Annotated in this window: 50 protein-coding genes (1 of these 50 running past the window's edge); 35 read left to right on the forward strand and 15 right to left on the reverse strand. The window is 71.6% G+C overall.

Going from position 1 to position 57671, the window contains the following annotated elements; translation table 11 throughout:
* The 19 genes from KV557_RS27390 to KV557_RS27480 all read left to right on the forward strand — a co-directional run.
* The coding region (locus KV557_RS27390) for a SpoIIE family protein phosphatase (RefSeq protein ID WP_308130098.1) at positions 1-2729 on the forward strand (2729 nt) is incomplete at its 5' end.
* A 264-nt stretch (positions 2730-2993) separates the two neighbouring features.
* The gene (locus KV557_RS27395) at positions 2994-5609 is read left to right on the forward strand and encodes a SpoIIE family protein phosphatase (protein ID WP_256178021.1); all 2616 of its coding nucleotides are present in this window, start codon (positions 2994-2996) and stop codon (positions 5607-5609) included.
* A gap of 103 nt (positions 5610-5712) precedes the next feature.
* Positions 5713-7512, forward strand: coding sequence for an ABC transporter family substrate-binding protein (locus KV557_RS27400; protein ID WP_218204180.1), 1800 nt, complete (start codon positions 5713-5715; stop codon positions 7510-7512).
* A 292-nt stretch (positions 7513-7804) separates the two neighbouring features.
* On the forward strand, positions 7805-9709 hold the full coding sequence (typA, locus tag KV557_RS27405) for a translational GTPase TypA (protein ID WP_218204181.1): 1905 nt from the start codon (positions 7805-7807) through the stop codon (positions 9707-9709).
* 431 nt (positions 9710-10140) lie between these two features.
* A complete protein-coding gene (locus KV557_RS27410; RefSeq protein WP_218204182.1) occupies positions 10141-11769 on the forward strand; it encodes a peptide ABC transporter substrate-binding protein in 1629 nt (542 codons plus the stop codon).
* A gap of 89 nt (positions 11770-11858) precedes the next feature.
* Positions 11859-12803, forward strand: coding sequence for an ABC transporter permease (locus KV557_RS27415; protein ID WP_218204183.1), 945 nt, complete (start codon positions 11859-11861; stop codon positions 12801-12803).
* Positions 12796-13740: an ABC transporter permease gene (locus KV557_RS27420; RefSeq protein ID WP_218204184.1), complete on the forward strand. Its 945-nt coding sequence runs from the start codon at positions 12796-12798 to the stop codon at positions 13738-13740. Before KV557_RS27415 ends, KV557_RS27420 begins: the two co-directional genes overlap by 8 nt.
* Positions 13741-13759: 19 nt before the next feature.
* On the forward strand, positions 13760-14809 hold the full coding sequence (locus KV557_RS27425) for an ABC transporter ATP-binding protein (RefSeq protein ID WP_218204185.1): 1050 nt from the start codon (positions 13760-13762) through the stop codon (positions 14807-14809).
* On the forward strand, positions 14802-15818 hold the full coding sequence (locus KV557_RS27430; protein WP_218204186.1) for an ABC transporter ATP-binding protein: 1017 nt from the start codon (positions 14802-14804) through the stop codon (positions 15816-15818). Before KV557_RS27425 ends, KV557_RS27430 begins: the two co-directional genes overlap by 8 nt.
* 179 nt (positions 15819-15997) lie before the next feature.
* The gene (locus KV557_RS27435; RefSeq protein WP_218204187.1) at positions 15998-17617 is read left to right on the forward strand and encodes a peptide ABC transporter substrate-binding protein; all 1620 of its coding nucleotides are present in this window, start codon (positions 15998-16000) and stop codon (positions 17615-17617) included.
* Positions 17618-17719: 102 nt separating this feature from the next.
* Positions 17720-18646, forward strand: coding sequence for an ABC transporter permease (locus tag KV557_RS27440; protein WP_218204188.1), 927 nt, complete (start codon positions 17720-17722; stop codon positions 18644-18646).
* Positions 18647-18722: 76 nt separating this feature from the next.
* A complete protein-coding gene (locus KV557_RS27445) occupies positions 18723-19637 on the forward strand; it encodes an ABC transporter permease (protein ID WP_256178028.1) in 915 nt (304 codons plus the stop codon).
* 16 nt (positions 19638-19653) lie between these two features.
* Entirely contained in the window at positions 19654-20706 is a 1053-nt protein-coding gene (locus tag KV557_RS27450) for an ABC transporter ATP-binding protein (RefSeq protein ID WP_218204190.1), read from the forward strand.
* Entirely contained in the window at positions 20696-21859 is a 1164-nt protein-coding gene (locus KV557_RS27455) for an ABC transporter ATP-binding protein (protein WP_256178022.1), read from the forward strand. Before KV557_RS27450 ends, KV557_RS27455 begins: the two co-directional genes overlap by 11 nt.
* A gap of 407 nt (positions 21860-22266) precedes the next feature.
* A complete protein-coding gene (locus KV557_RS27460; protein WP_218204191.1) occupies positions 22267-23916 on the forward strand; it encodes a peptide ABC transporter substrate-binding protein in 1650 nt (549 codons plus the stop codon).
* A gap of 92 nt (positions 23917-24008) precedes the next feature.
* Positions 24009-24953 carry an ABC transporter permease gene (locus KV557_RS27465; RefSeq protein WP_218204192.1) on the forward strand — a complete coding sequence of 315 codons (945 nt, stop codon included), beginning with the start codon at positions 24009-24011 and terminating at the stop codon, positions 24951-24953.
* Positions 24946-25893: an ABC transporter permease gene (locus KV557_RS27470; protein WP_218204193.1), complete on the forward strand. Its 948-nt coding sequence runs from the start codon at positions 24946-24948 to the stop codon at positions 25891-25893. The genes KV557_RS27465 and KV557_RS27470 overlap by 8 nt, the downstream gene beginning before the upstream one ends.
* Before the next feature lie 15 nt (positions 25894-25908).
* On the forward strand, positions 25909-27006 hold the full coding sequence (locus KV557_RS27475) for an ABC transporter ATP-binding protein (protein ID WP_218204194.1): 1098 nt from the start codon (positions 25909-25911) through the stop codon (positions 27004-27006).
* Positions 26999-28018 (forward strand): ABC transporter ATP-binding protein, encoded by a 1020-nt coding sequence (locus tag KV557_RS27480; RefSeq protein WP_218204195.1) that lies wholly within the window; start codon positions 26999-27001, stop codon positions 28016-28018. The genes KV557_RS27475 and KV557_RS27480 overlap by 8 nt, the downstream gene beginning before the upstream one ends.
* Positions 28019-28070: 52 nt before the next feature.
* Here KV557_RS27480 and KV557_RS27485 read toward each other — a convergent pair whose 3' ends face one another.
* The 5 genes from KV557_RS27485 to KV557_RS27505 form a co-directional block, all read right to left on the reverse strand.
* Complete coding sequence (locus tag KV557_RS27485; protein WP_218204196.1) at positions 28071-29789, reverse strand: ABC transporter family substrate-binding protein; 1719 nt, start codon at positions 29787-29789, stop codon at positions 28071-28073.
* Positions 29790-29925: 136 nt separating this feature from the next.
* Positions 29926-32337, reverse strand: a complete 2412-nt coding sequence (locus KV557_RS27490) for a peptidoglycan binding domain-containing protein (protein ID WP_218204197.1) — start codon at positions 32335-32337, stop codon at positions 29926-29928.
* Positions 32338-32576: 239 nt separating this feature from the next.
* Entirely contained in the window at positions 32577-33053 is a 477-nt protein-coding gene (locus KV557_RS27495; protein ID WP_256178023.1) for a DUF6113 family protein, read from the reverse strand.
* Positions 33050-34015, reverse strand: a complete 966-nt coding sequence (gene mshB / locus KV557_RS27500) for an N-acetyl-1-D-myo-inositol-2-amino-2-deoxy-alpha-D-glucopyranoside deacetylase (RefSeq protein ID WP_218204198.1) — start codon at positions 34013-34015, stop codon at positions 33050-33052. The genes KV557_RS27495 and mshB overlap by 4 nt, the downstream gene beginning before the upstream one ends.
* A gap of 47 nt (positions 34016-34062) precedes the next feature.
* The gene (locus tag KV557_RS27505) at positions 34063-34257 is read right to left on the reverse strand and encodes a DUF2304 domain-containing protein (protein ID WP_218204199.1); all 195 of its coding nucleotides are present in this window, start codon (positions 34255-34257) and stop codon (positions 34063-34065) included.
* A gap of 314 nt (positions 34258-34571) precedes the next feature.
* Between KV557_RS27505 and KV557_RS27510 the strand changes: the two genes are divergently transcribed.
* The 4 genes from KV557_RS27510 to KV557_RS27525 all read left to right on the forward strand — a co-directional run bounded on the left by KV557_RS27510 (position 34572) and on the right by KV557_RS27525 (position 40001).
* Positions 34572-36725, forward strand: a complete 2154-nt coding sequence (locus KV557_RS27510) for a S9 family peptidase (protein ID WP_218204200.1) — start codon at positions 34572-34574, stop codon at positions 36723-36725.
* A 341-nt stretch (positions 36726-37066) separates the two neighbouring features.
* A complete protein-coding gene (locus tag KV557_RS27515) occupies positions 37067-38029 on the forward strand; it encodes an ABC transporter ATP-binding protein (protein WP_218204201.1) in 963 nt (320 codons plus the stop codon).
* Complete coding sequence (locus KV557_RS27520; RefSeq protein ID WP_218204202.1) at positions 38026-38748, forward strand: ABC transporter permease; 723 nt, start codon at positions 38026-38028, stop codon at positions 38746-38748. Before KV557_RS27515 ends, KV557_RS27520 begins: the two co-directional genes overlap by 4 nt.
* 8 nt (positions 38749-38756) lie before the next feature.
* Positions 38757-40001 carry a sensor histidine kinase gene (locus KV557_RS27525; protein WP_256178024.1) on the forward strand — a complete coding sequence of 415 codons (1245 nt, stop codon included), beginning with the start codon at positions 38757-38759 and terminating at the stop codon, positions 39999-40001.
* On the opposite strand, the gene KV557_RS43045 is transcribed toward KV557_RS27525, so the two are convergent.
* Complete coding sequence (locus KV557_RS43045; protein ID WP_256178025.1) at positions 39998-40123, reverse strand: hypothetical protein; 126 nt, start codon at positions 40121-40123, stop codon at positions 39998-40000. The two genes, KV557_RS27525 and KV557_RS43045, sit on opposite strands and share 4 nt — an antisense overlap.
* On the opposite strand from KV557_RS43045, the gene KV557_RS27530 reads away from it, so the two are divergent.
* Positions 40122-40751: a response regulator transcription factor gene (locus tag KV557_RS27530; RefSeq protein ID WP_218204203.1), complete on the forward strand. Its 630-nt coding sequence runs from the start codon at positions 40122-40124 to the stop codon at positions 40749-40751. The genes KV557_RS43045 and KV557_RS27530 overlap by 2 nt on opposite strands.
* Before the next feature lie 30 nt (positions 40752-40781).
* Here the strand turns inward: KV557_RS27530 and KV557_RS27535 are convergent, their stop codons facing one another.
* Both KV557_RS27535 and KV557_RS27540 read right to left on the reverse strand, forming a co-directional pair.
* On the reverse strand, positions 40782-41654 hold the full coding sequence (locus KV557_RS27535; RefSeq protein ID WP_218204204.1) for a transglutaminase family protein: 873 nt from the start codon (positions 41652-41654) through the stop codon (positions 40782-40784).
* A gap of 103 nt (positions 41655-41757) precedes the next feature.
* On the reverse strand, positions 41758-42771 hold the full coding sequence (locus KV557_RS27540) for a GNAT family N-acetyltransferase (RefSeq protein WP_218204205.1): 1014 nt from the start codon (positions 42769-42771) through the stop codon (positions 41758-41760).
* A 131-nt stretch (positions 42772-42902) separates the two neighbouring features.
* Here KV557_RS27540 and fdxA point away from each other — a divergent pair, with 131 nt between their 5' ends.
* Positions 42903-43229 (forward strand): ferredoxin, encoded by a 327-nt coding sequence (gene fdxA / locus KV557_RS27545; protein WP_030061559.1) that lies wholly within the window; start codon positions 42903-42905, stop codon positions 43227-43229.
* 20 nt (positions 43230-43249) lie between these two features.
* A complete protein-coding gene (gene dapC, locus KV557_RS27550) occupies positions 43250-44413 on the forward strand; it encodes a succinyldiaminopimelate transaminase (protein WP_218204206.1) in 1164 nt (387 codons plus the stop codon).
* A gap of 112 nt (positions 44414-44525) precedes the next feature.
* On the opposite strand, the gene KV557_RS44175 is transcribed toward dapC, so the two are convergent.
* Positions 44526-45296 (reverse strand): hypothetical protein, encoded by a 771-nt coding sequence (locus KV557_RS44175; protein WP_305149021.1) that lies wholly within the window; start codon positions 45294-45296, stop codon positions 44526-44528.
* Between the two features lie 289 nt (positions 45297-45585).
* Complete coding sequence (locus tag KV557_RS27560; RefSeq protein ID WP_218204207.1) at positions 45586-46629, reverse strand: hypothetical protein; 1044 nt, start codon at positions 46627-46629, stop codon at positions 45586-45588.
* Between the two features lie 146 nt (positions 46630-46775).
* Here KV557_RS27560 and dapE point away from each other — a divergent pair, with 146 nt between their 5' ends.
* Together dapE and KV557_RS27570 are read left to right on the forward strand one after the other, a co-directional pair.
* Positions 46776-47849, forward strand: a complete 1074-nt coding sequence (gene dapE / locus KV557_RS27565; protein WP_218204208.1) for a succinyl-diaminopimelate desuccinylase — start codon at positions 46776-46778, stop codon at positions 47847-47849.
* A 134-nt stretch (positions 47850-47983) separates the two neighbouring features.
* Positions 47984-48793, forward strand: a complete 810-nt coding sequence (locus tag KV557_RS27570; protein WP_218204209.1) for an LOG family protein — start codon at positions 47984-47986, stop codon at positions 48791-48793.
* Between the two features lie 7 nt (positions 48794-48800).
* Here KV557_RS27570 and folP read toward each other — a convergent pair whose 3' ends face one another.
* On the reverse strand, positions 48801-49613 hold the full coding sequence (gene folP, locus KV557_RS27575; protein WP_218204241.1) for a dihydropteroate synthase: 813 nt from the start codon (positions 49611-49613) through the stop codon (positions 48801-48803).
* A gap of 180 nt (positions 49614-49793) precedes the next feature.
* On the opposite strand from folP, the gene KV557_RS27580 reads away from it, so the two are divergent.
* Together KV557_RS27580 and KV557_RS27585 are read left to right on the forward strand one after the other, a co-directional pair.
* The gene (locus KV557_RS27580) at positions 49794-50216 is read left to right on the forward strand and encodes a DivIVA domain-containing protein (RefSeq protein WP_218204210.1); all 423 of its coding nucleotides are present in this window, start codon (positions 49794-49796) and stop codon (positions 50214-50216) included.
* Positions 50213-50854 carry a DNA-3-methyladenine glycosylase I gene (locus KV557_RS27585; protein WP_308130100.1) on the forward strand — a complete coding sequence of 214 codons (642 nt, stop codon included), beginning with the start codon at positions 50213-50215 and terminating at the stop codon, positions 50852-50854. Before KV557_RS27580 ends, KV557_RS27585 begins: the two co-directional genes overlap by 4 nt.
* Here KV557_RS27585 and KV557_RS27590 read toward each other — a convergent pair.
* Positions 50839-51639 (reverse strand): enoyl-CoA hydratase-related protein, encoded by an 801-nt coding sequence (locus tag KV557_RS27590; protein WP_218204211.1) that lies wholly within the window; start codon positions 51637-51639, stop codon positions 50839-50841. The genes KV557_RS27585 and KV557_RS27590 overlap by 16 nt on opposite strands.
* Before the next feature lie 299 nt (positions 51640-51938).
* Between KV557_RS27590 and KV557_RS27595 the strand changes: the two genes are divergently transcribed.
* Positions 51939-52106, forward strand: a complete 168-nt coding sequence (locus KV557_RS27595) for a DUF3117 domain-containing protein (protein WP_014137929.1) — start codon at positions 51939-51941, stop codon at positions 52104-52106.
* A 111-nt stretch (positions 52107-52217) separates the two neighbouring features.
* On the opposite strand, the gene KV557_RS27600 is transcribed toward KV557_RS27595, so the two are convergent.
* On the reverse strand, positions 52218-52850 hold the full coding sequence (locus KV557_RS27600) for an O-methyltransferase (RefSeq protein WP_218204243.1): 633 nt from the start codon (positions 52848-52850) through the stop codon (positions 52218-52220).
* Between the two features lie 176 nt (positions 52851-53026).
* On the opposite strand from KV557_RS27600, the gene sigE reads away from it, so the two are divergent.
* The 4 genes from sigE (at position 53027) to KV557_RS27620 (ending at position 56328) form a co-directional block, all read left to right on the forward strand.
* Entirely contained in the window at positions 53027-53872 is an 846-nt protein-coding gene (sigE, locus tag KV557_RS27605) for an RNA polymerase sigma factor SigE (protein WP_218204244.1), read from the forward strand.
* On the forward strand, positions 53869-54876 hold the full coding sequence (locus tag KV557_RS27610; RefSeq protein ID WP_218204212.1) for a zf-HC2 domain-containing protein: 1008 nt from the start codon (positions 53869-53871) through the stop codon (positions 54874-54876). The genes sigE and KV557_RS27610 overlap by 4 nt, the downstream gene beginning before the upstream one ends.
* 129 nt (positions 54877-55005) lie before the next feature.
* Positions 55006-55443 (forward strand): sec-independent translocase, encoded by a 438-nt coding sequence (locus KV557_RS27615; protein ID WP_218204213.1) that lies wholly within the window; start codon positions 55006-55008, stop codon positions 55441-55443.
* Between the two features lie 207 nt (positions 55444-55650).
* On the forward strand, positions 55651-56328 hold the full coding sequence (locus KV557_RS27620) for a hypothetical protein (protein WP_218204214.1): 678 nt from the start codon (positions 55651-55653) through the stop codon (positions 56326-56328).
* Between the two features lie 64 nt (positions 56329-56392).
* Here KV557_RS27620 and KV557_RS27625 read toward each other — a convergent pair whose 3' ends face one another.
* The gene (locus KV557_RS27625) at positions 56393-57553 is read right to left on the reverse strand and encodes an Mrp/NBP35 family ATP-binding protein (protein WP_218204215.1); all 1161 of its coding nucleotides are present in this window, start codon (positions 57551-57553) and stop codon (positions 56393-56395) included.
* A gap of 56 nt (positions 57554-57609) precedes the next feature.
* A protein-coding gene (locus KV557_RS27630; protein WP_256178036.1) for a DUF1003 domain-containing protein crosses the window boundary here: on the reverse strand, positions 57610-57671 show its end. It continues 481 nt past the right edge of the window; 62 of the gene's 543 nt are visible here — the last part of the coding sequence; the start codon falls outside the window, past its right edge — the gene reads right to left on this strand; its stop codon occupies positions 57610-57612.

The following is a 57671-nucleotide window of genomic DNA, read 5'->3' on the forward strand; positions in this document are numbered from 1 at the left end:
CCCCGCAGCCGCCGGCCGGCCGCCGCCGGGGCGGGCTCACCGGCACCGCCGGCCCCACCGGCACCCTCGGCCGCACCACCCCCGGTCACACCCCCACCGCGTCCACCGCCCCCGCCGGCACTCCCGACCCCGGTGCCTCGCGGCCCGCCCAGCCGGCGCCGACCCTGGCCGTGCCCGACCCGGGCGCCCAGCCCGGCCTGCGCAGCCGCCCCGCCCGGCCGTTCCCCGGCGGGCTCTCCGAACCGGCGCGCGGCGTCGGCGCCCCGGCCGAGGGCAGCCTGCTCGACATGCTCAAGGTCGCCATCGCGATCCTGGACACCGCCGGCCGGGTGGTGCTCTGGAGCCCCGCCGCCGAGGAACTGCTCGGCTGGCCCAACGAGCTGCTGGTCGGCCGCCGGATCGAGGAGCTGATCCCGGATCAGGAGCAGGTCGCCCGGATCCGCGCCGCGATCCAGGACACCCTCCGGCACGGCCGCTGGGCCGGGTGCGCCGAACTGCGCGACCGGAACGGCACCCCGGTCGCCGTCGACGCCCGGATCTCCCTGCTGGTGGACGGTGACGGTACCCCGTTCCTCCAGGTCAGCATGGCCGAGGCGGCGGCCGTCCGGGCCGTCGAGCGGGACCTCGCCGTCCGCGACGCGCTGTTCGAGCAGTCCCCGCTGGGCATCGCCGTCCTCGACACCGACCTGCGCTACACCGCCGTCAACCAGACCCTCGCCGGGATGAACGGCGTCACCCCGGAGGACCACGTCGGCCGCACCACCGGCGAGACCCTGCCCGAGCGGGCCGCCGACGAGATCACCGCCATCCAGCGCCAGGTGCTGGCCACCGGCGAGCCCGTCATCGACGTCACCCTCGCCTCCCCGGTCACCGCCCGCTCCGGCTACCGCTCGATCTCCTACAGCCGGATGACCGACCGCTCCGGCCGGGTGCTCGGCATCTCCGGCACCGTGATGGACGTGACCGAGCGCTACCGGGCCGTCGCCAAGGTCGAGCACGCCCGGCGCCGGCTCTCCCTGCTCAACGAGTTCGGCTCCCGGGTCGGCGACCTGCTCGACGCCGCCCGGATCGCCCAGGAGCTCGCCAGCGCCGTCGTCCCCCGGCTCACCGACCACTCCGCGGTGATCCTGCTCCAGGCCGTCGCCCATGGCGACGACCTGCCCCGGCACGGCCACGACCGGCGCACCTCGCTGCTCCAGCTCGGCACCGCCTCCGTCCAGGACGGCCCCGAGGTCGACGTGATGCTCCGCCGCGGCGCCCGGATCACCTTCGCCGAGGACTCCGCCTGCGGCCGGGTGCTGCGCACCGGCGTCCCCGAACTGCTCTCCGGCGCCGACCAGCTCAGCGACGTCACCTACCCCGGCGACCCGAAGATGCAGGCCGCCCACGACCTCGGCGTGCACTCCATGCTGGTCGTCCCGCTGCGCGCCCGCGGCATCGTGATCGGCCTGCTGCTGGTCAGCCGGGCCGGTTACCGCGAGGGCTTCGACCGTGACGACCTGGCCTTCACCGTCGAACTCGCCGACCGGGCCGGCAGCTCGCTGGACAACGCCCGCCTCTACGCCCGCGAGCGCACCGCCGCGCTCACCCTCCAGCGCACCCTGCTCCCGCAGCAGGTCCCGCAGCCCACCGGCGTCGAGGTCGCCTACCGGTACGTGCCCGGCAGCAGCGGCACCGAGGTCGGCGGCGACTGGTTCGACGTCATCCCGCTGCCCGGCGACCGCACCGCGCTGGTCGTCGGCGACGTGATGGGCCACGGCCTGCGGGCCGCCGCCACCATGGGCCGGCTGCGCACCGCCGTCCGGGTGCTGGCCGCCCTCGACCTGCCGCCGGAGGTGCTGCTGCGGCACGTCCACGAACTCGCCGACGACCTCGCCCAGGGGCCGGACGAGGCGCTGCTCGCCACCTGCGTCTACGCCGTGTTCGACCCGGGGACGGCCAAGTTGACGGTCGCCAAGGCCGGGCATATCCCGCCGGTGCTGGTGCTGCCGGGCCAGGAGACCGAGGAGCCGACCCGCACCGGCAGCCCGCTGCCCGGCGGCGCCGGCCGGATCCTCGACCTGCCCTCCGGCGCCCCGCTCGGCGTCGGCGGCGTCCCGTTCGAGGCGGTCGAACTGAAGATCCCCGAGGGCAGCCTGCTCGCGCTCTGCACCGACGGCCTGGTCGAGTCCCGGGACAAGGACCTGGACGTCGGCCTCGGCCGGCTGATCACCGTCCTCCAGGAGCCGCACGCGTCCATCCAGGCCGCCTGCGAGGCCGTGCTCGACACCATGGAGCAGGGCCGCGAGCCGGACGACGTCGCGCTGCTGCTGGCCCGGCTCGGGCACGGCCAGGCCGGCACCCCGACGGCCGGCTGGACGCTGCCCGCCGAGCCCACGGCCGTCTCCCGGGCCCGGCGGCTGGTCCGCTCCGCGCTCGCCGAGTGGAGCGTCGAGGAGCTGACCGACATCGCGGAGCTGCTGGTCAGCGAGCTGGTCACGAACGCCGTCCGGTACGCCAGCGCCCCGATCGGGGTCCGGCTGACGCTCGGTGAGACGCTGCTGGTCGAGATCTCCGACCCGCTGCCCGACCCGCCCCGCGAGCGGCACGCGGCCGCGGCCGACGAGGGCGGGCGGGGCCTGGAACTGGTCCGCCGGCTCGCGCTGCGCTGGGGCGCCCGGGCCGAGGGCATCGGAAAGGTCGTCTGGTTCGAGCAGGCGCTGTCGGGTAATGAGCCCGACGGGCCGTGAGCCGGGGGCGTGAACCGGACATGACCGGCCGGTACGACGAGCAGGACGCGAGTAGAACGGGGCTGCATATGCCACCTGGTGGCCGGGGGGAGCGCGCACTCCGGAAGGGGGCGCGGGCGTGGCATTGTGGTTGCGCGGGCGGTAGGACAAAAACCTTCGCCCGATCTGATGTTGTGATGTTGAGGGCGTGTGAACGTACCCCTCGATGATGAATACTCGGTCTTCTCGACATCCGGACGGTCGCGGGTTGGAGGGGTCGGTCCGTTGAACAGCACCCCGGCGCGGAACGCGCCGATCAGCAGCGGTCATGCCGCTGTGCCCGGGCAGGCCGGCTCACCGCACCTGCCCACCCCGGAGGCCCGCCCGGCCGCCGGAGCCGCAGGCCGGGGCCGCGCCGCCCGACCCGGCGCCGACACCCACCCGTGGGGCGCCGGCGACCCGGGCTCGATCTACGACTACATCCGGGTCGCCACCTTCGCGATCGGCCCCGACGGGCGGATCAGCCAGTGGAGCGAGCGCGCCGCCGAGTTCTTCGGCATCCCCGCCGCCGAGGCGGTCGGCGCCGACCCGATCACCACCTTCGTCCCCCGCGAACTCTGGCAGCGCGGCCGCGCCCGGCTGGACCGCACCCTGGGCGGCGAGGAGTGGGTCGGCACCACCCCCTACCGGGACGCCTCCGGCGGCGAGGGCCTCGCTGAGCTGTACCTGATGCCCGACAGCTCGCTGCCCACCGCCGGCGCCACCTGCCTCGCCGTCGACCTCGGCCGGCTGCGCCGCATCGAGACCGACCTCGCCGCCTCCGAGGCCGTCTTCGGCCAGACCCCGACCGGCTTCATCCTGTTCGACGACCGGGTCCGCCTCCAGCGCGTCAACGACGCCTTCGCCTCCGGCATGGGCCTGGCGCCCGCCGACCTCGAAGGCCTCACGCCGCACGACCTCTTCCCGCCGTCCGAGGCCGACCGGCTCACCGCCGCGCTGCGCAAGGTCCTCGCCACCGGGGAGCCGGTCTTCGACCTGCGCTTCCACGGCGTCGTCCCCACCCGCGAGGGCAACCGGCTCTGGGCGGTCTCGCTCTACCGCCTCAACGGCACCGCCGGGCAGCCGATCGGCGTCGCCGGGCAGGTCTCCGACGTCACCAGCCGGCACGTCGCCGAGCGCGAGGCCGACGGCGTCCGCCGCAACCTCGCCCTGCTCAACGAGGCCAGCGCGCACATCGGCTCCACCCTCGACCTGGAGACCACCGCCAAGGAACTGCTTGACGTCGTCGTCCCGCCGTTCTGCGACCTCGCCACCGTCGACCTCTACACCGCGCTGCTCTCCGGCGAGACCGTCCCCAGCGCCGGCCGGCTCGGCGACACCGTACTCACCGACGGCAGCGGCGAACTGCGCCGGGTCGCCGTCTCCAGCGTCGTCGGCGGCGCCTCCTCGGTGCTCGGCTCGGTCACCGGCCTGCCCATCGCCGAAGCCGGCGGCACCCTCTGTTACCCGCGCCGCTCCCCGCACGCCCGGGCCCTGCGCACCGGGCGCAGCGTCGTCCCCGAGCCCGGGCCCGACCCGCTGCTGCGCTCCACCCTGATCGTCCCGCTGGTCGCGCGCGACCAGGTGCTCGGGCTCGTCCAGCTCTCCCGTGCGATCGGCAGCGAGCCCTTCGACGCGCGCGACGTCGCGATCGCCGAGGAGCTCGTCGCCCGCGCCGCCGTCTGCATCGACAACGCCCGGCTCTACCGCCGCGAGCACGAACGTGCCCTGATCCTCCAGCGCAGCCTGCTGCCCCCGGGCAACCCGGCCGCCAGCGGCCTGGAGATCGCCTGCCGCTACCTGCCCAGCAACAACAACACCGAGGTCGGCGGCGACTGGTTCGACGTCATCCCGCTGCCCGGCAACCGCACCGCGCTGGTCATCGGCGACGTCATGGGCCGCGGCCTGCGCGCCGCCGTCGCCATGGGCCAGCTGCGCACCGCCGTCCGCACCCTCGCCATGCTCGACCTCGACCCCGCCGAGGTGCTCGGCGCCCTCGACGAGATCGCCCGCGGCCTCGGCGACGACTCCGTGCCCGCCGGACCGCCCACCCCGTACGGCCGGCTCACCTCCACCGCCGACGAGGAGGCCCGCGAGGTCTACCTCGCCACCTGCGTCTACGCCGTCTTCGACGCCGTCACGCAGCGTTGCGTGTTCGCCAACGCGGGCCACCTGCCGCCCGTCCTGCTCGGCCCCGGCGAGCCCGCCCGGATGCTCGACGTGCCGCCCGGCCTGCCGCTCGGCGTCGGCGGCGAGCCCTTCGAGGAGGTCGAGCTGACCCTCCCCGACGGCGCCGTCCTCGGCCTCTACACCGACGGCCTGGTGGAGAGCCGCAAGCACCAGCTGGACGAGGGCCTGCGCGCCTTCCGCACTGCCCTCTCCGCCGAGGGCAAGGGCCTGGAGGACCTCTGCGACCACGTCCTCGGCGAGCTCAACCCGCACCACGGCGAGGACGACATCGCCCTGCTGATGGCCAAGGTGCACGCCTTCCCCGAGGACGCCGTCGGCAACTGGTTCCTGCCGCCCGAGCCCACCTCCGTCGCCAAGGCCCGAGAACTCGCCTGCAGTTGGCTGCTCGCCCGCGGCCTGGAGGAACTGGTGGACACCACCGAGCTGCTGGTCAGCGAGCTGGTCACCAACGCGCTCAAGCACGGGCGGGGCGAGATCCGGCTGCGGCTGCTGCGCGAGCGCAGCATCGTCTGCGAGGTCTGGGACGACGGCTACGCCCAGCCCCGGCAGCGGCGCGCCCAGGAGACCGACGAGGGCGGGCGCGGCCTGCAGCTCGTCAGCCTGCTGGCCGAGCGCTGGGGCAGCCGGCGGACGCCCAAGGGCAAGATCGTCTGGTTCGAGCTGGCGCTGTAGGGGGCTCTGGGACTCGTCGGGTATCGGCTGTCCGGGTGCAGTCGCCGGGCGGCCCGCCGTGTCGGCGCCGGTGCGCCCGCCCGGTCGGCGTTCGATGGCCGCCATGCGCGTCCGCCAGCTCACCGCCGCAGCCGCCGCGCTGCTGCTCGCCGCCACCCTGGGTGGCTGCTCCGACGGGCCGGCCCCGGCCCAGCCCCCCGCCCCCGAGCCCGTCCCGGCCCCGGCCGACCCCACCCCCGCCACGGGGGACGTCCGGCCCGCCGACCGCACCGCCGTCCAGGACGGCGGCACCCTCCGTTGGGCGGTGGACCGCGTCCCCGCCACGCTCAACGTCTACCAGCCCGCCGCGACCGCCGACTCGGCGCTGCTCGCGCACGCCCTCTACCCCTCGCTGTTCCGGCCCGACGAGCACGGCCGGCTCGTCCCCGACCCGGACTACCTGGCCGGCGCCGAATCCACCCCGCCCGGGCAGCAGCCCCAGGTCGTCACCTACCGGCTCAACCCGCACGCCGTCTGGAGCGACCGGACCCCGCTCTCGGCCGCCGACCTCATCGCCCAGCGGGCCGCCCTCTCCGGCCTCGACCCGGCCTACGGGAGCGACCACCCGGCCGGGTACGACGCCATCGACGCGATCGACCAGGGCGCCGACGCGGGCGAGGTCCGGGTCACCTTCCGGCGGCCGTACGCCGAGTGGCCGTCGCTGTTCGGGCCGCTCTACCCGGCCGCCGAGACCTCGTCCCCGGCTGCCTTCAATCGGGCGCTCGCCGGCGGGGCGCACCTGAGCGCCGGGCCGTTCACGGTGTCCCGGTACGACGCCGAGGGCGGACGGGTGACCGTCGAGCGCAACCCGCTCTGGTGGGGCGACCTGCCGAAGGCCGACCGGATCGACTTCCTCGCCGTGCCGCCCGAGCAGCGGCTCGACGCGCTCGACCAGGACCGGCTCGACATCGCCCCGCTCACGGCGGTGGTGGACCGGGCGGTGCCGGCCCCTGCTACGGCCAGTCCCTCAGCGGCTGCGGTACCACCCGCCGCGGCGCCCGAGGAGGCGGCGCTCGCCCTGCGGCGGGCCGAGTCACTGCCCGGCGTCACCGTGCACCGGGCCGCCGCGCCCTCGCTCACCCAGCTCACGTTGAACGCCGTCCGCGCCCCGCTCACCGACCCCGCCCTGCGACTCGCCCTCGGCCGCGCCGTCGACCGGCGGCGGATCGCCGACGCGGCCCTCACCCCGCTGGGCATCGCCGCCGCTCCGCTCGGCAGCCACCTCCTCGCGGGTGACCAGGAGGGCTACCGCGACAACAGCGCGGCCGGCGGCCCCGTCGATGCGGCGCGGCTGCTGGACGAGGCCGGGTGGAAGCGGCCCGAGGGCGGTGGCACCCGGGTCAAGGACGGGAAGCAGCTTGCCCTCACCCTGCTGATCCCGGCCGGCTCCGCGACCGCCAAGCGCACGGCGGACGCGCTCACGGCCAACCTCGCGGACAGCGGCATCGCGGTGAGGACGGTGACCGCACCCGCCGATACCTTCGTCAAGGACCACCTCGCCACCGGGGACTACGACCTCGCTCTCTTCTCCTGGCCCGCCGGCACCAGCCCGGCGAGCCAGCAGCGCCCGGTCTACGCCAAGCCCCGGCCCGACCTCGACGGCACCCTCGACCCGGGGACCAACTACGCCCGTAGTGGCACGGAGGAGATCGACCGTCTCTTCGACCGCGCCACCGCCGAACTCGACCCGGCCGCCCGCCTCGACCTGCTCCAGGAGGCCGACGTCCGGATCTGGCAGCTGGGCCACTCGGTGCCGCTGTACCAGCGGCCCGAGCTGGTCGGCGTAGGGACAGATGTAGTGGGCGCGGGCGTGTGGGGCTTCGGCTGGCCGCGCTTCCAGGACGTGGGGTGGGCCCAGGACTGAGGGGCCGTCGGCGCCCGTGGGATCGGCGCCGATCACGAACGGGAGAGTGCCGGAGCCCGGCCACCGCGTGAGGACGGCGTGACCCAGCTGTGATCTTGGTCCCGCCCGACCTGCTCGTTTCTGCTCACCTGGGCGGTTCCACGTACGATAGGAGGAAGCCGCGGCATGTCCATTGCCCGGCGGGTGGACCGGTAGTAGCAGGCGGAACGGGTGGCGGCGGCCGAAAGGTGCCGCAAGTACGCGTCTCGCGGCCGGGCGCCGTAACCCACGATTCCGGGAGAATCCGCTAGGCATGCCCACGCGCAACGACATCCGTAACGTCGCCATCGTCGCCCACGTCGACCACGGCAAGACCACCCTGGTCGACGCCATGCTGAAGCAGGCCGGCGCCTTCGCCGCCCACCAGCAGCTCGACGACCGCATGATGGACTCGAACGACCTGGAGCGCGAGAAGGGCATCACCATTCTCGCGAAGAACACGGCGGTCAAGTACCACCCCAAGGACGGCGGCGCGCCGATCACCATCAACATCATCGACACCCCGGGCCACGCCGACTTCGGTGGCGAGGTCGAGCGCGGTCTGTCGATGGTGGACGCGGTCGTGCTCCTCGTGGACGCATCCGAGGGCCCGCTGCCGCAGACCCGCTTCGTGCTCCGCAAGGCGCTCACCGCCCGCCTGCCCGTCATCCTCTGCATCAACAAGACGGACCGCCCGGACTCCCGGATCGACGAGGTCATCAACGAGACCTACGACCTGTTCCTGGACCTGGACGCGGACGAGGACCAGATCGAGTTCCCGATCGTCTACGCCTGCGCCCGTGACGGCGTCGCCTCGCTGACCAAGCCGGAGAACGGCACCGTCCCGGCCGACAGCACCAGCCTGGAGCCGTTCTTCTCCACCCTGCTGGAGCACGTCCCGGCCCCGACGTACGAGGAGGACGCGCCGCTCCAGGCCCACGTCACCAACCTCGACGCCGACAACTTCCTCGGCCGTATCGCGCTGCTCCGCGTCGAGCAGGGCGAGCTGCGCAAGGGCCAGACCGTGGCCTGGATCAAGCGCGACGGCACCATCTCGAACGTCCGCATCTCCGAGCTGCTGATGACCGAGGCGCTCACCCGCAAGCCGGCCGAGGTGGCGGGCCCCGGTGACATCTGCGCCGTCGCCGGCATCTCGGAGATCATGATCGGCGAGACCCTGGCCGACCCCGAGAACCCGATCGCGCTGCCGCTGATCACGGTGGACGAGCCGGCCATCTCGATGACCATCGGCACCAACACCTCGCCGCTGGTCGGCCGTGGCGGCAGCGGCAAGGGCGCGGACGCCAAGTCCGGCGCCAAGGTGGACCGCAAGGTCACCGCCCGCCAGGTGAAGGACCGCCTGGACCGCGAGCTGATCGGTAACGTCTCGCTGCGCGTGCTGGACACCGAGCGCCCGGACGCCTGGGAGGTGCAGGGCCGCGGTGAGCTGGCGCTGGCCATCCTGATCGAGACCATGCGCCGCGAGGGCTTCGAGCTGACCGTCGGCAAGCCGCAGGTGGTCACCAAGGAGGTCAACGGCAAGACCCACGAGCCGGTCGAGCGCCTCACCGTGGACGTGCCGGAGGAGCACATGGGCGCGGTCACGCAGCTCATGGGTGTCCGCAAGGGCCGGATGGACAACATGTCCAACCACGGCTCGGGCTGGGTTCGGATGGAGTTCGTCGTGCCGTCCCGCGGCCTGATCGGCTTCCGGACCGAGTTCCTCACCAGCACCCGCGGCACCGGCATCGCGCACTCGATCCACGAGGGCCACGAGCCGTGGTTCGGCACGCTGACCACCCGCAACAACGGTTCGCTGGTCGCCGACCGGGCCGGTGTGGTCACCGCCTTCGCGATGACCAACCTGCAGGAGCGCGGCGTGCTCTTCTGCGAGCCGGGCACCGAGGTGTACGAGGGCATGATCGTCGGCGAGAACTCGCGCGCCGACGACATGGACGTGAACATCACCAAGGAGAAGAAGCTCACCAACATGCGTTCCTCGAACGCAGACGTGGCCGAGTCGATCGTCCCGCCGCGCAAGCTCTCGCTGGAGCAGTCGCTGGAGTTCTGCCGCGAGGACGAGTGCATCGAGGTGACTCCGGAGACGGTTCGCATCCGTAAGGTCGTCCTCGACCAGAAGGACCGCGGCCGCACCGCCTCGCGCGCCAAGAAGGCGTGATCCGGTCGGCTTGATCGGCCTTTGGCCGGAAATCTTCGCCCCCCTTTCCAATGGAGAGGGGGGCGAACTTTTTCAACTACCCCAAGTTGTCGACGCGCGTATAAACGGAATAGCGCTTATCACGGTCGGGTGTCCGCTGAGCGGACGTGACAGTCCGTCATTCATGACGACTGTCCGTTTGGTACCTGTCTGGCTATGTCTCATATGTCCGGTTTTCGAAACTTACCGACCGTTCATGTGACCTAATTGAGATCGGCATTGGTCACTTTCGTGTCCGTGCGTGACGGATAGTGGAGCCAGTCAGGCTCGGGTCAAGGGTTAACGCGCAGGGGTGCGCGCCGAAACCACGAGCGCGGACGGCACAGCGGATCCGGTATCAACCGCCCGCGGTGTTCTCCTCGTTGGAAAGTCGATTTCAGGAGGCATCCCCCATGCGCGGTGCAACCCAGACCAAGTGGCTTGTCGCGGCAACCGCGATCGCCCTTGCGGCGACCGCTTGCAGCACCAGCTCGAAGAGCAGCGACGACAAGGCCGCGTCCGGTGGCGGCAGCATCGCTGTTCAGCTCGGTGAGCCGCAGAAGGGTCTGATCCCGCAGGACACCGCCGAGTCCGAGGGCAACCAGGTTCTCTACGCGGTGTTCGCCGGCCTGGTCGACTACGACCGCAAGACCAACGCCCCGCGCCTGCAGGTCGCCGAGTCGATCGACACCCAGGACTCCAAGCTCTGGACGATCAAGCTCAAGGACGGCTACACCTTCCACAACGGTGAGAAGGTCACCGCGCAGTCCTTCGTCGACGCCTGGAACTGGGGCGCCAACCAGGACAACGCCGCCGAGGGCATGCCGTTCTTCAACAAGATCGAGGGCTCCGACGAGCTGGCCCCGGGCAAGGACAAGAAGCCCACCGCCAAGGAGCTCAAGGGTCTGAAGGTCGTCGACGACAAGACCTTCACCGTCTCCCTCACGGCGCCGTTCTCGCAGTTCAAGACCATGCTGGGCTACAGCGCGTTCTACCCGCTGCCCAAGGCCTTCTTCAACGACCCCAAGGCCTTCGGCGAGAACCCGATCGGCGACGGCCCGTTCCAGATGGACGGCGCCTGGGAGCACAACAAGCAGATCAAGATCAAGCGGTACGACAACTACGGCGGCACCAAGGCCAAGCTGCAGAACGTCACCTTCAAGATCTACGACAACCTGGACACCGCGTACAACGACCTGCGCGCGGACAACATCCAGGCCACCAACAAGCTTCCGATCTCGGCCATGTCCAGCGTGGCCGGCGAGTTCGGCGACCGCTACATCAACAAGCCGGAGTCGGGCGTCGGTTACATCGGCTTCCCGATCGCCTACAACCCGGCCTACCAGAAGCCGGAGATCCGCAAGGCGATCTCGATGGCGATCGACCGCGACGCGATCACCAAGACCATCTTCGCCGGCACCCGCGTCCCGGCCTCGGACTTCATCAGCCCGCTGATCAACGGCTACCGCAAGGACGCCTGCGGTGACGCGTGCAAGTACGACCCGGCCAAGGCCAAGGACCTGTTCACCCAGGCCGGCGGTCTGCCGAACAACACCCTGGAGCTCGGCTACAACGCCGACGGCGGCCACAAGGAGTGGATCGAGGCCGTCGGCAACCAGCTGAAGAAGAACCTGGGCATCGAGGTCACCTTCAAGCCGTTCGAGAAGTTCGGCAAGATCCTGGACGCGCTGCAGGCCAAGCAGTACCAGGGCGGCTTCCGCATGGCGTGGCAGATGGACTACCCGTCGATCGAGAACTACCTGCGTCCGATCTTCTCGAAGGTCGCGATCGACAGCGGCTCGAACTACGGCGGTTACGTCAACGACCAGTTCGAGAGCCTGCTGACCCAGGCGGACTCGGCCAAGACCGAGGACGAGGGCATCAAGCTCTACCAGCAGGCCGACGACGTCCTGATCAAGGACATGCCGTACATCCCGGTGTACACGTACCAGGCCTCCGCCGCGTACACGAAGAAGATCAAGAACTTCGACACCGACGCGCAGTCGCGTTACAACCTGGCCGAAGTTGAGATGGCCGGCTGATCCGGTAGTCAGACGAACGGGGGCGGGCGGGCCGGACCACAGTCCGAGTCCTCCCGCCTCCCTTCCTTGTCCGAAAGTATGGAGGTCTGATGGGCCGCTATGTGATCCGCCGGTTGATACAGGCGATCCCTGTTCTCATCGGTGCGACGTTCCTGATCTACGCCATTGTCTTCTTCCTGCCCGGTGACCCGGTTCAGGCGCTGGCGGGCGAGAAGCGTGCCGACCCGATCGTGGCGGAGATGATCCGTCAGAAGTACCACCTGAACGACCCGTTCATCGTTCAGTACTGGGACTACATCTCGGGTGTCTTCCGCGGCGACCTGGGTTCGAGCCTGCAGGGTCGCTCGGTGAGCGAGATGCTCGGCGAGGCGTTCCCCTACACCGTCAACCTCGCCTTGGTGGCCTTCGTCATCGAGGCGGTCGTCGGTGTGGCGGCGGGTGTCATGGCGGCCCTGCGCAAGGGCAAGTTCCTCGACCAGCTGATCCTCATCAGCACCCTGCTGGTCATCTCGATCCCGGTCTTCGTCACCGGCTTCATCCTCCAGCTGGTGCTCGGCGTCCAGCTGAAGAACGACTACGGCATCGACTTCTTCTCGGTCTCGTTCAACGAGGACGACGGCATTCGCGCCTACCTGCTGCCGGCCTTCGTGCTGGCCTCGCTGTCGCTGGCGTACGTCGCCCGCCTGACCCGCACCAGCCTGATGGAGACCATGCGGGCGGACTACGTCCGTACCGCGGTCGCCAAGGGCCTGAAGCGCCGTCGGGTGATCGTCCGTCACGCTCTGCGCAACGCGCTGATCCCGATCGTCACCTTCCTCGGCGCCGACCTCGGTGGCCTGATGGGCGGTGCGGTGATCACCGAGAAGATCTTCAACATGCACGGTATCGGTGGTCTCATCGCCCAGGCCGTGTACCAGAAGCAGGGCACGATCATCGTCGGCGTCGTCACGCTGCTGGTGCTGATCTACCTCGTGACCACCCTGCTCGTGGACATGCTGTACGCCGTGCTCGACCCGAGGATTCGCTATGAGTGACACCATCACCAAGGACGCCTCGGCGCCGGCCGGGGACAACAGCCCGAAGGCCACGCCGGCGAAGAAGGAGAAGCCGGAGCGCGTCGCCAGCCTCTGGTCGGACGCGGTCCGCGACCTGCGCCGCAACCCGCTGTTCATCATCGGCGGCGTGCTGGTGCTCGCCCTGATCGTGATCTCGATCGTGCCGGGGTGGTTCACCGACGGCAGCCCGTTCGCCAACGGCGCGTGCGACCTGTCGCACTCGCTGGAGCGGCCGAGCGCCGAGCACTGGTTCGGCTACGACGTCCAGGGCTGCGACATCTACACCCGTACGGTGTGGGGTGCGCGCAACTCGATCATCGTCGGCATCCTGACCACCACCACGGTCACCGTGGTCGGCGCCCTCCTCGGCCTCTGGGCCGGCTGGAAGGGCGGGGTCATCGATTCGATCCTGTCGCGCATCACCGAGATCTTCTTCTCGATCCCGACCCTGCTCGGCGGCATGCTGATCATGTCGATGCTGCCGTTCGCCGGTAACGCCTACAGCGTCTCGCTGGTGATGGCCGTGCTCGGCTGGCCGCAGATCTTCCGCATCATGCGTGCGTCGGTGCTCTCCAACAAGAACAACGACTACGTGATGGCCGCCCGTGCCCTCGGTGCCGGCGCCGGCCGGATCACCTTCCGGCACATCCTGCCGAACGCCATCGCGCCGGTCATCGTCGTCGCCGCGATCAGCCTGGGTGTCTTCATCGGCGCCGAGGCCGCCCTGTCCTACCTGGGGATCGGCGTCCAGCCGCCGCAGATCTCCTGGGGTCTGATGATCAGCGACGCCCAGGTCCGCTTCCTGGCGGCCCCGCACGTACTGCTCTTCCCCGCCGCGGTGCTGAGCGTCACCGTGCTGGCCTTCATCATGCTCGGCGACGCGGTCCGCGACGCCCTCGACCCGAAGCTCCGCTGAGAGAAGAGGTGACGACCCGATGACCACCGTGATCGAGAAGAACCAGAAGAGCGGCCGGCTCGAAGTTGGCACCCCGCTGCTGGAGGTCAAGGACCTCCACGTGGAGTTCCACACCCGGGACGGCGTCGCGAAGGCCGTGAACGGCGTCAACTACTCCGTGGCCGCCGGTGAGACCCTGGCGGTGCTCGGCGAGTCCGGCTCCGGCAAGTCGGTGACCGCCCAGACCATCATGGGCATCCTCGACATGCCGCCCGGCAAGATCAGCCAGGGCCAGATCCTCTTCCGTGGCAAGGACATGCTCGCCATGAAGGAGGAGGAGCGCCGGCAGATCCGCGGCCAGAAGATCGCGATGATCTTCCAGGACGCGCTCTCCTCGCTGAACCCCGTCATGACCGTCGGCGCCCAGCTCGGCGAGATGTTCCGGGTGCACCGCGGCGCCTCCAAGAAGGAGGCCCGGGAGAAGGCCATCGAGCTGATGGAGCGGGTGCGCATCCCCGCCGCCAGGCAGCGCGTCGGCGACTACCCGCACCAGTTCTCGGGCGGCATGCGCCAGCGCATCATGATCGCGATGGCGCTCTCCATGGAGCCCGACCTGATCATCGCCGACGAGCCCACCACCGCCCTGGACGTGACCGTCCAGGCCCAGGTGATGGACCTGCTCGCGGAACTGCAGGCCGAGTACAACATGGGCCTGATCCTGATCACCCACGACCTCGGCGTGGTCGCCGACGTCGCGGACAAGATCGCCGTCATGTACGCCGGCCGGATCGTCGAGACGGCCCCGGTGCGCGACCTGTACGCCAACCCGGCGCACCCGTACACCAAGGGCCTGCTCCGTTCCATCCCGCGCCTGGACCAGAAGGGCCAGGAGCTGTACGCGATCAAGGGTCTGCCCCCGAACCTGCTGAAGGTCCCGGCCGGCTGCGCGTTCAACCCCCGCTGTGACGTCGCCACCGACCTGTGCCGCACGGAGATCCCGGCGCTGCACCAGGTGACCGACAAGGACGGCAAGGAGCTCACCGGCCGCCGCAGCGCGTGCCACCTCTGGAAGGAGACCCTCCATGGCTGAGCCCATCCTGGAGGTCAAGGACCTGGTCAAGCACTACCCGCTGACCCAGGGCATCCTCTTCAAGAAGCAGGTCGGCGCGGTCAAGGCGGTCGACGGCATCTCCTTCGACCTGATGAAGGGCGAAACGCTCGGCATCGTCGGCGAGTCCGGCTGTGGCAAGTCCACGCTGGCCAAGGTGCTGATGAACCTGGAGCGGGCCACCTCCGGCCAGGTGCTGTTCAAGGGCGAGGACATCTCCAAGCTGACCGGCCAGGCCCTCAAGGCCGTGCGCCGGAACATCCAGATGGTGTTCCAGGACCCGTACACCTCGCTGAACCCGCGCATGACGGTCGGCGACATCATCGGCGAGCCGTTCGAGATCCACCCCGAGGTGGCTCCGAAGGGCGACCGCCGCAAGGCCGTCCAGGACCTGCTGGACGTCGTCGGCCTGAACCCGGAGTACATCAACCGGTACCCGCACCAGTTCTCCGGCGGCCAGCGCCAGCGCATTGGCATCGCCCGCGGTCTCGCGCTCAAGCCCGAGATCATCATCTGCGACGAGCCGGTCTCCGCCCTGGACGTGTCCGTCCAGGCGCAGGTGATCAACCTGCTGGACCAGCTGCAGGGCGAGTTCGGGCTCTCCTACATGTTCATCGCGCACGACCTCTCCATCGTCCGGCACATCTCCGACCGCGTCGGCGTGATGTACCTCGGCAAGATGGTCGAGATCGGCAGCGACGAGGAGATCTACGACAACGCCACCCACCCGTACACCCAGGCGCTGCTCTCCGCGGTGCCGGTGCCGGACCCGACGGCGCGGGAGACCCGCGACCGGATCATCCTGACCGGCGACATCCCCTCGCCGGCCAACCCGCCGTCCGGCTGCCGCTTCCGCACCCGCTGCTGGAAGGCGGAGGAGCGCTGCTCCACCGAGGTCCCGCTGCTGGCGGTGCCCGAGCTGCTGAAGGGCCCGGCCGCGCACCAGTCGGCCTGCCACTTCGCCGAGGTCCGGGAGACGGCCGCGGTCTGATCCCGGCACCCTTGACCCACCCGGAAGGACCCGTGGCTTCCCCGCCACGGGTCCTTCCGTCGTTTCGTCAACTTCGCAGGGTGGTCACTGCACCCGTCCGGGGGTACCCGGCTCGCGCCGCCGCCGGGGCGCGCTTCTCATGGGGTGTGATGCGACACACACCATGAGGAGGGACCTCCATGCCCGAAGCCGCCCGTGCTCGTTGGGTCCTCGCCGTTGCGACGTCCGTGGTCCTGGTGGCCACCGGGTGCAGCAGCGGCGGAGGAGGCAGCAGCTCGTCGGATACCAGCAAGACCTTCAGCTACCAGAGCAGTGAGCCGCAGAACCCGCTGCAGCCCGCCAACGCGAACGAGGTCGGCGGCGGTCGCATCCTGCAGAACCTCTTCAGGGGGCTGGTGGACTACGACCCCAGCACCGCCAAGATCCGGATGCAGGTCGCGGACAAGATCGACACCAGCGACTCGCAGACCTTCACCGTGACGCTGAAGGACGGGTGGAAGTTCCACGACGGCACCCCGGTGCACGCCAAGAACTTCGTCGACGCCTGGAACTGGGGCGCGACCACCAGCAACAACCAGATCAACAGCTCCTGGTTCTCGGACATCGAGGGCTACAAGGACGTCCACCCGGCCGGCGGCCAGCCGACCGTCACCACGATGTCCGGCCTGACCGTCACCGACGACCTGCACTTCACCGTCAAGCTGAGCAACAAGGTCTCGTACTTCGAGTACAAGCTCGGCTACATCGCCTTCTCGCCGCTGCCCGACGGCTTCTTCAAGGACCCGGCCGGGTACGGGCAGAAGCCGGTGGGCAACGGGCCATACCAGTTCGTCAGCTGGTCGCACAACCAGGAAGTGGTCACCAAGACCTTCCCGGACTACCAGGGCGTGGACAAGCCGAAGAACGGCGGCGTCGTCTTCAAGATGTACAACACGTCCGAGGCCGCCTACGCCGACCTGCAGTCCAGCAACCTGGACGTGATCGACCAGGTGCCGCCCTCCGCGCTGGCCACCTACAAGAACGACCTCGGTAACCGGGCGATCGACGCCCCGCAGGGTGCCATCCAGAACATCGGCTTCACGCTCTACCAGTCCGACTGGTCCTCGCCCGACAAGGCCAAGGTCCGCCAGGGACTGTCGATGGCGATCGACCGGGACACCATCACCAAGACGGTGCTCCAGGGCTCGCGCAAGGCCGCCAGCGCCTGGGTGGCCGAGGGCGTCGAGGGCTACAAGGAGGGCGCCTGCGGGGACGCCTGCAAGTTCGACCCCGCGAAGGCGAAGGCGCTGATCACCGAGGGCGGCGGCGTCCCCGGCAACAAGCTGACCATCACCTACAACGCGGACGGCGGCCACAAGGAGTGGGTCGACGCGGTCTGCAACTCGATCCGGCAGAGCACCGGCGTCGACTGCACCGGCGACCCGAAGCCCGACTTCAAGACCGCCCGCGCGGCGATCACCGGGCACCAGCTCAACGGCGCCTTCCGCACCGGCTGGGTGCAGGACTACCCGCTGAACGCCAACTTCCTGTCGGACGTCTACCGCACCGGCGCCGCGTCCAACGACTTCGGCTACAGCAACCCGCAGTTCGACCAGCTCGCCAAGCAGGCCGACGAGGCCTCCAGCGTCGCCGACACGGTGACCGGCTACCAGAAGGCCGAGGCGGTGCTGCCGAGCGGCATGCCGACCATCCCGCTCTGGTACTACCGCACCAACTCGGGCTACTCGACCAAGGTGCAGAGCGTGATGTTCGACTCCTTCGGCAACCCGGCCTGGACCCAGATCCAGGTCAAGGGCTGATCTGCGCCCCCGCGCCGGCCCCGCCCTCCCCGCACGGAGGGCGGGCCCCGGCCTCTCGCCCGACCGGCCCCGGCCGGTCGGGCACCTAGGAAGGAGGCTCGGATGGGCAGTTACGTGCTGCGGCGGGTGCTGCAGATGATCCCGGTGTTCTTCGGCACCACGCTGCTGATCTTCCTGATGGTCTACACGCTGCCGGGCGACCCGGTGGCGGCGCTGTTCGGCGAGAAGGCCGCCGACCCCGCCGTGGTGGCCAGCATCAAGCACAAGTACTACCTCGACCAGCCGATCTGGAAGCAGTACCTGCACTACATGGGGAACCTCTTCCAGGGGGACTTCGGGACCAGCTTCACCGGCCGCCCGGTCACCGACATCATGGCGGGCGCCTTCCCCGTCACCATCCGGCTGGCCCTGCTGGCCTTCGTCTTCGAGATGATCCTGGGCCTCGTGCTCGGCCTCGTCTCCGGCCTCAGGCGCGGCAGCGTCCAGGACACCCTGGTGCTGATCCTCACCCTGCTGGTGATCTCGGTCCCGGTCTTCGTCCTGGCCTACATCGCGCAGACGGTGTTCGCCACCAACCTGGGCTGGGTCACGCCGACGGTGCAGAACAGCTACGACCTCTCCCAGCTGATGCTGCCGGCCATCGTGCTCGGCTCGCTCTCGCTCGCGTACGTCGCCCGGCTCACCCGGACCTCCATCGGCGAGAACCTGCGGGCCGACTACATGCGGACGGCGGTCGCCAAGGGGCTGCCCCGGCGGACCATCATCTCCCGCCACCTGCTGCGCAACTCGCTGATCCCGGTGGTCACCTTCCTCGGCACCGACCTGGGCGCGCTGATGGGCGGCGCGATCGTCACCGAGGGGATCTTCAACGTGCAGGGCATCGGCAACGTGCTGTATCGGGCGATCAACCAGAAGGAAGGGCCGACCGTGGTCGGCATCGTGACCGTCCTGGTGATCGTCTACCTGGTCGCCAGCCTCCTCGTCGACCTGCTCTACGCGGTCCTGGACCCGAGGATCCGCTATGCCTGACATCCACGACGAAGACTCGTACGAGCCGCACCCCAAGCCCGGTGTCTCGCACCTCGACTACGCGGGCGAGCAGGGTATGGCGGTCGAACAGGAGACCCTGGTCGAGAGCGACGTGGTCAAGCGGGAGGAGGCCCGCAGCCTCTGGGGCGACGCCTGGCGGGACCTGCGGCGGCGGCCGATCTTCCTGATCTCGGCGGTGCTGATCCTCCTACTGGTCATCATGGCGATCTTCCCGTGGGCGTTCACCGACGCCGACCCGCGCAAGGCCGACCTGGTGCACAACTACCTGAAGCGGCCTGACTGGACGGACTTCTTCGGGGCCGGCTGGTTCGGCTACGACGGGCAGGGCCGGTCGATCTACGCCCGGGTGGTGTACGGCGCCCGGGCCTCGATCACCGTCGGCATCTGCGTCACCGCCGCGGTCACCGTGCTCGGCGGGCTGGCGGGCATGATCGCCGGGTACTTCGGCGGCGGCGTGGACGCGGTGATCTCCCGGATCATCGACATCTTCTTCGGCATCCCGCTGCTGCTCGGCGCGCTGGTACTGCTGAACGCCTTCTCCACCCGCACGGTGTGGAGCGTGGTCGTCGCCCTCGGCTTCCTCGGCTGGACCCAGATCGCCCGCGTCATGCGCGGCGCGGTGCTGACCGTCAAACAGTCCGACTACGTGGTGGCCGGCCGGGCGCTCGGGGCCGGGACCGGGCGGCTGATGTTCCGGCACATCCTGCCGAACGCGATCGCCCCGGTGATCGTGGTCGCCACCATCGCGCTCGGCGGCTACATCGCGACCGAGGCCACGCTGAGCTTCCTCGGCATCGGCCTGCAGGACCCGACCATCTCCTGGGGCATCGACATCTCCTCCGCCCAGAAGGTGATCCGGACGGCGCCGTACGTGCTGTTCTTCCCGGCCGCGGCGCTCTCCGTCACCGTGCTGGCCTTCATCATGCTGGGCGACGCGGTGCGCGACGCCCTCGACCCGAAGCTTCGCTGAGCGAGGGGAACGCATCGTGACTACAGCTGTGGACACCACCAAGCCCGCACGGGAGGCGCCGTACGAGGGGCCGCTGCTCGACGTGCGGGACCTGCACGTCGAGTTCGTCACCCGGGACGGCGTGGCCCGGGCGGTCAACGGGGTCAACTACAGCGTCCGGGCGGGGGAGACGCTGGCGGTGCTGGGCGAGTCCGGCTCGGGCAAGTCGGTGACGGCGCAGGCGATCATGGGCATCCTGGACATGCCGCCGGCCCGCATCCCGCGCGGCGAGATCCGCTTCCGCGGCCAGGACATGCTCAGGATGGGCAGGGAGGAGCGGCGCCGGATCCGCGGCCGGAAGATCGCGATGATCTTCCAGGACGCGCTGTCCTCGCTCAACCCGGTGCTCAGCGTGGGCTTCCAGCTCGGCGAGATGTTCCGGGCCCACCACGGGACGTCCCGCAAGGAGGCCAAGGACAAGGCGATCGAGCTGATGGAGCGGGTGCGCATCCCGGCCGCCAAGCAGCGGGTGAACGACTATCCGCACCAGTTCTCGGGCGGTATGCGCCAGCGGATCATGATCGCGATGGCGCTGGCCCTGGAACCGGACCTGATCATCGCCGACGAGCCCACCACCGCGCTGGACGTGACCGTCCAGGCCCAGGTGATGGACCTGCTGGCGGAGTTGCAGGCCGAGTACCACATGGGGCTGATCCTGATCACCCACGACCTGGGGGTCGTCGCGGACGTCGCGGACAAGATCGCCGTGATGTACGCCGGGCGGATCGTCGAGACGGCCCCGGTGTACGAGCTGTACGCGCGGCCGGCCCACCCGTACACCCGGGGCCTGCTGGACTCGATCCCGCGGCTGGACCAGAAGGGCCAGGAGCTCTACGCGATCAAGGGGCTGCCGCCCAACCTGCTGCGGATTCCCAAGGGTTGTGCCTTCAACCCGCGCTGCCCGCGGGCGCAGGACGTCTGCCGGGTCGAGGTGCCGGAGCTGTTTCCGGTGACCGAGGACGACGGCACCGCGCTGGCAGGGCGGGGCAGTGCCTGCTTCTTCTGGAAGGAGACCCTCCATGACCGCTAACGGGGCCAGCGCACTGGGGGCGGTACCGGAGGAGGTCGCCTTTGCCCAGGAGGTGCCGCGCGGCGAGCCGATCCTCGAAGTCCTGGACCTGGTCAAGCACTTCCCGCTGACCCAGGGCATCGTGTTCAAGAAGCAGGTCGGCGCGGTGAAGGCGGTCGACGGGGTCAGCTTCGACCTGATGAAGGGCGAGACGCTGGGCATCGTCGGTGAGTCGGGGTGCGGGAAGTCCACGCTGGCCAAGGTGCTGATGAACCTGGAGCCGGCCACCGGGGGATCGGTCCGGTACAAGGGCGAGGAGATCTCGCGGCTGTCGGGGGCGGGGCTGAAGGCGGTGCGGCGGAACATCCAGATGGTGTTCCAGGATCCGTACACCTCGCTGAACCCGCGGATGACGGTCGGCGACATCATCGGGGAGCCGTTCGAGATCCACCCGGAGGTCTCGCCGAAGGGGGATCGCCGCAAGGCCGTTCAGGATCTGCTGGACGTGGTCGGGCTCAACCCCGAGTACATCAACCGGTATCCGCACCAGTTCTCCGGCGGGCAGCGTCAACGCATCGGCATCGCACGGGGGTTGGCGCTCAAGCCGGAGGTGATCATCTGTGACGAGCCGGTGTCGGCGCTCGACGTGTCGGTGCAGGCTCAGGTGATCAACCTGCTGGAGCAGTTGCAGGGCGAGTTCAACCTGTCGTACATGTTCATCGCGCACGACCTCTCGATCGTCCGGCACATCTCGGACCGCGTGGGCGTGATGTACCTCGGCAGGATGGTCGAGATCGGCAGCGACGCGGAGATCTACGACCACGCGACGCACCCGTACACGCAGGCGCTGCTGTCGGCGGTGCCGGTGCCGGACCCGACGGCGCGGGAGTCACGGGACCGGATCGTGCTGACCGGGGACGTGCCCTCGCCGGCCAACCCGCCGTCCGGCTGCCGCTTCCGTACCCGCTGCTGGAAGGCGCAGGAGCGGTGCGCGGTGGAGGTCCCGCTGCTTGCGGCCCCCTCCTGGCTGGACGGGCCGGCCCGGCACGAGTCGGCGTGTCACTTCGCGGCGGAGCGCGAGGTCGGACAGAGTGCGGCGGAGCGCGAGGTCGGACAGAGTGCGGCGGAGCGCGAGAACGGGCAGAACGGACAGGGGGGCACCGGGCCCGGATAACAATTCGGTTGACGTCGCAGCAGCGGCGTGAACGCAGGGCGCGTCCTCGAATCGAGGGCGCGCCCTTCGCTGTGCTGCGGAAACGCCCGGAAAAGATCAATTACACCCCGTAAACGCGCGAATACCGGAGATCATTGTCCGGCATCCGTACCCGGAATTGGTAATTCCGGATACGATATGCGGGAATTTGGCGAGCATTGTCCGGCCTGGCCTGAGCATGTAATTGAAAAGAGATGTGACGTGGATTCCGAAAGGGGGGTCGGGTGATCGATAGTTGCTCTGCGCGTATCAGAGGTCACCTCGCCAACCGTGCGGATCGGCCCTGAGATGTCGACCCTCGCCATGCCCGGCACACCGAGTGGCGGGGCGCCGTTCGTTCGTAAGCCCCCGAATCGAGGAGCAGTTGAATGAGGCTCACCAAGACGATGCGCCTGACCGCGATGGCGGCGTGTGCGGCACTGGCGATCTCCGCGTGCAGCACCAGTAGCGGCGACAAGAAGTCCTCGGACCAGGCGAGCGGCGGGTCCGGGAAGACGGGCGGCTCGATCAGCGTCCAGTTGGGTGAGCCGCAGAACGGGCTGGTGCCGCAGAACACCGCCGAGTCCGAGGGCACCCAGGTGCTCCACGGGCTCTTCGCCGGCCTGGTCGAGTACGACAACAAGACCAACGAGCCCAAGCTCCGCATGGCCGAGTCGATCGAGACCACGGACTCCACCGTCTGGACGATCAAGCTCAAGGACGGCTACACCTTCCACAACGGCGAGAAGGTCACCGCGCAGAACTACGTGGACGCCTGGAACTATGGCGCCAACCAGGACAACGCCCAGCAGGCGCTGCCGTTCTTCGACAAGATCCTCGGCTCCGACGAACTCGCCCCGGGCAAGGACAAGAAGCCGACCGCCAAGGAACTCAAGGGCCTCAAGGTCGTCGACGACAAGACCTTCACGGTCACCCTCAAGGCGCCGTTCTCGCAGTTCAAGACCATGCTCGGGTACAACGCCTTCTACCCCCTCCCGAAGGCGTTCTTCACCGACCCGAAGGCCTTCGACGACGCGCCGATCGGAAACGGCCCGTTCCAGATGGACGGGAAGTGGCAGCACAATCAGCAGATCAAGGTGAAGCGGTACGACAACTTCCCGGCGGCGGACGGAAAGGCCAAGCTGGATTCCGTCACGTTCAAGATTTACGACAAGCTGGAAACCGCGTACAACGACCTGCGCGCCGACAACATCCAGATCACCAACAAGCTGCCGATCTCGGCGATGGCGACAGTCGCCCAGGAGTTCGGTGACCGCTACATCTACAAGCCGGAAGCCTCGGTCGGCTACCTCGGTTTCCCGATCGCGACCAACCCGGCGTTCGCCAAGGCGGATCTGCGCAAGGCGATCTCGATGGCGATCGACCGCGACGCCATCACCAAGACCATCTTCTCCGGCACCCGCAAGCCGGCCGACGACTTCGTCAGCCCGATCGTCCCGGGCTACCGCCAGGGCGCCTGCGGCGACGCCTGCAAGTACGACCCGGCGAAGGCGAAGGAGCTCTTCACCCAGGCCGGCGGCCTGCCCGGCAACAAGCTGGAGATCGGCTACAACGCGGACGGCGGCCACAAGGAGTGGATCGAGGCCGTCGGCAACCAGCTGAAGAACAACCTCGGCATCGACGTCACCTTCAAGCCGTTCGAGAAGTTCGGCAAGATCCTCGACGCCCTGGGCAAGAAGGAGTACACCGGCGCCTTCCGCATGGCCTGGTCGATGGACTACCCGTCGATCGAGGACTACCTGCGCCCGATCTTCTCCAAGATCGCCATCGACAACGGCTCCAACTACGGCGGCTACGTCAACGAGGACTTCGAGGCCCTGCTCGCCAAGGCCGACAGCGCGAAGACCGACGCGGAGGGCCTGAAGCTCTACCAGCAGGCGGACGACATCCTGCTCAAGGACCTGCCGTACATCCCCGTCTACACGTACATGAGCTCCGCGGCCTACACCAAGACCGTCAAGAACGTGGTCGTCGACGCCCAGAACCGGATCGACCTGGCCAACGTCGAACTCGCCTGACCTGATCTCCCCTGACCGGTGCGCCCGATGGGCGGCACGGGAAACCCCCGCGCCGCCCGTCCGAGGCGTGCCCCGAACCGCGAGGAGGCCGCATGGGCCGCTATGTGGTCCGTCGGGTCATCCAGGCCATACCTGTGATCCTCGGCGCGACGTTCCTGATCTACGCACTGGTCTTCCTGCTGCCCGGTGACCCCATCCAAGCGCTGGCCGGTGAGAGACGCGCGGACCCCACGGTCGTGGCGATGCTGCACAACCGGTACCACCTGGACGATCCCTTCTTCCTCCAGTACTGGCACTACCTGGTCGGCCTGTTCCAGGGCGACTTCGGCGAGGACTACCGCGGCAACGCGGTCGTGGACGTGATGACGCGGGCGTTCCCGTACACCATCAACCTGGCGCTGACCGCGCTGGTCATCGAGATGGTGGTGGGCGTGGTCGCCGGTGTGATCGCCGCCCTGCGGCGCGGCCGGTTCATCGACAACCTGGTGCTGATCTCGACCCTGATGGTCATCTCGATCCCGACGTTCGTGATCGGCTTCGTGCTCCAGCTGCTCCTCGGGGTGAAGCTCCACACCGACTACGGCATCGACTTCTTCCCGGTCTCGTTCAACGAGGACGCCGGCTTCCGGGCCTACCTGCTGCCGGCCTACGTGCTGGCGTCCACCTCGCTCGCGTACATCGCCCGCCTCACCCGGACCAGCCTGATCGAGGTGATGCGGGCCGACTACGTCCGCACGGCGGTGGCCAAGGGCCTGAGCCCGCTGCGCGTGGTGGTGCGGCACGGGCTGCGGAACGCGCTGATCCCGATCGTCACCTTCCTCGGCATGGACCTGGGGTCGCTGATGGGCGGGGCCGTGATCACCGAGGGCATCTTCAACATCCCCGGGATCGGGCACCAGCTGTTCCAGTCCGTGTACCTGCGCGAACGCACCATCGTGGTGGGCGTGGTGAGCGCCCTCGTGCTGGTGTACCTCTTCACCAACCTGGTGGTCGACCTGCTCTACGCCGTTCTTGACCCGAGGATCCGCTATGAGTGAGCCGACGAACACCCTGGACGGCAAGGCTGCGAGTGCCGAGGGCGCCCTGGCCAAGGGGGCCAAGGGCGGCAAGGACGCCAAGGAGCGGGTGGCCAGCCTCTGGACGGACGCCTGGTACGACCTGCGGCGCAATCCGCTGTTCATCATCGGCGGGCTGCTGGTCCTGTTCATGGTGGCCCTGGCGGTCGCCCCGCAGCTCTTCACCGACAAGGACCCGAACTCCGCCGGGTTCTGCGAGCTCGCCTCCTCCCTGAAGCGCCCCTCCGCGGACCACTGGTTCGGCTTCGACGTCCAGGGCTGCGACATCTACACCCGGACGGTCTGGGGCGCCCGCAACTCGATCATCGTCGGCATCCTGACCACCTCGCTGGTGGTCCTGGTCGGCGGCACGCTCGGCCTGCTGGCCGGGTGGCTGACCGGCTTCTGGGACAGCCTGCTCTCCCGGGTCACCGAGATCTTCTTCGCCATCCCCCTGCTGCTCGGCGGCATGCTCATCATGTCGACCTGGCAGAAGGGCAACGCCTGGACGGTCTCGGCGGTGATGGCGGTGCTCGGCTGGCCGCAGATCTACCGGCTGATGCGCTCGGCGGTGATCTCCAACAAGCACAACGACTACGTGGTCGCGGCCCGTGCGCTGGGGGCCGGCACCCGGCGGATCGTCACCCGGCACATCCTGCCGAACGCGGTGGCGCCGGTGATCGTGGTCTCCACCATCAACCTCGGCGTGTACATCGGCGCCGAGGCCGCGCTGTCCTACCTGGGCATCGGCATCCAGTCCCCGGCGATCTCCTGGGGTCTGATGATCAGCGACGCCCAGTCCCGGTTCCTGAACGCCCCGCACGTGCTGCTCTTCCCGGCCGCCGTGCTGAGCATCACCGTGCTGGCGTTCATCATGCTCGGCGACGCGGTGCGCGACGCCCTCGATCCCAAGCTGCGCTGAGGAGGGCCGCGGACCATGACAGACACGACGAAGCCGTCCGGTGCCAGGGACGGCGGGCCGCGCCTGGACGCGGTGGAACTGCTCGGCGCCCGCCGGGAGAACCTGGTGCCCGGCACCCCGCTGCTCGAAGTCGACGACCTGCACGTCGAGTTCGCCACCCGGGACGGCATCGCCAAGGCCGTCAACGGCGTGAGCTACTCGGTGTCGGCCGGGGAGACGCTGGCGGTGCTGGGCGAGTCCGGCTCGGGCAAGTCGGTGACGGCGCAGGCGATCATGGGCATCCTGGACATGCCGCCCGGGCGGATCACGGCCGGGAAGATCCTCTTCCGGGGCCAGGACCTGCTGCGGATGAGCTCCAAGGCCCGGCGCGCGGTGCGTGGCCGGAAGATCGCGATGATCTTCCAGGACGCGCTGTCCTCGCTCAACCCGGTGCTCAGCGTGGGCTTCCAGCTCGGCGAGATGTTCCGGGCCCACCACGGGACGTCCCGCAAGGAGGCCAAGGACAAGGCGATCGAGTTGATGGAGCGGGTGCGCATCCCCGCCGCCAGGCAGCGGGTGAACGACTTCCCGCACCAGTTCTCCGGCGGTATGCGCCAGCGCATCATGATCGCGATGGCGCTCTCGATGGAGCCCGACCTGATCATCGCCGACGAGCCCACCACCGCACTGGACGTGACCGTCCAGGCCCAGGTGATGGACCTGCTGGCCGAGTTGCAGGCCGAGTTCCACATGGGCCTGATCCTGATCACCCACGACCTCGGCGTCGTCGCGGACGTCGCGGACAAGATCGCCGTCATGTACGCGGGCCGGATCGTCGAGACGTCGCCCGTCCACGAGCTGTACGCGCGGCCGGCCCACCCGTACACCAAGGGCCTGCTCAACTCGATTCCCCGGCTGGACCAGAAGGGGCAGAACCTGTACGCCATCCAGGGCCTGCCGCCGAGCCTGCTGAAGATCCCGACGGGCTGCGCGTTCAACCCGCGCTGCGACCGCACGCAGGACCGCTGCCTGGTCGAACTGCCGCCGCTCGTCCCGGTGCTGGACGCGGAGGGTGCGGACCTGCCGGGGCGGCACAGCGCCTGCCACTTCTGGAAGGAGACCCTCCATGGCTGAGCCGATCCTGGAGGTCCGGGACCTGGTCAAGTACTACCCGCTGACCCAGGGCATCCTCTTCAAGCGGCAGGTCGGCGCGGTCAAGGCGGTGGACGGCATCTCCTTCGAGCTGATGAAGGGCGAGACGCTCGGCATCGTCGGTGAGTCGGGGTGCGGGAAGTCCACGCTGGCCAAGGTGTTGATGAACCTGGAGCGGGCCACCTCCGGCGAGGTGCGCTTCAAGGGGCAGGACATCACCCGGCTGTCGGGGGCGGGGCTGAAGTCCGTCCGCCGCAACATCCAGATGGTGTTCCAGGATCCGTACACCTCGCTGAACCCGCGCATGACGGTCGGCGACATCATCGGCGAGCCGTTCGAGATCCACCCCGAGGTGGCGCCGAAGGGGGACCGCCGCAAGGCCGTTCAGGATCTGCTGGACGTGGTCGGGCTCAACCCCGAGTACATCAACCGATATCCGCACCAGTTCTCCGGCGGGCAGCGTCAACGCATCGGCATCGCACGGGGGTTGGCGCTCAAGCCGGAGGTGATCATCTGTGACGAGCCGGTGTCGGCGCTCGACGTGTCGGTGCAGGCGCAGGTGATCAACCTGCTGGAGCAGCTGCAGGGCGAGTTCGGGCTCTCGTACATGTTCATCGCGCACGACCTCTCGATCGTCCGGCACATCTCGGACCGGGTCGGCGTGATGTACCTCGGCAAGATGGTCGAGATCGGGACGGAGGAGCAGATCTACTCCTACCCGACCCACCCGTACACGCAGGCGCTGCTGTCGGCCGTGCCGGTGCCGGACCCGACCGGACGGGAGCGGCGCGAGCGCATCCTGCTCAGCGGCGACCTGCCGTCGCCGGCCAACCCGCCGTCCGGCTGCCGGTTCCGCACCCGTTGCTGGAAGGCGCAGGAGCGCTGCTCCGTCGAGGTGCCGCTGCTGGCGGTGCCCGAGCTGCTGGAGGGCCCGGCCGCGCATCGGTCGGCCTGCCACTTCGCCGAGGTGCGGGACGTGATCGGAACCGCCTGAGCGCGCCGTGCGGGCCGGGTCGCGGGGTCTGCCGACTCCCGCGACCCGGCCCTCACTTCTCGAAGCCGACGTTCTCCCAGACGATGTCGGAGAGGCCCTGCGCGCCGATGTTGGCGAGGTTGGCGCGGGCACCGTACAGCTGCGGGCGCTGGTAGAGCGGCAGCATCCCGGCGACCTTCCACAGCTCGCCGTCGGCCTGGTTGATGGCCTCGGAGGCGGTGGCGGCGTCGGTCGCGGCGGCGGCCCGGTCGAGGGCGGCGTCCACGGCCGGGCTGCCGGTGCCGGTGTGGTTGGTGCCGCCGGTCTGGACGAAGTTGGCGCGGTTGCCGCTGGCCGGGAAGGGGGTGCCGAGCAGCGAGTAGGTGGTGATGTCGAAGTCGTCGCGGTTGATGTACTTGTCGAAGAACTCGTTGGCGGCGGCGGTCACGGTGGTGACCTTGACCCCGACGTCCTTGAGCATCTTCGTGGCGCTCGCGGCCTCGTTCTGGGCCTGGGTGACCCCGGCCGGGACGACCATCCGCAGGTTCAGCTCGCGGCCGTCCTTCTTGCGGACGTCACCGTCGAGCTTCCAGCCGGCCGCGTCCAGCTTGCGGGCGGCCTCGGCCGGGTCGTAGCGGCTCAGGCCGAGGGAGTTGTCCCGGTAGGCGTTCTGGTTGGCGACCAGCAGGTGGTTGTTGAGCGGGACGGCGGGCCAGTCGAGGCCGTTGAGGTCGGCGCGGATGACGGCGTCCCGGTTGATCGCCTGGAACAGGGCCTGGCGGACGGTCGGGTCCGCGAGCACCGGGTTCCGGGCGTTCAGCGTGAACTGGCGGAAGTCCGGGCCGCCCGCGCGGCGGACGGCGGCGCCCTTGGTGCTCCTGATGGTCTGGTAACCGGCCACGTCGGGGCCGTTGTTGAAGAGGTCGATCTCGCCCTTGGCGAAGGCGGTGGCCATCGCGTTCGGGACCATCGCGTGGAAGACGATCCGGTCCAGCATCGGCTTGTCGCCCCACCAGTTCGGGTCGGCGACCAGGGTGACGGTCTGGGCCGCGCGGTCCATCTGCTCGACCTTGAACGGGCCGGCGGTGACCGGGATGGCGTCCAGGTAGGCGGAGTTGAACAGGTCCGGGGTGGCGATCCTGCTCGCCGGCAGCAGCGGGGCGTTGGCGGCGCCGTTGAACATCGACTGCCACTCGGAGAAGGGCCGTTCGAAGGTCATCACGGCCTGGAAGTCGTCCTTGCCGCGCTCGACGGAGGAGACCAGCTCGAAGCCGGTGCTGCTGGACGGCCGGTACGCCGGGTCCTTGCCGTTCAGGGCCCGCCAGTTGGCCTCCAGGTCGCGCCAGGTGATCGGGGTGCCGTCGGACCAGTGGGCCTTCGGGTTGAGCGTCCAGACGACGACCTGCCGGCCGTCCCGCTGCTCCGTGTGGGCGTCCTGGAGGTACGCCGGGTTGACGGTCTGGGTGCCGGCCGCGTCGGAGCGGAAGAAGGTCGGCAGCAGGGGCTTGGTGACGCTCATCGTCGAGGACTCGCTGCCGTCCGTGTGGATCGGCGACCACTGGTGGGAGAACTGGGTGATCGCCACGTGCAGGGTGCCGCCCTGGCGCAGCTGGGAGCGGTCGCGCGGATTGACGTCCATCGAGGTGAGCTTGGGCGACTCGGCGGCGGACGGCAGGGCGTCGCCCGCGGCCGAACCCGGCTGGGATGCACACGAACAGAGCGTCAGCGAGAGCGAGAGGGCGGTCAGACCGGCGAGCAGAGCCGTCCGGTGGTGAAGGCGGCGGCGGCCCATTGGCGTGCTCCCCGAGGCGGATGCGGCGGATGGTGTGGCGTCACATCTTGCTGATTGGGAGGGGGAGTTGTCGAGGGGCGGGCCCGCCCCCTTTCAATAAAGGCAGCGGGCCCGCCCCCCGGTCGTACGGCGTGGATCAGGCGACTGTGAACTTGAAGGTGCGGTCCTTGTCGCCGCTCTTGTCCATGACCGAGGTGACGGCGTCCGCGACGTCCTGCGGGGTGATCGCGGCGGTCTGGCCGTTCTTCTTCACCTTGACCTTGTCGAAGACGCCGCCCAGCTGGGTGTTGAGCGCGTCCAGGTCCCACTTGGGCGTGATCTTGCCGGAGGCGTCCGGGACGAGCGTCAGCGCCTTGGCGGCGCTCTGCGGGCCGAACTCCCACTTCTTGGTGCCGGCCAGGACGTGCACGTTGCCCCTGGCCACGGACTTGCCGAGGCCGTCCGCGGCGGCCTGCAGGGCCTGCGCGGAGACCTTGGGCTGGGCGGCCGTGACGTTCAGCGCGATCGGCTGGTCGGGCTTGCCGGCGGCGCGGTCGCGGTAGGCCTGCTCGACCACGTCGACGGCGCTCGCGGAGTCCACCGTCTGGCCGGCCTTGCCGGGGACGACGACCGGGTCGCCGGAGTCGCTGAACTTGACGTAGCCCTCCTGGAGACCCTGGCCCGAACCGGCGGCCAGGCTGTCCAGGGCGGCCTTGAGCTTGGCCCGGTCGACCTTGACCTCCGGCGCGACGGCCTTCGTGCCGCCCTGCAGCGACTTGATGACGTCGACCGGGCTGTAGCTGTGCTGGGTGAGCTTGTCCACGGTGGCCGTGGTGTCGAAGCCCAGCCCGGCGACGGTCGGGTCCAGGTCGACCGTCTGGTCGCCGATCTTCAGCTTGAGCGGCTGCTGGCCGGCCTTGCCGACGGTCTCGTCGAGCTGGTGGATCGCCTGGTCGCGGTTGTTGCCGCCGATGTCGGTGCCGAGCACCACGGTGCCCTTGGGGATGTCGGACTGGTTCAGCATCAGGCCGGTGCCGTACACGGCGGCGCCGAGGAACAGGATGCCGCCGATGCCGTAGACGCCCAGCTTGACGATCTTCTTGCCACCGCCGCCCTTGCCCTTGGCCTTGCCCTTGGTGGGAGCGGGAGCAGGTGCGGGCGCCGCCGCGGCCTTGGCCGGATCCGGCGCGCCGGGCGCGGCCTGAGCGGGCTCGGGGGCCGGCAGCGGGGTGACCTCGGTGGCCTCCGGGCCGGTGCCGGGCCGCTGCGCGCGGGTGGGGGCGGTGTTGAACGGGTCGCCGGGGGCGCCGGGGGCGCCGGGGAAGAGGCCGCCGGGGGTCGGGGCGAAGGCGTCCTGGCCGGGCGCGGCGGGGCGCTGTGCGGCGAACGGGTCGGCGCCGGTCGGGGCGGAGGCGAACAGGCCCGGCTGCGGGCGGCCGTCGCCGGCGCGCGGGGCGCCGTTCTGCGGGCCGCCGTTGCGGGGGGCGCGATTCTGCGGGGCGCCATTACGCGGAGCGCCGTTGCGGGGCAGGCCGGGTATGGCGGCCGACGGGGGCACGTCCTCGCGGATCGGCGCGAAGCCGTCGACCGAGGTGTCCTCCGGGTCCGCCGTCACCGGGGCGTCGGGGCGGCCGGCCGGCCGGCCCTGCGGGCGGGCGCCCTGGGGGCGGCCGTTCTGCGGGGCACCGTTCTGGCGTCCGCCGTTCTGCCGCCCGCCGTTCTGCGGGCCGCGGGGCCCGGCGGTGGGCGTCGGGGCGAACGGGTCGGCGGAGGGGGCGGCCTCGTAGACGCCGGGCTCCTCCACCGGGCCCTCCGGGCCGGCGCCGAACGGCGAGGCGGGCGCACCGGACGGGCGCGGCGCCGGGGCGGGTGCCGGGGTGGCCGCCTGGCCCTGGGTGGGCACCGGACGGCCGTTCGGACGGGCCGCACCCGGAGCCGCGGCAGGGCCGGCGGCGGGAGCCGGGGCGGGGCGGGCGCCGTTCGGGCGCGCGCCGGGAGCCTGCGCGCCGTTCGGCCGCGGCTCGGCGCCACCCGGCACGCCCGGCGCACCGGCCGGGACCGGGGCGGGCGCGGACTCGGCCGGGCCGGCCTTCTTCTGCCGGGGCCGGAACCACGCGCCGGTCGACTCGGACTCGCTGGTCGCCGGCGGGATCGGCGGGATCTGCCACTCCGGCGGCAGGTTCGGCGGTGTGGCCGTGCGGCCGCCGCCCTCCATCACGCCGAGGACGGGGGAGGAGGGCGCGGAGCGGTGGCGCGGGCCGCCCGCCTCGGGGGCGGGCGCCGGGGCCTCCTCGCCGGGGCCCTCCTCGTTCTTGACGGTGCTGCGGACCACGACGGGCGGGATCGGGCGCGAGCCGGGGATGTTGATCCGGACCCGGGTGGTCAGGGTGGTCTCGGTCTTCGGGACCTCGTCCTCGCCGCCGGACGCCGCGCCCTGGGCGGCACCGGCACCTGCGCGGTCGCCGCCGGGGAGCCCCGGTGTGCCGTAGGGCGGGGTGCCCGACGGGTAGGCGTCCGGGCCCGTGCGCCGGGGCGTCGGGTGGGCGTTGTCAGATTCGCGGCTGCTCAATGCTGCTCTGCTCCGGGTTCGCGGGCGGGCCGTGCGGCGCGACCGCGGTTCGTGGTCGCCGGGCCTGGGGCGGGCGGCGGTCGGGTACGGCGTTCTGCGGCACCACCATACTGGGAAGAACTGAGCGGTGAACGGGTTCGGACAGATCCTGATACGTCCGGTTCCTCCGGTATGAGAGTACGGCCGTGTGGTCCTGACTGCGCGTCGTACGCGGTACCGTACGCGCCCCACTTCCGGGGTCAGCGCGGGGGGTTGGGCACGCCGGGGAACCAGCTGGTGCGGGTGGGCAGGGTGGCGCAGATCACGCCCAGGATCGAGCCGACGAACATCCAGCCGAGCGAGGTGGCGTCGGTCCACAGCACGGTGTCGCCCTCCGGTCGCGGCACGATGACCAGCACCAGGGCCAGGAACCAGCCGGCGGCGGGCAGCGCCGCGCCCAGCCGGGTGCCGGTGACGCGCAGTCCGGCGTAGAAGGTGGCGGCGGTCGCGCCGAGCGCCAGCAGGACTCCCACGGGCGGCCACAAGGCCTGCACAAAGGATCCGCAGACCGACACCGCGAAACCCAGCAGGAGGAACAGGGCATAAGCCGCGATCCGTGCGAGGCGCGGGGGCTGAGACTCGGCCAGACGTTCGTCCCGGGTGCCGAGGACGGACGCGGCGAGCGAGCGGCGGGGGGCCTTGGTGTCGGCGGGCTTGGTGTCGGCGGGCTTGCTCATCGGGCGCTCTCCTCGGCGGTCTCCTGGACAGTCTCCTGGACGGACTCCTCGGCGGTCTTCGCCCCGCCGGTGGAGTCGGTGGAGTCGTGGTCGAGGCCGGCGAACAGGTCGTCCTCGGGCCGTCCGGGCCCGGCCTCGCCGCGCACCAGCTGGTAGTACTCGGTGGTGATCAGCGGCTGGCCGAGGTGGTTGGAGAGCGCGAAGGACGCGCCGTCCACGGTGATCTGGGTGGCGTGCGCGGCCAGCGCCGCCGCCTTCCGTCCGGCGTACGCGGTGCCGTCCAGCGCGGTGGTGACCACCGTGTCGTCCACCACCCCGGGGACGTCCGACGGGACGGCCGTGCCGGGGAAGCGCGCCTGCGCGGCGGTCGTGGCGAGCCCCGCCTCGATGACCGTACGGGGCATCCGGTTCCAGTACACCTTGGCGATCCGCCAGGCCGGGCCGAGCTCCGGGCGGTACGCCGGATCGGCCGCCAGGTCGTGGGCGCGCATCGCGACCCGGTGTGCCTGGATGTGGTCCGGGTGGCCGTAGCCGCCGTTCTCGTCGTAGGTGACCAGCACCTGCGGCCGGACCTCGCGGACCACCGCGACCAGGTGGCCGGCCGCCTCGTCCACGTCGGCCTGCCAGAAGCAGCCGGGCACGTCGTTGTCGGGGACGCCCATCATCCCGGAGTCGCGGTAGCGTCCGGGGCCGCCGAGGAAGCGGAAGTCGGAGACGCCGAGGGCGCGCATGGCCTCGGTGAGCTCGCCGATCCGGTACGCGCCGAGGGTGTCGTCCCGATCGGCCGTCAGGTGGGCCAGCTCGGGCGGGATCACCTCGCCGCCCTCGCCGAGGGTGCAGGTCACCAGGGTGACGCGGGCGCCCTCGGCGGCGTACCGGGCCATGGTGGCGCCGTTGCCGATCGACTCGTCGTCGGGGTGCGCGTGCACCAGGAGCAGGCGGCGGCCGGTAGTCGCGGTCATGGGGGAAGCCTAACCACCGGCCGGGCGGGGGCAGGGCGTGTGGGGGTTCAGAGCTTCAGGCCGTTGATCATCCCGGCGAGGTTGCTGGTGACCGCGGTGATCGAAGGGGCGAGGGAGCTGGACGCCAGGTAGAAGCCGAGCAGCGCGCAGATGATCGCGTGCGCGAGCTTCAGGCCGGAGCGGCGGATCAGTACCACCACGATGACCAGCATCAGCATGGCTGCGGAGACGGACATGGCCATGTCGGCTCACACCCTTCCTCGGGTGCGCCGCCCCCTGGGGAGGGCGGCGGTCGGACCGTGCGGGACGTGCGGTCGGGCGACCGGGGCCCGGGACGGGGCCTGACGATCACTCGCCTGATCAGTCATACCCGATGGGTGAGCAGAGCATTACGTTCGGTGAGTCCGCGCGCGCCGGGGTACGGCGGCATTCACGGGGCGCATGGGCCGGTCGGAGGGGGTGCGGACCACTTTGGGGCGTACTTGCCGACGATGCTCCGAACGAGTGATCAGAACGCTCCCGGCGCTGGGACCCCGAGGTCGTAGGGTCTGGTGCCATGACCTCCCACACCCCAGCGGACACCTTCCCCCGGCAGTACGCGCGCACCCTGCGCTACACCGTCGGCGCGCCCCGGTCCTTCTCCGTCGCACCGGACGGCTCCCGGGTCGTCTTCCTGCGCTCGCGGTCCGGCAGTGACCGGGCCAACCTGCTCTGGACCCTCGACACCGCCACCGGCGAGGAGCGGATCGCCGCCGACCCGGCCGCCCTGCTCGGCGGCGGCGAGGAGGACCTCTCGGCGGCCGAGAAGGCCCGCCGCGAGCGCAGCCGTGAGGGCTCGGCCGGCATCGTCGGCTACTCCCTCGACGGGGCCGGCCGGCTGGCCGCCTTCGCCCTCTCCGGCCGCCTGTTCACCGCCGACCTGGTCACCGGCGCCACCGCCGAACTGCCCGCCGAGGGCCCGCTGCTCGACCCGCGGGTCTCCCCGGACGGCGCCCACGTCGCGTACGCCAACACCGCCGGCGAGCTGCGGCTCACCCACGCGGACGGCAGCGGCGACCGGGTGCTCGCCGCGCCCGACGGGCCGAACGTCACCTGGGGGCAGGCCGAGTTCATCGCCCAGGAGGAGATGGGCCGCGACCGCGGCTTCTGGTGGTCCCCCGCCGGCGACCGGCTGCTGGTCGAGCGCGCCGACGACACCCCGGTGCGCCGCTGGTGGATTGCCGACCCGGCCAACCCGGACCGCGAGCCCGCCGAGGTCGCCTACCCCGCCGCCGGCACCGCCGACGCCGAGGTCGGGCTCTGGGTGCTCGACCTGGCCGGCGCCCGCACCGAGGTCGTCTGGGACCGCGCCGCCTTCCCGTACCTCGCGCGGGTGCACTGGTCCAAGGGCGGCGTGCCGCTGCTGCTCGTCCAGGCCCGCGACCAGCGCAGCCAGCGGATCCTCGGCCTCGATGTGGCCACCGGGGCCACCGAGGTGCTGTTCGAGGAGCGCGACGACGTCTGGCTGGAGCTGTTCCAGGGCGTCCCGGCGTGGACCCCGGACGGCAGGCTGGTGCGCATCTCCGACGAGGGAGGGGTGCGCGCCCTGGTGATCGGCGACCAGGCCGTCACCGGGGCCGACCTGCACCTGCGGTCGGTCGTCGCCGTCACCGAGGACGAGGTGCTCTTCACCGCCTCCGGCGGCGTCGAGGAGACCGACCCCGAGCCCGGCTGGGTCGCCGTCGGCCGGATCAGCCACGACGGCAAGCGGCTCGGCTGGGAGGCTTCCAACGGCCGTCCGTTCACCTCCGTCACCACCGCCGTGCACGCCGCCGGCATCACCGTCCGCGCCACCGCCGAGCCCGACCTGCCCGGCACCCTCGTCCAGGTCGCCCGGGACCTGTCCGACGGCGTGGTCGTCGACGACATCGCCACCATCGCCTCGCACGCCGAGACCCCGGTCATCACCGCCCGCCCGGTCTTCCGCTTCGCCGGCGAGCGCCGCATCCCGGCCGCCGTCTTCCTGCCCACCGGCTACGACCGCGAGCGCGACGGCCTGCTGCCCGTCCTGATGGACCCGTACGGCGGCCCGCACGGCCAGCGCGTCGTCCAGGCGCACAACCCGCACCTCAACTCGCAGTGGTTCGCCGACCAGGGCTTCGCGGTGATCGTCGCCGACGGGCGCGGCACCCCCGGGCGCGGCCCGGCCTGGGAGAAGTCGATCGCCCTCGACTTCGCCGGGGCCACCCTGGACGACCAGGTGGAGGCGCTGCAGGCGCTCGCCGAGGAGTTCCCGCTCGACCTCGGCCGGGTCGCCATCCGCGGCTGGTCGTACGGCGGCTACCTCTCCGCGCTCGCCGTGCTGCGCCGCCCGGACGTCTTCCACGCGGCGGTGGCCGGCGCGCCGGTGACCGACTGGGAGCTGTACGACACCCACTACACCGAGCGCTACCTGGGCCACCCGGCCGAGCGCCCCGAGGTGTACGCCGCCAACTCGCTCACCGGGTACGCGGCCGGGCTGGAGCGCCCGCTGATGATCATCCACGGCCTCGCGGACGACAACGTGGTGGCCGCGCACACCCTGCGCCTGTCCTCGGCGCTGCTCGCGGCCGGGCGTCCGCACACCGTGCTGCCGCTGTCGGGCGTCACGCACATGACGCCGCAGGAGGAGGTCGCGGAGAACCTGCTGCTGCTTCAGGTCGACTTCGTGAAGCGCTCGCTGGGCGTGTGAGCGGAGAGGAGGAGGAGCGGGGAGTGGTGTCGGACAGGCACACTCGGGCCCTTTGCGTACGGTGCCGGGGTGCCCATGAATCCCGCTCCCCCTTCGCCGCGTGTGCCCGTGCGGGCGCCGGTCCGGCGTCGTGCGAGCACGCTGGCCCCTGGCTCTGACAACAGCTCCTGACCAGCGGATTCGGCGGCCGGTACCTGTGACGCGGGTACCGGCCGCCGGCATGACATCCGTCATACCGAAGGCACGACGGCGGACACTGCCGCCGGACCCGGCCCGCGCGGGACTCTGTGGTGGTGCGAACGACACCGAACGCAACACCACCAGGGGAGAGGAGCGGGGCGATGGACACGGAGGTGGCCGCCTTCCGCGGCGTCGGCAAGAGCTACGGGCGGGTGCGCGCGGTGGACGGTCTGGACCTCGTGCTGCGGCCGGGCGAGACCGTCGCCCTGCTCGGCCCGAACGGCGCCGGCAAGTCCACCAGCCTGGACCTGCTGCTCGGCCTGCGCGAGCCCGACCAGGGCAGCGTCTCGCTGTTCGGAGGCAGCCCGCGCGAGGCGATCGCGGCCGGCCGGGTCGGCGCGATGCTGCAGAGCGGCGGGCTGATGGCCGACGTCAAGGTCCGCGAGCTGGTCAGGCTCGCCTGCGACGTGCACCCGCGCGGTCGGTCGGTTACGGGGGTACTGACCGACGCCGGGATCACCGAGCTGGCCGAGCGCCGGGTCGACAAGCTGTCCGGCGGCCAGGAGCAGCGGGTCCGCTTCGCCCTGGCGATCGCCGGCAACAGCGACCTGATCGTGCTGGACGAGCCCACCACCGGCATGGACGTCAGCGTCCGGCAGGCGTTCTGGGCGAGCATGCGGGCGCAGGCGGACGCCGGGCGCACGGTGCTGTTCGCCACGCACTACCTGGAGGAGGCGGACTCGATCGCCGACCGCGTGCTGGTGCTGCACCGCGGCCGGCTGATCGCCGACGGCAGCTCCGCCGAGATCAAGGCGCGCGCCGGGGCCCGCCGGGTGGCGTTCGAACTGCATGACGGGGACCTCTCTGGGGCCGCCGGGCCGTTCGAGGACTCGGTGCTGCGCACCCTGCCCGGCGTGCAGTCGCTGGACGTCACCGCCCGGGTGCCGGGGGTGCGGACGGTCCGGATCCGGACCGCGGACGCCGACGCGAGCGTCGCCGGGCTCTACCGGGCGGGCCTGTACCCGCGCGGGCTGGAGGTCACCGGCCTGGGCCTGGAGCAGGCCTTCCTGACCATCACCGGCGAGCAGGACAACCAGGACGCTGTGAAGGAGACCGTGCGATGACCACCCTGATCCGGCTGGAGATCCTGCGGACCCTCCGTAACCGCCGGTACCTGCTCTTCACGATCGCCTACCCGGCGCTCATGTACTTCTTCTTCATCCACGCCTACGACTCCACCAAGCTGGCCGGCGGCCTGCCGGTGAAGACCTACTTCATGGTCTCGATGGCGACCTTCGGTGCGGTCGGCGCGGTGCTCACCGGCAGCGCGCAGCGGATCTCGCTGGAGCGCAAGAGCGGCTGGGTGCGCCAGCTGCGGCTGACCGCGCTGCCCGGCCGGGCGTACACCTTCGGCAAGATCGCCGCGAGCGCGGTGACCACGTTGCCCGCGATCCTGGTGGTGTTCGCGGTCGGCGCGAGCCAGGGGGTCTCGCTGGGCGCGGCGCAGTGGATCGGCCTGGTGGCGGCGCTGTGGCTGGGCAGCTTCGTGTTCGCGGCGCTCGGGGTGGCGCTCGGGTACGCGGCGGCGCCGGACTCGGTGCAGACGATCGTGATGATCGCCTACATGCTGATGTCGCTGTTCGGCGGGACGTGGTTCCCGGTGAGCGGCTCGCTGGAGAAGTTCGCCCAGTTCAACCCGGTGTACCTGTACAACAAGCTGGCCACCTTCACCCAGCCCGGGCACTCGCTGGACACCGTCGCCGTCGCCGGACTGGCCGGCTTCCTCGCGGTGTTCGTCGCCGCTGCCGCCGTGCTGTACCGGCGTGACACCCGCCAGGCATGATGATCCACATGAGTGACGCGCGCCGGACCCACCGCCCCGACGAGCAGCCGGAGGTGGGTCCGGCGCGCGCGTCGTTCATGAACGTCCCCGGCTCCCCGGTGGAGACCCGGCGGCAGCTGCTGGTCAAGGTCGCCTGGATGCTGCTGTGGATGCTCTACCTGGCCTACCCGGCGGGGGACCTGCTGCACGGCGGCCACAGCCTGGGCGGCCAGGTGCTCGGCTGGGTCTGCCTGGCCGCCTTCGTGGCCGCCTACATCCTGCTGGTGATCTTCCGCTCGACGGCTGGGATGAAGCCCCGGGCCTGCCAGGTGATCGTCGCGACGATGATCGCGCTCGCGATCGCCGCCTCCTTCGTCCTGGGCGGCGCCTTCCTGACCCTCTTCATCTACGCCTCGGTGTGCCTCGCGATCATCACGCCGGTGCGCTACGCGCTGCGCGGGCTCGCCGGCATGGCCGCGCTCACCGCCGTGACCGGCCTGCTGATCCACGCCGGTACGGACAACATCACGACCTTCGCGCTCAGCGCCTTCCTCTCCGGCGTCGCGATGACCGGTCTGCAGCGGCTGGTCGCCACCATGAAGGAACTGCGCGAGGCCCGCGCCGCCGTCGCGCACCTGGCCGCCTCCGAGGAGCGGCTGCGGATGGCCCGGGACCTGCACGACCTGCTCGGGCACTCGCTGTCGCTGATCACGCTGAAGAGCGAGCTGGCCGGGCGGTTCATGGACGCCGGCAAGGACGAGGCGGCCCGGGCGCAGGTCGCCGACATCGAGCAGGTGGCCCGGCAGTCGCTGATCGACGTCCGGGAGGCCGTCACCGGCTTCCGCCGGCCCACCCTGCCGGTCGAACTCGCCGCCGCCCGGACCGCGTTGGCGGCGGCACAGGTGACCCTGGAGGCCGCGCCGGAGCTCGTCGACACCTGGCCCGGGTTGGCCAACGAGGAGGCGGGGGCGCTGGCGTGGGCGCTGCGCGAGGCCGTCACCAACATCGTCCGGCACGGCGAGGGCGCCACCGTCTGCACCGTCACCGCCGACACGGCGTGGGAGGCGAACGGCGAGCGGTACGCCGTCCTGGAGATCACCGACGACGGGCGGGGGCCGGGCAAGTCCCAGCCGGGGAACGGGCTTTCGGGCCTGGAGGAGCGGCTGGCGCTGGTCGGCGGGCGGCTGGAGACCGGGCCGGGGGTGCGGGGCAAGGGCTTCCGGCTGCGGGCCTTGGTGCCGCTGCGGACGGTCTCGGCGCCGGTCGCTCCCTAGCGGTGATCCTGCGCGCCCTGGCCGCCGGCCAGGGCGCGCAGGTGGTGCGGCGGCACGCTGACCGCCCGCCTCCGCCGCCCGCGCCGCCGCCGCTCAACCCCGCCCTCTAAGGTCGTGCCCATGAGTGACATTCAGAACGGGCCCTCGATCCGCGTGCTGCTGGCCGAGGATCAGGGCATGGTCCGGGAGGCGCTGGCGGCGCTGCTCGGGCTGGAGGGGGACATCGACGTCGTGGCGCAGGTCGGCCGCGGGGACGAGGTGGTGGCGGCGGTGCTGGCGAACGACGTGCAGGTCGCCGTGCTGGACATCGAGATGCCGGGGATGACGGGCATCGAGGCGGCCGCGGACCTGCGCAAGCAGGCGCCGGGCACCAAGGTCGTGATCGCGACGACCTTCGGGCGGCCGGGCTATCTGCGGCGGGCGATGGAGTCGGGTGCGGACGCGTTCCTGGTGAAGGACGCGCCCGCCTCGGAGCTGGCGGAGGCGATCCGCCGGGTGCTGCGCGGGGAGCGAGTGATCGACCCGGCGCTGGCGGCCGCGGCGCTGGCCGAGGGCGCGAACCCGCTGACCGCCCGCGAGCGGGACGTGCTGGGCGCGGCGGCGGACGGCGCGGTGAACGCGGACATCGCCAAGCGGCTGCACCTGTCCGAGGGGACGGTCCGCAACTACCTGTCGATGGCGATCCAGAAGACCGAGGCCCGCAACCGCACCGAGGCGGTCCGGATCGCCCGCGAGAAGGGCTGGCTGTAGGAACCCTCAGGAAACCCGCCCGGAGGAAACTCAGTTCAGCCGGTGCCGAGCGGCCCGGGCGTCCTGGCGGACCTTCGCCGCCGCGTCCGGGTCGAAGGCGTCGAGGATCTCCGCGTAGGCGTCCATCTCGGCCGAGCCGCCGAGGAAGTCCCCTGTCCGTACGAGGAGTTCGGCGCGTTCGAGGCGGAGCTGGGCGGGGTGTCGGGGGAGTAGGAGGGCGAGCTCGGTGGCCCAGAGCTGGGTGCGGGCGTGCTCGGGGCGGTCGGCGGCCCAGGCGCGGATGTTGCCGAGGACCCGGTGGACGATGTCGAGCGGCTGGGCCGGGGTGAGCAGCGCGGGCGTGAACTCGTGCCCGGTGGCCCGGACGAGGCGTTCGGCGTCGTCGGGGTCGAGCAGCCGCCCGCCGTGGAAGGGGTCGGCCAGGACGTAGTCCTCGCCGCCCGCCGGGCCGCCGACGGCGACGATGAAGTGACCGGGCAGGGCGATGCCGTGGACGGTGAGGCCGGCCCGCCGCCCGACCGCCATCCACACCAGGGACAGCATGATCGGCAGCCCGCGCCGCCGCCGCAGCACGTCGGGCAGCAGGGAGGACTCCAGCCGCCGGTAGTCGGCCTGCCGCCCGTGGAACCGCTCGCGCCCGCCGAGGACGGCGGCGAGCAGGGCGGCGGTCTCCTCGGGCCCGGCGGGCGCCCGTTCGGCGACGGCGAGGCGGACGGCGCCGGCGTGCCGGTCGAGCGCGGCCTCGCAGGCGGCGAGCAGGGCGTCGAGGCTGGGCGGCTCCCCGGGGTCGTCGGGGTCGAGGGCGGGGCCGTGTTCGGCGGCGGCGAGCAGGCAGAGCAGCACCGGATCGGGCTGCTCGGCGCGGGCGGCGGTCCGGAAGCGGTGTCTGCTCTGCTCGGTCACGGTGACGGCGACGGCTTTCGTACGACGGACGGGCAAAAAGGACGGGGAAGGGACGGGCAAAAGGGCGAACGACAGGCAGGGTGAAAGAACGGACGGCCCGCGGCTACCCCTGGGACAGCCGCGCGTAGTGGTAAGTGTGACTGGTCGTGAAGCCGAGTCCGTCATAGAGCGCAACCGCACCGTCGTTGTCCGCCTCGACCTGCAGGTAGGCGCCGGTGGCCCCCTCCTCGGCCGCGCGGGCGGCGAGCACCGCCATGACGGCCGTGGCCAGCCCGGCCCGCCGGGCGTACGGCTGGACCTCGATCGCGCCGAAGCCGGCCCACGGCCCGTCGATGACGCAGCGTCCGATCGCCAGCGGCGGCTGCCCTGCGGCCCCCGGCGCGGTGGCGAACCAGACCGACGGCCCGCCGTGGAGCACCTGCCGGGCGGCCTCCCGTACCGCCGGGTCCTCGCTCAGCTTCCCGTACAGCGACATCCACGCGGGCCCCGCCGTCCGCGACAGCCGCACCCGGTCGTGCCCGGTGCCGCCCCGGGCCAGCCCGGCGAGCGGAGAGGTCCGTACCAGCGTGGGCGAGTCCGGGGGGCCCAGCAGCTCCAGCGGCGCCCGCAGGTCGTCCGCCGTCCCGGGCGTGACGACCTCGACCCAGGCGGGCAGTCCGCGCGCCGCGTACCAGTCCCGGACGGCGGCCAGCGCCTGCGCCGTCGGCAGTCCGGGATCGCCGAGCGCCTGGACGGAGTTGGCCCGCTTGGTGAACCCGGCCGAGGCACGCAGCGTCCACGCGCCGAGCGCCTCCTGCTCGACGGCGGGCCAGCCGCGCGCGGCGATCCGCTGGAGCTCGACGGGCGTGGCGGCCGGCAGCGGGGCGCGCCGGGCCGGGAAGAGCGGCACGACCTTGCCCGCGACCAGCAGCTGTTCCGCGAACGAGACCGGTTCGCCGGCCCGGGGCACGACCGTCAACCCATGATCGTCCCACGATGTGAGCACGCCGATCGCATCGCGGAAGACCGGCCGGTCGCCCACGAACTCGGAGACACGCCGGACGGACACGCGTCGTCCCACGTCAGAGCGATCTATCCGGACCTCCGGACGCTCCTGGACCGGCCCGCCTGCCGTCATCTGGGCACCTCCTGTGCATTCACGGTCTCTGACCCGCGATACTAGGGGTGGGCATCGACGACGCCGCGCTCACCGCGCACGCGAGCAGAACAGAACGGGCCGACAGGGCCCTTCCGAGGAGGAACGACAGCGTGACCTACGTCATCGCGCAGCCTTGTGTAGACGTGAAGGACAAGGCGTGCATCGAAGAGTGCCCGGTTGACTGCATCTACGAGGGCGAGCGATCGCTCTACATCCACCCGGATGAGTGTGTCGACTGTGGCGCTTGCGAGCCGGTCTGCCCGGTCGAGGCGATCTTCTACGAGGACGACACTCCCGAGGAGTGGAAGGACTACTACAAGGCGAACGTCGAGTTCTTCGACGACCTCGGTTCGCCCGGTGGCGCCTCGAAGCTGGGCCTGATCGAGCGCGACCACCCGTTCATCGCCGCTCTGCCGCCGCAGAACGCCGACCACTGACGATCGGTGGCATCCGAGCTGTGAACGACAACAGCACGCGCGCGCCGTTCCCGGGCCACCCGGGGGCGGCGCGCCGCGTTTCCGACCTTTTGCCTGTGTTCCCCTGGGACAAGCTGGAGCCGTACAAGAAGACCGCGCTCGCCCACCCGGGCGGCCTCTGCGACTTCTCGGTGGGCACCCCGGTCGACCCGGTCCCCGAGGTGATCCAGAAGGCGCTGGCCGCGACCACCGACACCCCCGGCTACCCGACCGTCTGGGGCCCGCTGGAGCTGCGCGAGGCGATCGCCGGCTGGCTGCACCGCCGGTGCGGCGCCGAGATCGGCCCGCAGGCCGTGCTGCCGACCATCGGCTCCAAGGAGCTGGTGGCCTGGCTGCCGACCCAGCTCGGCCTCGGCCCGGGCGACCAGGTCGCCTACCCGCGGCTGGCCTACCCGACCTACGAGGTGGGCGCGCGGCTGTGCGGCGCGGAGCCGGTCGCGTACGACTCGGTGGACGAGCTGGACGGCTCGCGGGTGCGCCTGCTCTGGGTGAACTCGCCGTCCAACCCGACCGGCCGGGTGCTCGGCAAGGACGAGCTGCGCCGCGCGGTCGGGTGGGCCCGGGAGCACCGGGTGCTGCTCGTCAGCGACGAGTGCTACCTGGAGCTGGGCTGGACCGCGGAGCCGGTCTCCGTCCTGCACCCGGACGTCTGCGGCGGCCCCGACAACGGCAAGGGCCACGAGGGCCTGCTGGCCGTCCACTCGCTCTCCAAGCGCTCCAACCTGGCCGGCTACCGCGCCTCCTTCGTGGCGGGCGACCCGGTGGTGGTCAAGGAGCTGCTGGAGGTGCGCAAGCACGGCGGCATGATCGTGCCGGCGCCCGTCCAGGCGGCGACGATCGCCGCGCTGGCGGACGACGCGCACGTGGCCGAGCAGCGGGAGCGGTACGCGGCCCGGCGCTCGGCGCTGCGGGCGGCGCTGGAGGCGTACGGCTTCCGGATCGAGCACTCGGAGGCGAGCCTCTACCTGTGGGCGACCCAGGACCGCCCGTGCTGGGAGACCGTGGCCGAACTCGCCGGGCTGGGCATCCTGGTGGCGCCCGGGGACTTCTACGGTCCGGCCGGTGACCGCTTCGTCCGGGTCGCGTTCACGGCGACGGACGAGCGGGTCGCCTCGGCCGTGGAACGGCTGAACGCGGCGCGCTAGCGACGCGGCAGAGGGGCCGGTGTCAGTCCGACACCGGCCCCTCTCGCATGCCTGATGAGGTCAGCACGAAGGGGGCCGGCCCCGGACCGGCCCCCTTCGTCGTGTCCGGGGACTACAGCGGCAGGCCGCTGATGCTGCCGCCGTTCACGCCGCCCAGCAGCCCGGTGACCGGGCCGAGCGCGTTGGTGAGGCCCGACAGCGGGTTGTTCGGGCCGAGGTCGGCGCCGCCGAGGCGGTTGGCGGAGCCGTGCTCGGCGAGGCCGAGGACGTCGGCGCCGGGCAGGCCGCCCGGCAGCGCGCGCCCGACGGAGCCCAGCGGCAGCGCGTCGGTGACGGCGTTGGTGCTGGGGACGGCACTGGACAGCTTGCCGGCGCCGGGCAGGCCCTGGGCGACGGCGCCGGTCTGGGCGAGCCCGCCGACCGGGCTGGCGGCGGCGCTGCGGGTGCCCATGCCCTTGCCGGTGACGGCCTCACCGAGCTTGTCGGCCAGTGTGGAGGCGACCCTCGGGGTGACCGCGGAGAGCTGGCCGGTGGTGGCGGCGGTCTGGTCGACCGGGGCGGTCAGCGAGCTGGCCTTCTCGTTCGCCTCGGGGAGCTGGTGGGCGATGATGTTGCCGGCCGCGTCGGCGGAGGCCGGTACGCCGGCGGCGACGGTGGCGGCACCGGTGGTGCCGGCGGCGTCGCCGAGCTGGTGGGTGGTGTGCTGCAGGCTGGAACCCGCGTCGGTGTTGGTCAGCTGGCCCAGCGGCTTGGCCAGGTCGCTCTTGGGCAGCAGGGCGTCGCCGCCCAGGGCGGACGCGGAGCCGGCCGCGACCAGCGGGGTCGCTCCGGCCGCCACGAGCAGCGCGGCCTGGGCGATCCGGCGCGTGAGGGGGTGAGACATGAGGCTCCTCGAAGGGTCTGGGTCCGTCCCGTCCGCCGGGCGGACGACGTTGTTACCGCTTGAGAAGCCAGAAGGTTTCGGCCGGTGCAAGGAAAGTGTCTGACTGACGATCGGATCGTATGACCGCAGCAAGCGCGCCCGCCGACGCCCGCCGGGAGCCGCGGACGCGGCGCCGGGCAAGGGGAGTGACGGTTCTCCACTCGGGGTCGCCGGAACGGGGGGCCGGTCCACTGAAGTTGACCTGATTCACCCGTCCGGCGGCAACCCGAACGTCAGTGCGTCAGCCCCGCTAGGACGCGGCGAGGGTGACCTGAACGAGCTTGGTCGACGTCCCGGTCGGCTGCGGCTGCCAGCCGTCCTCCGACTTGGTCTTGCGCCAGATCTTCCCGTCGTAGGCGACCGTCGCGATGCCCAGCTGCTGGGCCTGGGCGACCGCCCAGTGCGCGACCTCCCAGCCGCTCGCCCGCTCGGCGCCCACGCCGCCGTCGGCCCCGGCGTCCGCCGAGGAGGTCAGCGCGGTGGTGGACGGGTCCGGGGTGAGCGCGACGGCGTTCTCGGCGCCCTTGATCGTCGAGGTGTAGCCGGCGGCCGGGGTGACGGTGCGGCCGAACTCGCGGCGCACCCGGTCGGACAGCACCTGGGTGCGGTCCGGCGTCGCGGCCGGGGTGGCGGAGGCGCCCGCGGTGGGCGTCTCCGAGTCGTCCGGCGCCGGCTTGGCGTAGTCGTGCACCACGCAGGTGAACGAGCCGGGCTCGCGGCCGGCCAGCGCCGAGGTGAGCAGGGTGGCCTTGGTCTCGTGCTTGGCGTAGGCCTGTGGGTAGCCGCTCTTCTGCACCGCCTGCGCAGCGTCGGTCAGCGGCAGCCGGGTGTACCCGGGCACCTTGACCAGGCCGTCCAGGAACTTGTTGGTCGCGTAGACCGGGTCCGCGATCTGCGTCGCGGTGCCCCAGCCCATCGACGGCCGCTGCTGGAACAGGCCGAGCGAGTCCCGGTCGCCGCCCGCGAGGTTGCGCAGCTTGGACTCCTGCATCGCGGTCGCCAGCGAGATCGCGGTCGCCCGGTCCGGCAGGCCGCGCGAGCGGGCCACCGCGGCGATCGTCGCCGCGTTGGCGGCCTGCGGCAGCTCCAGCGTGCCGGTGCCGGTCGCGGTCTTCACCGTGCAGCCCTCGGGTTCGGTCTGCTGGAAGCCGAAATACCAGATGCCGACCACGGCCGCCCCCGCGACCAGCGCGAGGCCGAGCAGCCCGACCAGCACGAGCAGCAGCGCGCGCAGCGGACCGCGGCGGGGGGGCGCCAACTCGTCGCCCAGCTCCGCGCTCTTCTTCCTGGCCACCGTCGCCCCTCTCGAGCCTGCTTCTTGATCCGACACCGTACCCACTCGGACGGATGTGCGGCGCCACCCGGTTGCCGTTACTCGTCACGTTCCGTGTCACAGGACGGCCACACGGGGCCCGCAAACCGCGGACTAGGCTGGCGCTCATGAGCAGCTCCGACACGCCCCTGGACCTCACCCTCGACGGCGGCACGCTGACCGCCCGCCTCGTCGACTTCCCGTCGGTGAGCGGCGACGAGCAGGCGCTCGCCGACGCCGTGGAGGCCGCTTTGCGCGCCTACCCGCACCTCACCGTCGACCGGTACGGCAACAACGTGGTGGCCCGCACCAACCTGGGCCGCGCCGAGCGCGTCCTGCTGGCCGGCCACCTGGACACCGTGCCGATCGCCGACAACCTGCCGTCGTACGTCGAGGGGGACCTGCTCTACGGCTGCGGCACCTCGGACATGAAGTCCGGCGTGGCCGTCCAGCTGCGGCTCGCCGCCACCCTGCCCGCGCCCAACCGCGACCTGACCTTCGTGTTCTACGACTGCGAGGAGGTGGAGGCCCACCGCAACGGCCTCGGCCACCTCGCCAAGGAGCGCCCGGAGTGGCTGGCCGCCGACTTCGCGGTGCTGATGGAGCCCAGCGGCGCCGTCGTCGAGGGCGGCTGCCAGGGCACCCTGCGGGCGCAGATCCGGCTCACCGGCGTGCGTGCACACTCGGCCCGCAGCTGGCTCGGCGACAACGCCATCCACCACGCCGCCGAGGTGCTCACCCGCCTCGCGGACTACCAGCCGCGCCGGGTAGAGATCGACGGCCTGGAGTACCGCGAGGGCCTGAACGCGGTCCGGATCGACGGCGGTGTGGCCGGCAACGTCATCCCGGACGAGTGCGTCGTCACGGTCAACTTCCGCTACGCGCCGGACCGCAGCGAGGCGGAGGCGGAGAAGCACGTCCGCGAGGTCTTCGACGGCTTCGAGCTGACCGTCACGGACTTCGCCCCCGGCGCCCTTCCCGGCCTCTCCCAGCCGGCCGCGCAGGCATTCCTGGTGGCCACCGGCGGCACGGCCCGGGCCAAGTTCGGCTGGACCGACGTCGCCCGCTTCAGCACCCTGGGCGTCCCCGCGGTCAACTACGGCCCCGGGGACCCGAACCTCGCGCACAAGCGGGACGAGCACTGCTCGCTGAGCGCCATCGCCGAGACCGAGGACCGGCTGCGCGCCTGGCTCACCAGCTGAGCCGCTGCGCCCGGACCGGGCCGATGGGCGGCCGGTCGGACCGGCCGCCCATCGGCAGAACGCCATCTTCCGGTCGCCCAACCGTCCTTCCTTTGTTGCCTGAAAACGGGGATCGACGGGCGTAGGGTTTCGTCATGACAGGCACAGGAGACGAAAAGCAGTACGGGCACGGCCCCGAGCAGGTCGGCGTGCCGCGGAAGAAGAAGGCCTGGCCCGAGAAGCAGAAGGGTCCGGTGCTGGTGCGCCGGGACCAGGTCGGCACGAGCACGACGGACCAGCGCCTGCTGGACACCACCGGACCGACCGACTGGCTGCACACCGATCCGTGGCGGGTGCTGCGGATCACCTCCGAGTTCGTCGAGGGCTTCGGCGCCCTGGCCGAACTCCCGCCCGCGATCAGCGTCTTCGGCTCGGCCCGGACCCCGGCCGACTCTCCCGAGTACGAGGCCGGCGTGGCCATCGGCCGGGCGCTCGCCGAGGCCGGCTACGCGGTGATCACCGGCGGCGGCCCGGGCGCGATGGAGGCCGCCAACCGCGGCGCCTCCGAGGCCGGCGGCCTCAGCGTCGGCCTGGGCATCGAGCTGCCCTTCGAGCAGGGGCTGAACGAGTTCGTCGACCTCGGGCTGAACTTCCGTTACTTCTTCGTCCGCAAGACGATGTTCGTGAAGTACGCCCAGGGATTCGTGGTGCTGCCCGGCGGGCTCGGCACGCTGGACGAGCTGTTCGAGGCGCTCACCCTGGTGCAGACGAAGAAGGTCACCCGGTTCCCGGTGATCCTCTTCGGCAGCGACTACTGGGGCGGCCTGTACGAGTGGCTGAAGCACACCCTCGTCGCGCAGGGCAAGGCGGCCCTGCACGACCTGGAGCTGTTCCACATCACGGACGAGATCGACGAGGTCATGAAGATCCTCGCCGACGCCCGCCGGCCGGTCAACGAGATCTAGGAACCGCCTAGGCCAGCCCCCGGCGCGCCACCGCCGGGGGACGGGTGCCCCGGATCGAGGCGACCATGTCCAGCACCTGCCGGGTCTCCGCGACCTGGTGCACCCGGTAGACCTGCGCGCCCAGCCAGGCCGAGACGGCGGTGGTCGCCAGGGTGCCGAGCAGCCGCTCGTCGACCGGCTTGTCCAGGGTCTCGCCGACGAAGTCCTTGTTGGACAGCGAGACCAGCACCGGGAAGCCGGTCGCGGTCATCTCCGGCAGCCGCCGGGTCGCCTCCAGCGAGTGCCGGGTGTTCTTGCCGAAGTCGTGCCCCGGGTCGATGATCACCGCGTCCCGCCGCACGCCCAGCTCGACCGCCCGCTCGGCCAGCCCGACGGTCACCCGCAGGATGTCGGCCATCACGTCCTCGTAGCCGACCCGGTGCGGCCGGGTGCGCGGCTCGGCGCCGCCCGCGTGGGTGCAGACCAGCCCCACGTCGTGCCGTGCGGCCACCTCGGCGAGCTTCGGGTCCACCCCGCCCCAGGCGTCGTTCAGCAGGTCCGCGCCGACCTCGCAGACCGCCTCGCCGACCTCGTGCCGCCAGGTGTCCACGCTGATCACCGCCTCGGGGTGGCGCTTGCGCAGCTCGGCCACGAACGGGACGGTGCGGCGCAGCTCCTCCTCGACCGTGACCTCGTCGCCGGGCCCGGCCTTCACCCCGCCGATGTCCAGGATCGCCGCGCCCTCGGCCATCGCGCGGTCGGCGGCGGCGAACGCGGCCTCGTCGGCGAAGGTCGCGCCCTTGTCGAAGAACGAGTCCGGGGTCCGGTTGACGATCGCCATGATCACCAGCTCGTCGTCACCGAATTCCCGCGGTCCCAGGCGCAGTGCCACCGATGTCTCCTCCACAGCTGCTGCGGGTGCGATGATGGCCCCCGGCCTCACTTGGGATCCATGCTGTCATGATCAGCGCGTCCCGAGGCACCTTCGAGCAGGCCGGACGGGAAGTCGGGAGGACAGCACGTGTTCTGGGTGATCGTGGTCGCCATGGCCGTGGTGGTCGGCGGTGCCGCGCTGGTGGCGCTCGGCGGCGGCGGCTCGATGCCGGAGGCGGTGCAGGACCGCCCCTCCGCGCGGCTGCCGCAGGACCGTCCGCTCAGCAAGACCGACGTGGACGACCTGCGCCTGCCGATGGCCGTCCGCGGCTACCGGATGGACGAGGTCGACGACGTCCTCGACCGGCTCGGCGCCGAACTCGCCTACCGCGACTCGCGGATCGCCGAGCTGGAGGCCGCCGCCCACCTGCGCGGCGCGGTCGAGGCCACCACCGGCCCGGACGCCGGCGCCGAACCGCTGCCCGGCCTGGAGGAGTTCGCGAAGGTGGTCGAGCCGGCCGCGGCCCCCGGCAAGGAGCCCGAGGACGCGAAGCCGGTGAACGACCGGTGACCGCGGCGGAGGACGGCACCGTCCTCGGCGCCGACGGCCTGCGCCGCTGCGGCTGGGGCGACTCGACCGACGACTACCGCGTCTACCACGACACCGAGTGGGGCCGCGCGGTGCACGGCGACGACGCCCTGTTCGAACGGGTCTGCCTGGAGGCCTTCCAGTCCGGCCTGTCCTGGCTGACCATCCTGCGCCGCCGCGAGGGCTTCCGGGCCGCGTTCGCCGGCTTCGAGATCGGCAAGGTCGCCGAGTTCGGCGCGGCCGATGTCGAGCGGCTGCTCGCCGACACCGGCATCATCCGCAACCGGGCCAAGATCGAGGCGGCCATCGCCAATGCCCGGGTCGCCCGCGAGCTCGACGGCGGCCTGGACGCGCTGATCTGGCAGTTCGCCGTCGACCCGGACCGGCCGGCCCCCCGCACGCTCGGGGAGGTACCGGCCGTCACGCCCGAGTCGACGGCGCTGGCGAAGGCGCTGAAGAAGGCGGGCTTCCGCTTCGTCGGCCCCACCACCGCCTACGCGCTGATGCAGGCCTGCGGCCTGGTCGACGACCACGTGGCGGGCTGCCACGTCCGCACGGCGGGGAAGACCGGCACGGCCCGGAAGACCGCCACGGCCCGGAAGGCTCAGCGGCCCAGGTAGCCGGGCTTCTCCTTGGCGATGAAGGCGCGGACCGCGATCCGGTGGTCCTCGCTGTCGCCGGCCAGGGTCTGCAGCTCGGCCTCCTTGTCGAGGAGTTCGTCGAGCGAGTGCGAAGCCCCGTACGCCAGCGACTCCTTGACGGCGCCGTACGCCACCGTCGGGCCCTCGGCCAGCTCCCGGGCGAAGACCCGTGCGGTGGCGGCGAGTTCGTCGGCCGGGACGACCTTGGTGGCCAGGCCCAGCTCCATCGCCTCGGTGGCCTTCACCGTGCGGGGCAGCATCAGCAGCTCGGTGGCCTTGGCGTGCCCGACCAGCCGGGGCAGCGTCCACGACGCGCCCGAGTCGGCGGTCAGCCCGATGCCGGCGAACGCGGTGTTGAAGCCGGCCTTCTCGGAGATGACCCGGAAGTCGCAGGCGAAGGCCAGCGAGGCGCCCGCGCCCGCCGCCACGCCGCCGACCGCCGCGACGGTCGGCTTGCGCATCCCGGCCAGCGCCCGCACCAGCGGGTTGTAGTGCTCGGCGACGGTCCGCAGCGCGCTCTCGCCGGTCTCGTCGGCCCGCTTGAGCATCGTCAGGTGCTCGTTCAGGTCCTGCCCGACGCAGAACGCGCGCTCGCCCGCCCCGGTCAGCAGCACCGCCCGCACGGCCGGGTCCGCCGCCGCGGCGGCCACGGCGTCCCGCAGCGCGACCTTGGTGGCGACGTCCAGCGCGTTCATCGCCTCGGGGCGGTTGATGGTGATGACGGCCAGGCCGCCGTCCAGCTCGTACAGCACGGAATCGGACATGGGCGAGGGGCTCCCTTGAGAAACGTCGCGGTGTCGGTCGAGTGCCAGGATGCCGGAGCACGCGGCCGGCTGGGGAGTGTGAGGTATCGCACCTTCCGGCGGCATCCGCACCGCCGCCGGGCCGGGGCTTATGACGGGAAATACGCGGGTTGGGGCGGATCCGGCCGAGGTTGCACCGAGAGTGATGTTGGTCATCAGGCCGTGGCATGCGGGATAATGGCTTCCGATCAATGCGTTCGATACCGGCGGTGGACGGACTGCCGGTGCGTAGCTGAGCGGTTGCAGGAAGGGGAACGAGCATGGCGGCCATGAAGCCGCGGACGGGTGACGGCCCGCTCGAAGTCACCAAAGAGGGGCGGGGCATCATCATGCGCGTTCCGCTCGAAGGCGGCGGACGCCTCGTGGTGGAGCTCACGCCTGACGAGGCCGACGCCCTCGGCGAGGCCCTGAAGAAGGCCTGCGGCTGACCGCAGCGGGTGCTCGCCATCTCCTGGAGATGTGCCTGCCGGGCCCGGGTACGACGTCACGTCGGCCCGGGCCCGCGGCTTCCCGGGCCCGCCGGCCCGGCGCTTGACGGTCTACCGCTTGACGGCGCAGAGCAGCCCGTCCGAGACCGGCAGCAGCGCGGGCAGCAGCGCCTCGCTCTCCCGGACGTCCTGGACCAGGTTGCGGACCGCGTGCGTCTGCGGGTCCTGGAGCTCCGGCTCGGCCAGCCGCCCCTCCTGGAAGACCCCCTCGAAGCAGACCATCCCACCCGGCCGGAGCAGTCTCAGCGCCTCCGCCAGGTACTCCTGCGACTCCACCGGATCGCCGTCGCAGAACACCAGGTCGTACTGCCCGTCCGCGAGCCGCGGCAGCACCTCCAGCGCCCGGCCCGGTATGAACCGCGACCGGTTGGCCGCGAACCCCGCCGCCTGGTACGCCTCCCGGGCCGCCTGCTGGCGCACCGGCTCCGAGTCCACCGTGGTGAGCACGCCGTCCGCCCGCATCCCGCGCAGCAGGTAGACCCCCGATACGCCCGTCCCGGTGCCGATCTCGGCCACCGCCTTGGCGTCCAGCGCCGCGGCCAGCAGCCGCAGGCACGCCCCGCCGCTCGGCCCGATCGCCCGTATCCCGGTCCGCGCGGACTGCGCCCGGGCGTAGGTCAGCACCGCGTCCTCGCCCACGAAGGTGTCGGCGAGGGCCGCACGCGCGGGCCCGAACTCGCTGATGGCTGCCTCTTTCGGTGCCCCGGGTGGCGGCCCGGTGCCGAGGGGATGTCGATATTTCCTGCCACAGATTACTGGCCGGCCGGGAACCGCGTACGGCGGCGGGCCGTTGTGGAAGAGGGACCGGGTACGGGAGACCTCCCGGGCACTTTTATCCGGGCTTGACGGGTGAGGTGGATATGGTGGTGGCCCTGCTGGGCAGAAGAGCCGACCGAGGAGGTGTGGCCGAGGGCGACGTCCCCGTGCGGCGGCACACCCGCGGCACCGCGTCGGCCCGTACGCCGAAGCCCGTGATGAACCAGTCTGCGCACCCCAACCCGGACCTGCCCGCCGCCGAGCTGCCGGCCGCCGGTACCACCGAGGCCCCCGCCCTCGCGACCTTCACCGAGGGCCCCGACGCGCAGACCTGGACTCCGCCCACGTGGGAGGAGATCGTCGAGGCGCACAGCGCCCGCGTCTACCGCCTCGCCTACCGCCTGACGGGCAACCAGCACGACGCCGAGGACCTCACCCAGGAGGTCTTCGTCCGGGTGTTCCGCTCGCTGTCCACCTACACCCCCGGCACGTTCGAGGGCTGGCTGCACCGGATCACCACCAACCTGTTCCTGGACATGGTCCGCCGCCGCCAGCGCATCCGCTTCGACGCGCTCGGCGAGGACGCGGCCGAGCGCCTCGCCTCCCGCGAGCCCAGCCCGGCCCAGCACTTCAGCGACACCCACTTCGACGCCGACGTGCAGCAGGCCCTGGACACCCTTGCCCCGGAGTTCCGCGCCGCCGTGGTGCTCTGCGACATCGAGGGCCTGTCCTACGAGGAGATCGCCGCCACGCTGGGCGTCAAGCTCGGCACCGTCCGCAGCCGCATCCACCGCGGCCGCTCCCACCTGCGCGCCGCCCTCAAGCACCGCGCCCCCGGCTCGGCCCCCGGGCGCGAGCGCCGCGGCGGCTCGGAGGAGCCGGTGCCGGTGGGCGCCGTCGCCGGTGAGGTCCCGGTGGCGCCGGGCGGGCGCGGACGGAGGCGATCGTGAGCGGAACCGGCCAGTCAGGGCCGGGCCGGCCGGAGGCGTCCGGCAAGTCCGGTACCAGGCGGGGCTGGGCTCTGCCGGGCCGTCGCGGCAGTGACGAGCCGGGCGAGCCCGTGCTGCCCGCCGCCACCTCGCTGCCGGGCGACGCCGCGCTGCGTGCCGTCGCCGTACGCCCCACCGAACCCGCCGCCGAGGAGCACCACCTCGGCGACCGTCTCTCCTCCTTCCTCGACGGCGAACTCGGGCACGACTCGCGCGATCGCGTCCAGGCGCACCTGGCGACCTGCCCGCAGTGCCTCGCCGAGGCCGACGAGGGCCGCGCCGTCAAGCACCTGCTGACCCGCACCGACACCCCCGGCCCGTCCTCGGCGCTGATGGCCCGGCTGATGGCCGTCGGCAGCCTCCCGGACGAGGACCCGGCGGACTCCGGCTGGCCCACCGGACGGGACGACGACGACCTGCCCGGCGGCGGCGTGGCCGCCCCCGGCACGCTCGGCGGCAGCCGGCTCGACGGCGGCTCCTTCGGCCGTGGCGCCGGCGCCTCCTTCGGCGCGGGCGCGCTCGGCGCCGACACCCCGCTGCCCGGGGTCGACCCGCGGGCCTTCGGCCGCGGCGGGGCGGTGCTGCGCCCGCTGATCGGCCGACGTTCCGGCCGCCCCGAGGCCCCGGCCCCGGTCCGGCCGCAGCCGGCCGCCGCGGTGGCCGCCATTCGGCCGTCCGCGCCGCGCGGGCGCCGCTTCGTCTTCGCCGCCGCAGGCGCCTTCTCGGTGGCCGCGGTGACGCTGGGCGGCGTTGGCGGCCTCACCGCGCAGAGCGAGGACCAGCACGGCACCTCGGTCAGCCCGGCCGGCGGCACCGGCCGCACCGGCGGACTGGTCCCGATGACCGCGCAGATCCCGGTGGACTTCCCGGTCCGCCCGGTCGCCGCCACCCGCAGCGCGACCCCGCCCCCGCTCCCGGACCGCACCCCGGGCGGGTTCGCCGCCCTGCACCAGGACCCGCGCTAGGACCCCGCCGCCCACGACGGCCTCGGCCGCCGGTAGGTCTTTACCACGGCTTCATCACACCGTGTGCCAGGGACCCGCCGGTGGCCATTACCCTGTAGGAACCGTCGTCCGACGAGCTAGGGAGCTTAGGTGTTCAGCGATGTAGGCGGGCTGGAGATCCTGACCCTGATCGTGATGGCGATCGTCATCTTCGGCCCCGACAAGCTGCCGAAGCTGATCCAGGACACCATGGGCTTCATCCGGAAGGTCCGATCCTTCGCGGACAGCGCCAAGGAGGACATCCGCAGCGAGCTGGGCCCCGAGTTCAAGGACTTCGAGTTCGAGGACCTGCACCCCAAGACCTTCGTCCGCAAGCAGCTCATGGGCGGCAACGACGACCCGCTCGGCCTCAAGGACATGAAGGACTCGCTCGACATCCGGTCCGTCCTGGACGACAAGCCCGCCACTCCCGTGAACGGCCGCACCGGCAGCGTCAGCTTCGAGAAGGCCGCCGCCCCGGCCGCCGCCTCCTCCGGCCCGCCGCTCCAGCCCGGCGAGCGCCCCCCGTTCGACCCCGACGCGACCTGAGGAACCGTCCGTTCCGGCCACGCCACCGCCCCGCTCGCCCGCACGGCTGAGCGGGGCGGCGGCGTGTGCGCCGCTATTGTGCTGATTGTTCCCGCCGGACCGCCCGTCGGATTCCGTGTGCCGCGGACCGAGGACGCCCGGCCGGGAGCGCCGCGGTACGCCAGGATGGGAGCGCCACGGCAGGCATACGTTTGAGGAGGCCCGGGGATGGACGCGACGAGTCAGGCGGTGGGGACGACGGCCACGGCCGGCGGCCCGGTGGTCGGCGGGCAGGCCGGCCCGGCGGACCCGCTGGTGCCCTACCTGTCCGCCGACTTCCCCTGGTACGGACTGGACGACGGCTGGACCGGCCGCCGCTACCTGATGCAGGCCGGCGCGGGCGGCCCCCGCGGCGGGGCGCCCGGCAGCGTCGACTACGGCACCCTTGGGCACGGCGAGGAGCCGGCCAGGCAGTACGAGCCGCGCGACATGCGGAAGTTCGCCGTCGTCGTCACCGTGGCCCGCCGCGACAGCCGGCGCAGCGCCGACAACACCGGCACCCTGGAGGCGACCTCCGCCTCCTCCGCCGCCTGGCTGGCCGGCTCCGGCCTGCTCGCCGCCACCTGGCCCGGCCAGCTGGACCGGGCGCTGCGCCAGGACTGGCTGGAGCAGCAGAGCGGCCTCGCCTGGGACCTCGCCGACGACCTGGCCGGCCCCGGCTGGTCCACCCTCAGCCTCCCGGTGAACGGCCTGCCGCAGCCCTTCCGCTATCGCGAGTCCGAGTACGGCTGGGTGCTCGCCGGCGAGGCCCCCGGCGTCCTCCTCGGCGCCTACGGCCGCGGCGTCAGCGCCTACGGCACCGGCTTCGCCACCGTCCCCGACCTGACCGCCTACACCCGACCGTAGGGCCGTCGTCCGGACATGCCGGAGGCCGGGTGGTCATCCACCCGGCCTCCGGTTCGGTGTTCCGTCAGAACTTGTTCTTCGGCGTGAGGCCGAGGGAGAGCCCGGACAGGCCGCGCTGGCGGCCGCCGAGCTTGCCGGCGACGGCGCGCAGGGCGGCGCCGGCCGGGGAGTCGGGGGCGGCGAGCACGACCGGGCGGCCGTCGTCGCCGCCCTCGCGCAGGCGGACGTCGATCGGGATCGAGCCGAGCACGGGGACGGTCGCGCCGACGGTGCGGGTGAGCGCGTCCGCGACGGTCTGGCCGCCGCCGGTGCCGAAGACGTCGATCATCTCGTCGCAGTGCGGGCACGGCATGCCGGACATGTTCTCGATCACGCCGACGATCTTCTGGTGGGTCTGCACCGCGATCGTGCCGGCCCGCTCGGCCACCTCGGCGGCGGCCATCTGCGGGGTCGTGACGATCAGGATCTCCGCGTTGGGGACCAGCTGCGCCACCGAGATCGCGATGTCACCGGTGCCGGGCGGCAGGTCCAGCAGCAGCACGTCCAGGTCGCCCCACCACACGTCGGCGAGGAACTGCTGGAGCGCGCGGTGCAGCATCGGGCCGCGCCAGACCACCGGGGCGTTGCCCGGGGTGAACATGCCGATCGAGATGACCTTCACGCCGTTCGCCTGCGGCGGCATGATCATGTCCTGGACCTGGGTCGGCCGGCCCTCGACGCCCAGCATGCGCGGCACGCTGTGGCCGTAGATGTCGGCGTCCACGACGGCGACCTTCAGGCCGTCCGCGGCCATCGCGGCGGCCAGGTTGACCGTCACCGAGGACTTGCCGACGCCGCCCTTGCCGGAGGCGACGGCGTAGACCCGGGTGAGCGTGCCGGGCTTGGCGAACGGGATCTCCCGCTCGGGGGCGCCGCCGCGCAGCAGCTGGGATAGCTCCTTGCGCTGCTCGTCGCTCATCACGTCGAGTTCGACCTCGACGCCGGTCACGCCGGGGACCCTGCCGACCGCCTCGCGGACCCGGGTGACGATGGTTTCGCGCATCGGACAGCCGGAGACGGTCAGGTAGACCGCGACGCGCACCGCGCCGCCCTCGGCGATCTCGACCGATTTCACCATGCCGATCTCGGTGATCGGGCGGTTGATCTCCGGGTCGTTGACGGTCGCCAGCGCCTGGCGTACGGACTCCTCCGTGACGCCGGCCGCGACCTCTGTCTCGTTGGCCATGCCTTGATGGTACGGCGCCGGGCGATCCCCTTAACCGGCCGGTAGCGTGCCGCCGGTCACAGCACTTCCGAGGGCTCCCGGCGGTCGTCGATCTCCTTGAGCAGCGACTGGAGTTCGG

The sequence above is a fragment of the Kitasatospora aureofaciens genome, assembly GCF_019192735.1.
Lineage (GTDB): Bacteria > Actinomycetota > Actinomycetes > Streptomycetales > Streptomycetaceae > Kitasatospora > Kitasatospora aureofaciens_A.

Excerpts from the sequence above, each read along its gene's own strand:
- KV557_RS27440 (WP_218204188.1), top strand. The coding sequence starts at position 17,720 with ATGGGCAGTTACGTGCTGCGGCGGGTGCTGCAGATGATCCCGGTGTTC.
- KV557_RS27540 (WP_218204205.1), bottom strand. The coding sequence starts at position 42,771 with ATGACGGCAGGCGGGCCGGTCCAGGAGCGTCCGGAGGTCCGGATAGAT.
- KV557_RS27410 (WP_218204182.1), top strand. The coding sequence starts at position 10,141 with ATGCGCGGTGCAACCCAGACCAAGTGGCTTGTCGCGGCAACCGCGATC.
- sigE (WP_218204244.1), top strand. The coding sequence starts at position 53,027 with ATGGTGGTGGCCCTGCTGGGCAGAAGAGCCGACCGAGGAGGTGTGGCC.
- KV557_RS27480 (WP_218204195.1), top strand. The coding sequence starts at position 26,999 with ATGGCTGAGCCGATCCTGGAGGTCCGGGACCTGGTCAAGTACTACCCG.
- KV557_RS27625 (WP_218204215.1), bottom strand. The coding sequence starts at position 57,553 with ATGGCCAACGAGACAGAGGTCGCGGCCGGCGTCACGGAGGAGTCCGTA.
- KV557_RS27505 (WP_218204199.1), bottom strand. The coding sequence starts at position 34,257 with ATGGCCATGTCCGTCTCCGCAGCCATGCTGATGCTGGTCATCGTGGTG.
- KV557_RS27510 (WP_218204200.1), top strand. The coding sequence starts at position 34,572 with ATGACCTCCCACACCCCAGCGGACACCTTCCCCCGGCAGTACGCGCGC.
- KV557_RS27590 (WP_218204211.1), bottom strand. The coding sequence starts at position 51,639 with ATGTCCGATTCCGTGCTGTACGAGCTGGACGGCGGCCTGGCCGTCATC.
- KV557_RS27425 (WP_218204185.1), top strand. The coding sequence starts at position 13,760 with ATGACCACCGTGATCGAGAAGAACCAGAAGAGCGGCCGGCTCGAAGTT.
- KV557_RS27415 (WP_218204183.1), top strand. The coding sequence starts at position 11,859 with ATGGGCCGCTATGTGATCCGCCGGTTGATACAGGCGATCCCTGTTCTC.
- KV557_RS27520 (WP_218204202.1), top strand. The coding sequence starts at position 38,026 with ATGACCACCCTGATCCGGCTGGAGATCCTGCGGACCCTCCGTAACCGC.
- KV557_RS27420 (WP_218204184.1), top strand. The coding sequence starts at position 12,796 with ATGAGTGACACCATCACCAAGGACGCCTCGGCGCCGGCCGGGGACAAC.
- KV557_RS27620 (WP_218204214.1), top strand. The coding sequence starts at position 55,651 with ATGGACGCGACGAGTCAGGCGGTGGGGACGACGGCCACGGCCGGCGGC.
- KV557_RS27460 (WP_218204191.1), top strand. The coding sequence starts at position 22,267 with ATGAGGCTCACCAAGACGATGCGCCTGACCGCGATGGCGGCGTGTGCG.
- KV557_RS43045 (WP_256178025.1), bottom strand. The coding sequence starts at position 40,123 with ATGGGCACGACCTTAGAGGGCGGGGTTGAGCGGCGGCGGCGCGGGCGG.
- KV557_RS27530 (WP_218204203.1), top strand. The coding sequence starts at position 40,122 with ATGAGTGACATTCAGAACGGGCCCTCGATCCGCGTGCTGCTGGCCGAG.
- KV557_RS27470 (WP_218204193.1), top strand. The coding sequence starts at position 24,946 with ATGAGTGAGCCGACGAACACCCTGGACGGCAAGGCTGCGAGTGCCGAG.
- KV557_RS27515 (WP_218204201.1), top strand. The coding sequence starts at position 37,067 with ATGGACACGGAGGTGGCCGCCTTCCGCGGCGTCGGCAAGAGCTACGGG.
- KV557_RS27595 (WP_014137929.1), top strand. The coding sequence starts at position 51,939 with ATGGCGGCCATGAAGCCGCGGACGGGTGACGGCCCGCTCGAAGTCACC.
- dapE (WP_218204208.1), top strand. The coding sequence starts at position 46,776 with ATGAGCAGCTCCGACACGCCCCTGGACCTCACCCTCGACGGCGGCACG.
- folP (WP_218204241.1), bottom strand. The coding sequence starts at position 49,613 with ATGGCGATCGTCAACCGGACCCCGGACTCGTTCTTCGACAAGGGCGCG.
- KV557_RS27570 (WP_218204209.1), top strand. The coding sequence starts at position 47,984 with ATGACAGGCACAGGAGACGAAAAGCAGTACGGGCACGGCCCCGAGCAG.
- KV557_RS27400 (WP_218204180.1), top strand. The coding sequence starts at position 5,713 with ATGCGCGTCCGCCAGCTCACCGCCGCAGCCGCCGCGCTGCTGCTCGCC.
- KV557_RS27445 (WP_256178028.1), top strand. The coding sequence starts at position 18,723 with ATGGCGGTCGAACAGGAGACCCTGGTCGAGAGCGACGTGGTCAAGCGG.
- typA (WP_218204181.1), top strand. The coding sequence starts at position 7,805 with ATGCCCACGCGCAACGACATCCGTAACGTCGCCATCGTCGCCCACGTC.
- KV557_RS27475 (WP_218204194.1), top strand. The coding sequence starts at position 25,909 with ATGACAGACACGACGAAGCCGTCCGGTGCCAGGGACGGCGGGCCGCGC.
- KV557_RS27455 (WP_256178022.1), top strand. The coding sequence starts at position 20,696 with ATGACCGCTAACGGGGCCAGCGCACTGGGGGCGGTACCGGAGGAGGTC.
- KV557_RS27435 (WP_218204187.1), top strand. The coding sequence starts at position 15,998 with ATGCCCGAAGCCGCCCGTGCTCGTTGGGTCCTCGCCGTTGCGACGTCC.
- KV557_RS27485 (WP_218204196.1), bottom strand. The coding sequence starts at position 29,789 with ATGGGCCGCCGCCGCCTTCACCACCGGACGGCTCTGCTCGCCGGTCTG.
- KV557_RS27495 (WP_256178023.1), bottom strand. The coding sequence starts at position 33,053 with ATGAGCAAGCCCGCCGACACCAAGCCCGCCGACACCAAGGCCCCCCGC.
- KV557_RS27525 (WP_256178024.1), top strand. The coding sequence starts at position 38,757 with ATGAGTGACGCGCGCCGGACCCACCGCCCCGACGAGCAGCCGGAGGTG.
- KV557_RS27430 (WP_218204186.1), top strand. The coding sequence starts at position 14,802 with ATGGCTGAGCCCATCCTGGAGGTCAAGGACCTGGTCAAGCACTACCCG.
- KV557_RS44175 (WP_305149021.1), bottom strand. The coding sequence starts at position 45,296 with ATGTCTCACCCCCTCACGCGCCGGATCGCCCAGGCCGCGCTGCTCGTG.
- KV557_RS27465 (WP_218204192.1), top strand. The coding sequence starts at position 24,009 with ATGGGCCGCTATGTGGTCCGTCGGGTCATCCAGGCCATACCTGTGATC.
- mshB (WP_218204198.1), bottom strand. The coding sequence starts at position 34,015 with ATGACCGCGACTACCGGCCGCCGCCTGCTCCTGGTGCACGCGCACCCC.